At 53.3% G+C, this 57,671-nt stretch carries 52 protein-coding genes; 28 read left to right on the top strand and 24 right to left on the bottom strand.

Annotated features, from left to right (window positions below; translation table 11 throughout):
* The first annotated feature begins 14 nt into the window (after positions 1 to 14).
* Positions 15 to 170, top strand: coding sequence for a hypothetical protein (locus HDF14_RS19445; protein ID WP_183979960.1), 156 nt, complete (start codon positions 15 to 17; stop codon positions 168 to 170).
* Positions 171 to 670: 500 nt separating this feature from the next.
* On the opposite strand, the gene HDF14_RS19440 is transcribed toward HDF14_RS19445, so the two are convergent.
* Positions 671 to 1,708 carry a DUF2252 domain-containing protein gene (locus tag HDF14_RS19440; RefSeq protein ID WP_260698431.1) on the bottom strand — a complete coding sequence of 346 codons (1,038 nt, stop codon included), beginning with the start codon at positions 1,706 to 1,708 and terminating at the stop codon, positions 671 to 673.
* Positions 1,709 to 2,160: 452 nt separating this feature from the next.
* Between HDF14_RS19440 and HDF14_RS19435 the strand changes: the two genes are divergently transcribed.
* Together HDF14_RS19435 and HDF14_RS19430 are read left to right on the top strand one after the other, a co-directional pair.
* Positions 2,161 to 2,502, top strand: coding sequence for a DUF3147 family protein (locus tag HDF14_RS19435; protein ID WP_260698430.1), 342 nt, complete (start codon positions 2,161 to 2,163; stop codon positions 2,500 to 2,502).
* Between the two features lie 4 nt (positions 2,503 to 2,506).
* The gene (locus HDF14_RS19430; protein WP_183979953.1) at positions 2,507 to 2,926 is read left to right on the top strand and encodes a hypothetical protein; all 420 of its coding nucleotides are present in this window, start codon (positions 2,507 to 2,509) and stop codon (positions 2,924 to 2,926) included.
* A gap of 763 nt (positions 2,927 to 3,689) precedes the next feature.
* On the opposite strand, the gene HDF14_RS19425 is transcribed toward HDF14_RS19430, so the two are convergent.
* Positions 3,690 to 4,421, bottom strand: a complete 732-nt coding sequence (locus HDF14_RS19425; protein ID WP_183980166.1) for a hypothetical protein — start codon at positions 4,419 to 4,421, stop codon at positions 3,690 to 3,692.
* A gap of 465 nt (positions 4,422 to 4,886) precedes the next feature.
* Here HDF14_RS19425 and glgX point away from each other — a divergent pair, with 465 nt between their 5' ends.
* Both glgX and HDF14_RS19415 read left to right on the top strand, forming a co-directional pair.
* Positions 4,887 to 7,070 (top strand): glycogen debranching protein GlgX, encoded by a 2,184-nt coding sequence (glgX, locus tag HDF14_RS19420; protein WP_183979952.1) that lies wholly within the window; start codon positions 4,887 to 4,889, stop codon positions 7,068 to 7,070.
* Between the two features lie 553 nt (positions 7,071 to 7,623).
* On the top strand, positions 7,624 to 9,765 hold the full coding sequence (locus HDF14_RS19415) for a mechanosensitive ion channel family protein (RefSeq protein ID WP_260698414.1): 2,142 nt from the start codon (positions 7,624 to 7,626) through the stop codon (positions 9,763 to 9,765).
* Positions 9,766 to 10,020: 255 nt separating this feature from the next.
* Here HDF14_RS19415 and HDF14_RS19410 read toward each other — a convergent pair whose 3' ends face one another.
* Together HDF14_RS19410 and HDF14_RS19405 are read right to left on the bottom strand one after the other, a co-directional pair.
* Positions 10,021 to 11,727: an AI-2E family transporter gene (locus HDF14_RS19410; RefSeq protein WP_183979950.1), complete on the bottom strand. Its 1,707-nt coding sequence runs from the start codon at positions 11,725 to 11,727 to the stop codon at positions 10,021 to 10,023.
* Positions 11,728 to 11,933: 206 nt separating this feature from the next.
* Complete coding sequence (locus tag HDF14_RS19405) at positions 11,934 to 12,824, bottom strand: YihY/virulence factor BrkB family protein (protein ID WP_183979948.1); 891 nt, start codon at positions 12,822 to 12,824, stop codon at positions 11,934 to 11,936.
* A 399-nt stretch (positions 12,825 to 13,223) separates the two neighbouring features.
* Here HDF14_RS19405 and HDF14_RS19400 point away from each other — a divergent pair, with 399 nt between their 5' ends.
* Positions 13,224 to 13,718, top strand: a complete 495-nt coding sequence (locus tag HDF14_RS19400) for a hypothetical protein (RefSeq protein ID WP_183979946.1) — start codon at positions 13,224 to 13,226, stop codon at positions 13,716 to 13,718.
* Positions 13,719 to 13,922: 204 nt separating this feature from the next.
* Here the strand turns inward: HDF14_RS19400 and HDF14_RS19395 are convergent, their stop codons facing one another.
* The 3 genes from HDF14_RS19395 to HDF14_RS19385 all read right to left on the bottom strand — a co-directional run bounded on the left by HDF14_RS19395 (position 13,923) and on the right by HDF14_RS19385 (position 16,172).
* Positions 13,923 to 14,678, bottom strand: coding sequence for a sensor histidine kinase (locus tag HDF14_RS19395; RefSeq protein WP_183979944.1), 756 nt, complete (start codon positions 14,676 to 14,678; stop codon positions 13,923 to 13,925).
* A gap of 411 nt (positions 14,679 to 15,089) precedes the next feature.
* A complete protein-coding gene (locus HDF14_RS19390) occupies positions 15,090 to 15,743 on the bottom strand; it encodes a general stress protein (protein WP_260698413.1) in 654 nt (217 codons plus the stop codon).
* Positions 15,744 to 15,782: 39 nt separating this feature from the next.
* Entirely contained in the window at positions 15,783 to 16,172 is a 390-nt protein-coding gene (locus tag HDF14_RS19385; protein ID WP_183979942.1) for a BON domain-containing protein, read from the bottom strand.
* A gap of 247 nt (positions 16,173 to 16,419) precedes the next feature.
* Between HDF14_RS19385 and HDF14_RS26840 the strand changes: the two genes are divergently transcribed.
* From HDF14_RS26840 to HDF14_RS19370, 4 genes are all read left to right on the top strand, one after another.
* Positions 16,420 to 16,779, top strand: coding sequence for a manganese catalase family protein (locus tag HDF14_RS26840; protein WP_260698412.1), 360 nt, complete (start codon positions 16,420 to 16,422; stop codon positions 16,777 to 16,779).
* The gene (locus HDF14_RS26835) at positions 16,776 to 17,297 is read left to right on the top strand and encodes a manganese catalase family protein (RefSeq protein ID WP_260698411.1); all 522 of its coding nucleotides are present in this window, start codon (positions 16,776 to 16,778) and stop codon (positions 17,295 to 17,297) included. The genes HDF14_RS26840 and HDF14_RS26835 overlap by 4 nt, the downstream gene beginning before the upstream one ends.
* Positions 17,298 to 17,385: 88 nt before the next feature.
* Entirely contained in the window at positions 17,386 to 18,051 is a 666-nt protein-coding gene (locus HDF14_RS19375) for an HAD family hydrolase (protein WP_183979940.1), read from the top strand.
* Between the two features lie 540 nt (positions 18,052 to 18,591).
* Positions 18,592 to 19,101, top strand: coding sequence for a DUF4142 domain-containing protein (locus HDF14_RS19370; RefSeq protein ID WP_183979938.1), 510 nt, complete (start codon positions 18,592 to 18,594; stop codon positions 19,099 to 19,101).
* 133 nt (positions 19,102 to 19,234) lie between these two features.
* Here the strand turns inward: HDF14_RS19370 and HDF14_RS19365 are convergent, their stop codons facing one another.
* Positions 19,235 to 19,660, bottom strand: coding sequence for a low affinity iron permease family protein (locus tag HDF14_RS19365; protein WP_183979936.1), 426 nt, complete (start codon positions 19,658 to 19,660; stop codon positions 19,235 to 19,237).
* Positions 19,661 to 19,893: 233 nt separating this feature from the next.
* On the opposite strand from HDF14_RS19365, the gene HDF14_RS19360 reads away from it, so the two are divergent.
* On the top strand, positions 19,894 to 20,838 hold the full coding sequence (locus HDF14_RS19360) for an aldo/keto reductase (protein ID WP_313899638.1): 945 nt from the start codon (positions 19,894 to 19,896) through the stop codon (positions 20,836 to 20,838).
* Positions 20,839 to 20,863: 25 nt separating this feature from the next.
* Positions 20,864 to 21,970 (top strand): aldo/keto reductase, encoded by a 1,107-nt coding sequence (locus HDF14_RS19355; protein WP_183979932.1) that lies wholly within the window; start codon positions 20,864 to 20,866, stop codon positions 21,968 to 21,970.
* 881 nt (positions 21,971 to 22,851) lie between these two features.
* Here the strand turns inward: HDF14_RS19355 and HDF14_RS19350 are convergent.
* A complete protein-coding gene (locus HDF14_RS19350; RefSeq protein ID WP_183979930.1) occupies positions 22,852 to 23,070 on the bottom strand; it encodes a hypothetical protein in 219 nt (72 codons plus the stop codon).
* Positions 23,071 to 23,730: 660 nt separating this feature from the next.
* On the opposite strand from HDF14_RS19350, the gene xth reads away from it, so the two are divergent.
* Both xth and HDF14_RS19340 read left to right on the top strand, forming a co-directional pair.
* A complete protein-coding gene (xth, locus tag HDF14_RS19345) occupies positions 23,731 to 24,498 on the top strand; it encodes an exodeoxyribonuclease III (protein ID WP_183979928.1) in 768 nt (255 codons plus the stop codon).
* 350 nt (positions 24,499 to 24,848) lie between these two features.
* Positions 24,849 to 25,214 carry a response regulator gene (locus HDF14_RS19340; protein ID WP_313899637.1) on the top strand — a complete coding sequence of 122 codons (366 nt, stop codon included), beginning with the start codon at positions 24,849 to 24,851 and terminating at the stop codon, positions 25,212 to 25,214.
* Between the two features lie 250 nt (positions 25,215 to 25,464).
* Here HDF14_RS19340 and HDF14_RS19335 read toward each other — a convergent pair whose 3' ends face one another.
* Positions 25,465 to 27,087 (bottom strand): PAS domain S-box protein, encoded by a 1,623-nt coding sequence (locus HDF14_RS19335; protein ID WP_260698409.1) that lies wholly within the window; start codon positions 27,085 to 27,087, stop codon positions 25,465 to 25,467.
* Positions 27,074 to 28,063 carry a PAS domain S-box protein gene (locus tag HDF14_RS19330; RefSeq protein WP_183979924.1) on the bottom strand — a complete coding sequence of 330 codons (990 nt, stop codon included), beginning with the start codon at positions 28,061 to 28,063 and terminating at the stop codon, positions 27,074 to 27,076. Before HDF14_RS19330 ends, HDF14_RS19335 begins: the two co-directional genes overlap by 14 nt.
* A gap of 306 nt (positions 28,064 to 28,369) precedes the next feature.
* On the opposite strand from HDF14_RS19330, the gene HDF14_RS19325 reads away from it, so the two are divergent.
* Positions 28,370 to 28,906: a DUF2062 domain-containing protein gene (locus tag HDF14_RS19325; RefSeq protein ID WP_221304783.1), complete on the top strand. Its 537-nt coding sequence runs from the start codon at positions 28,370 to 28,372 to the stop codon at positions 28,904 to 28,906.
* A 376-nt stretch (positions 28,907 to 29,282) separates the two neighbouring features.
* Here HDF14_RS19325 and HDF14_RS27255 read toward each other — a convergent pair whose 3' ends face one another.
* Together HDF14_RS27255 and HDF14_RS26825 are read right to left on the bottom strand one after the other, a co-directional pair.
* Positions 29,283 to 29,774 (bottom strand): Crp/Fnr family transcriptional regulator, encoded by a 492-nt coding sequence (locus tag HDF14_RS27255; RefSeq protein WP_313899636.1) that lies wholly within the window; start codon positions 29,772 to 29,774, stop codon positions 29,283 to 29,285.
* A gap of 6 nt (positions 29,775 to 29,780) precedes the next feature.
* Positions 29,781 to 30,014 carry a hypothetical protein gene (locus HDF14_RS26825; protein WP_260698408.1) on the bottom strand — a complete coding sequence of 78 codons (234 nt, stop codon included), beginning with the start codon at positions 30,012 to 30,014 and terminating at the stop codon, positions 29,781 to 29,783.
* Between the two features lie 159 nt (positions 30,015 to 30,173).
* On the opposite strand from HDF14_RS26825, the gene HDF14_RS19315 reads away from it, so the two are divergent.
* Positions 30,174 to 30,548 carry a hypothetical protein gene (locus HDF14_RS19315; RefSeq protein ID WP_183979922.1) on the top strand — a complete coding sequence of 125 codons (375 nt, stop codon included), beginning with the start codon at positions 30,174 to 30,176 and terminating at the stop codon, positions 30,546 to 30,548.
* Positions 30,549 to 31,495: 947 nt separating this feature from the next.
* Here the strand turns inward: HDF14_RS19315 and HDF14_RS19310 are convergent.
* The 7 genes from HDF14_RS19310 to HDF14_RS19285 form a co-directional block, all read right to left on the bottom strand.
* Positions 31,496 to 32,338, bottom strand: a complete 843-nt coding sequence (locus HDF14_RS19310; protein WP_183979920.1) for an MBL fold metallo-hydrolase — start codon at positions 32,336 to 32,338, stop codon at positions 31,496 to 31,498.
* Between the two features lie 275 nt (positions 32,339 to 32,613).
* Positions 32,614 to 33,612 carry an SDR family oxidoreductase gene (locus HDF14_RS19305; RefSeq protein WP_183979918.1) on the bottom strand — a complete coding sequence of 333 codons (999 nt, stop codon included), beginning with the start codon at positions 33,610 to 33,612 and terminating at the stop codon, positions 32,614 to 32,616.
* Positions 33,609 to 34,838: a zinc-dependent alcohol dehydrogenase gene (locus HDF14_RS19300; protein ID WP_183979916.1), complete on the bottom strand. Its 1,230-nt coding sequence runs from the start codon at positions 34,836 to 34,838 to the stop codon at positions 33,609 to 33,611. Before HDF14_RS19300 ends, HDF14_RS19305 begins: the two co-directional genes overlap by 4 nt.
* A gap of 55 nt (positions 34,839 to 34,893) precedes the next feature.
* Positions 34,894 to 35,544: an SRPBCC family protein gene (locus tag HDF14_RS19295; protein ID WP_183979914.1), complete on the bottom strand. Its 651-nt coding sequence runs from the start codon at positions 35,542 to 35,544 to the stop codon at positions 34,894 to 34,896.
* 46 nt (positions 35,545 to 35,590) lie between these two features.
* Positions 35,591 to 36,490: an NAD(P)-dependent alcohol dehydrogenase gene (locus HDF14_RS27705; RefSeq protein ID WP_406707244.1), complete on the bottom strand. Its 900-nt coding sequence runs from the start codon at positions 36,488 to 36,490 to the stop codon at positions 35,591 to 35,593.
* Entirely contained in the window at positions 36,490 to 36,696 is a 207-nt protein-coding gene (locus HDF14_RS27700) for a hypothetical protein (RefSeq protein WP_406707243.1), read from the bottom strand. Before HDF14_RS27700 ends, HDF14_RS27705 begins: the two co-directional genes overlap by 1 nt.
* Positions 36,697 to 37,189: 493 nt before the next feature.
* Positions 37,190 to 39,703: an excinuclease ABC subunit UvrA gene (locus HDF14_RS19285; RefSeq protein ID WP_183979912.1), complete on the bottom strand. Its 2,514-nt coding sequence runs from the start codon at positions 39,701 to 39,703 to the stop codon at positions 37,190 to 37,192.
* 150 nt (positions 39,704 to 39,853) lie between these two features.
* Between HDF14_RS19285 and HDF14_RS19280 the strand changes: the two genes are divergently transcribed.
* The 7 genes from HDF14_RS19280 to HDF14_RS26135 all read left to right on the top strand — a co-directional run bounded on the left by HDF14_RS19280 (position 39,854) and on the right by HDF14_RS26135 (position 46,730).
* Positions 39,854 to 40,204, top strand: a complete 351-nt coding sequence (locus HDF14_RS19280) for a hypothetical protein (protein ID WP_183980182.1) — start codon at positions 39,854 to 39,856, stop codon at positions 40,202 to 40,204.
* A gap of 114 nt (positions 40,205 to 40,318) precedes the next feature.
* Positions 40,319 to 42,775 carry an ABC transporter permease gene (locus HDF14_RS19275; protein WP_183979910.1) on the top strand — a complete coding sequence of 819 codons (2,457 nt, stop codon included), beginning with the start codon at positions 40,319 to 40,321 and terminating at the stop codon, positions 42,773 to 42,775.
* A 263-nt stretch (positions 42,776 to 43,038) separates the two neighbouring features.
* Positions 43,039 to 43,365, top strand: coding sequence for a VCBS repeat-containing protein (locus tag HDF14_RS19270; protein ID WP_183979908.1), 327 nt, complete (start codon positions 43,039 to 43,041; stop codon positions 43,363 to 43,365).
* 323 nt (positions 43,366 to 43,688) lie between these two features.
* Positions 43,689 to 44,261, top strand: a complete 573-nt coding sequence (locus tag HDF14_RS19265) for a TetR/AcrR family transcriptional regulator (protein WP_183979906.1) — start codon at positions 43,689 to 43,691, stop codon at positions 44,259 to 44,261.
* A gap of 77 nt (positions 44,262 to 44,338) precedes the next feature.
* Positions 44,339 to 45,199 carry an SDR family NAD(P)-dependent oxidoreductase gene (locus tag HDF14_RS19260; RefSeq protein ID WP_183979905.1) on the top strand — a complete coding sequence of 287 codons (861 nt, stop codon included), beginning with the start codon at positions 44,339 to 44,341 and terminating at the stop codon, positions 45,197 to 45,199.
* Between the two features lie 226 nt (positions 45,200 to 45,425).
* Positions 45,426 to 45,593: a hypothetical protein gene (locus HDF14_RS19255; protein ID WP_183979903.1), complete on the top strand. Its 168-nt coding sequence runs from the start codon at positions 45,426 to 45,428 to the stop codon at positions 45,591 to 45,593.
* An 816-nt stretch (positions 45,594 to 46,409) separates the two neighbouring features.
* Positions 46,410 to 46,730 carry a DUF262 domain-containing protein gene (locus tag HDF14_RS26135; protein ID WP_221304782.1) on the top strand — a complete coding sequence of 107 codons (321 nt, stop codon included), beginning with the start codon at positions 46,410 to 46,412 and terminating at the stop codon, positions 46,728 to 46,730.
* Between the two features lie 340 nt (positions 46,731 to 47,070).
* On the opposite strand, the gene HDF14_RS26130 is transcribed toward HDF14_RS26135, so the two are convergent.
* Both HDF14_RS26130 and HDF14_RS19245 read right to left on the bottom strand, forming a co-directional pair.
* Complete coding sequence (locus tag HDF14_RS26130; protein WP_221304781.1) at positions 47,071 to 47,319, bottom strand: hypothetical protein; 249 nt, start codon at positions 47,317 to 47,319, stop codon at positions 47,071 to 47,073.
* A 49-nt stretch (positions 47,320 to 47,368) separates the two neighbouring features.
* On the bottom strand, positions 47,369 to 48,088 hold the full coding sequence (locus tag HDF14_RS19245; protein WP_183979901.1) for an HNH endonuclease: 720 nt from the start codon (positions 48,086 to 48,088) through the stop codon (positions 47,369 to 47,371).
* Between the two features lie 720 nt (positions 48,089 to 48,808).
* Here HDF14_RS19245 and HDF14_RS19240 point away from each other — a divergent pair.
* Both HDF14_RS19240 and HDF14_RS19235 read left to right on the top strand, forming a co-directional pair.
* Positions 48,809 to 49,177, top strand: a complete 369-nt coding sequence (locus tag HDF14_RS19240; RefSeq protein ID WP_183979899.1) for a hypothetical protein — start codon at positions 48,809 to 48,811, stop codon at positions 49,175 to 49,177.
* Positions 49,178 to 49,201: 24 nt separating this feature from the next.
* Positions 49,202 to 49,390 (top strand): hypothetical protein, encoded by a 189-nt coding sequence (locus HDF14_RS19235; protein ID WP_183979897.1) that lies wholly within the window; start codon positions 49,202 to 49,204, stop codon positions 49,388 to 49,390.
* Positions 49,391 to 49,967: 577 nt separating this feature from the next.
* Here HDF14_RS19235 and HDF14_RS19230 read toward each other — a convergent pair.
* Entirely contained in the window at positions 49,968 to 50,924 is a 957-nt protein-coding gene (locus HDF14_RS19230; RefSeq protein WP_183979896.1) for a GGDEF domain-containing protein, read from the bottom strand.
* Positions 50,925 to 52,501: 1,577 nt separating this feature from the next.
* Here HDF14_RS19230 and HDF14_RS26820 point away from each other — a divergent pair.
* The 3 genes from HDF14_RS26820 to HDF14_RS19220 all read left to right on the top strand — a co-directional run bounded on the left by HDF14_RS26820 (position 52,502) and on the right by HDF14_RS19220 (position 55,086).
* Positions 52,502 to 52,630, top strand: a complete 129-nt coding sequence (locus HDF14_RS26820) for a hypothetical protein (protein WP_260698407.1) — start codon at positions 52,502 to 52,504, stop codon at positions 52,628 to 52,630.
* Positions 52,631 to 52,827: 197 nt separating this feature from the next.
* Complete coding sequence (locus HDF14_RS19225) at positions 52,828 to 53,022, top strand: hypothetical protein (protein WP_183979894.1); 195 nt, start codon at positions 52,828 to 52,830, stop codon at positions 53,020 to 53,022.
* 693 nt (positions 53,023 to 53,715) lie between these two features.
* Positions 53,716 to 55,086, top strand: coding sequence for a sugar porter family MFS transporter (locus HDF14_RS19220; RefSeq protein WP_313899635.1), 1,371 nt, complete (start codon positions 53,716 to 53,718; stop codon positions 55,084 to 55,086).
* 61 nt (positions 55,087 to 55,147) lie between these two features.
* Here HDF14_RS19220 and HDF14_RS19215 read toward each other — a convergent pair whose 3' ends face one another.
* The gene (locus tag HDF14_RS19215; RefSeq protein ID WP_183979891.1) at positions 55,148 to 57,313 is read right to left on the bottom strand and encodes an alpha-galactosidase; all 2,166 of its coding nucleotides are present in this window, start codon (positions 57,311 to 57,313) and stop codon (positions 55,148 to 55,150) included.
* Positions 57,314 to 57,671 lie beyond the last annotated feature (358 nt).

The raw sequence follows: 57,671 nt of genomic DNA, 5'->3' as shown, positions 1-57,671 counted from the left end.
CTTGAAAAGACAGAATGCTCTCACCAAGCGCTGCCAATGGAAGCGCTCTGGTCGACGACTTTATTTCGACGCAGTGCCACGATGTCTATAGCGTGCTTCTTGGTCGATGGGGCTGCTCCCTCTCCACACTCTTGCAGCGAGGATGTGACGTGCTGGCCGAGATCAACTAGAAAACGCGCGTCGACCACTATAGGACCGAGATGCTCTACAAATGCGGGAACGAGACTCTCCGCGGATCCTTTGTCGCGCGTACATTTTAACCAAACTGTTTGACCTTTTGCGAGTACACCTCCACCCAAGAAGTTGTCTGTCGGCCACGTCCCGCCAGGACCATAGGGCACATTGCGTGACGTCACATAAAGGGCTTTGAAGCATTCCGGCCGCACCATTTCTAGTCTCTCCTCTAGAGAAATGCACTTTTGTATTTTCCGATAGGCGCCAATTTTGAAAGATGTTTCCACGAAGAGAAAGGTTGCCATCCCACTAGCTACATGAAGCCGCGAAGAATGGAGAGGTCAATGGGCAACGACCTTGACTGCTATGAGGCTAACAAGTTCCGCTAGATCCTACAAAGTAGGATACGATAGGGCTGTCGCACTCAGTTGGCGAACTCTGCATACTTGGTTTTCGTAGCGAACCGATCCTAGTCCAGCAAACCTTGCGTTCGAACTTAGCACTTCTTATAACGTTTCCAGTCCTTCTCCACGGCTGCGGCCATGTGATTTGCAGAGTCGCGCAGCCAATTCGCTTTCCTTTTACTCAAGTCTTTCAAAACGCGGGTGGCATGTCGCTTCGTCCCCAGATGGACGTGTGCCGCTTCCGCACCCATCGCCTGAAGAATCATTTGCTCGTCACTATGCTTGGGCAGAGTTTGAATATCAATGGGATTTGAGTCCGGCGAAAGGCGACGAATTAGCCAAGATCCTTGAATGACCTGGAAAGGGTCCGGGGAACGTACCGCGGAAGAAATCGCGTCTTCGTAGTTGGACTGGCCATAGCCCACCTCGCCCGTCATCCAGACACAGGCAGACGGCAGCACAGCCTTCGCCTCTCGTGCGACATAACCTCCGCGCCACTCTCCGATCGCCACAAATCTTTGCTGTCCAAGACTACCTAGACCCGCTTGTCTACGGACGACTCTATATTCCATTTGCGGGTCTGGAAGGGTCTTTTCCAGCGCCTGCCTTACATCAGGAGCAAGCTCCTGACGTACAGGCGGCAGTTGATTTAGTTTGTCCCAGAAATCGGTTGGCGGCTTGAAACTGTCTATGCCGAGTTTTCCGAGCTTTTGTTCACGTTCCGCGAGAACCAGAGGGCGGCCGCCTGCCTTGAGAGACCGGACATATCCCTCTAGAATAGCGTCGCAGCCCGCCTTCACCTTGATTGACAGACCTTCCGCGTCGATGACGATCTTCATGCTGGCGGCTAGTCGGACCAAATCATTGGTGTAAGGCAAGCGGAAAGCCTCGTCGAAATCGTCGACTCCCCAACAGAGCCGGCCCTCCACGTCTCGCCAAGTCCCAAAACTGTTCACATGCAGATCCCCGACAGCGAGAACCTCTGGTGCGTCGCACAAATCGGAACAGATCGACGACCATTGTTGAGCCCACCTGTAGAAGGTTCCCCGCAAGAAAAGGAAGGGACTCTCTTTCATCTGTTCATGCTTTGAACGAAGATCCGACGAAATTACCGTCGTACATCTTCGCATCCAATGTTCGTAGCTGGCGGTTGCCTCCCGTATGTTCAACCCACCGGTCTTGGATGTTTTTCCAACCCGTGCCTTACCCATCCGAGTCTTAGTCATTTCCGCCCTGCATTGTAAATAGAATGTGAATCAACGCGTGGGACGCGATTCTTCTCTTTCAAGTTGTTTGGTAGCTCAACGATAGGCGGAGTTCGACCGCCCGAATGTTGATTCCTGGTCACGAGGAAGGTCGACCGGCAAGGGTCAAACGGGGAGGGCCTCGTTTTGAGGTTCAGACCTGAACTCCCATCTGCGCTCCGAAATGTGGGTGTTTGACAGGCAACCTAATACGAAGGGCCGGCATAAATATCTCACGAAAGGATTAACCAACCCCGTGGCAAGAAGCATTTTCAGTTGCTAGGGAGAAAGAGCGACCTTGCAATTACTGAGTGGGGCCAAGGAAGGCGACAGTGGTGATGGATGCGATATTGCGATTTCTAATAGGCGGCCTAGTGGTGAGCGTGTTTGCAATCCTTGGCGACATGATAAAACCGGAGTCGCTTGGAGGAGTGTTCGCCGCCGCTCCGACCATTGCGTTTGCGACGCTGTCATTGACGTTGCATAAACACGGTGCCGCGTATATCGCGATAGAGGCTCGTTCTATGGTTGCTGGTGCGATCGCGTTTTTCGTCTATGCGTGTTGTGTGAGCTTTATACTCGTGCGTTGGCGGCCGAAATCGCTAATGGCCGCCATCACATTAATGCCGGTCTGGTTTGCAACGGCAGCAGCCATCTGGGCGCTCTGGCTGCGGAGATAAGAAGATGCGGCTAAAGCTAAGGTTCGATTCCCTGAAAGAGACCAAACCGACTGAGTATGCTTCACGGTTCATCTTCGGTGGTTTAGTAACGGTCTTTGCAGGGCTTATCGCGGACCACTACGGGCCGGTGGTGGGCGGCCTATTCCTGGCTTTTCCGGGGATCTTTCCCGCAGGAGTCAGCCTAGTAGAGAAGCATAAAACGCAACGAGAAGCGTTGGCCGGCAAGCTAGGGACCCGTTCCGCACGGGGTGAAGCCGGTGTAGAGGCGGCCGGCGGTTCGATAGGGGCGGTTGGGTTAGTCGGATTCGCAATGGTACTGTGGCGGGGGCTACCGACCCATACTTTCTCACTGATGCTCTTCATCGCTTCAGGGGCTTGGATCGTGGTGGCCGGGGTCTTCTGGTGGGCGCGGGAGAGAATGTAACCCCTCAGAAGACCCAACCAGAAATAGTGATCGGGTAGACCGCCGTAAAGAAAATGCGAAGGAACTCTACGCCTATCCGACCGAGGCCTTAAATTATTCCCGAGCGCCGTGATTCGAACGATAATGATCCATTAAAGCTCGAGGAACGTGACAAAGCTGACAGTGATCGCTGGCAGACTAACGATGTCATGAGCAAGCGTAGTACTGTCCGCGCCGCCAAGCAATGATCCATGTCGCATCGCATACCAACTGAAAGCCGTTGAAACGGATGCGAGGCAAAATGACACTAGCACGCCCGGGCCCACGTGAGGAGTGCGAGCGGCATGGTGCACCCCGAGTTGAGCCATCACCATCAAAGCCGGCAGCCCGAGACACACAACCGTCGCGGTTGCTAACACTGGTCGGGACGACCTCAGCCGTTGGGAAACCGCTCCTATCAAACCAGACGCGAAAACCGCGAAGAAAGCTTCGACTATCATCGCAGCGGCAGCTCGGTCGGGGCCTGAGCGCAAATTGCTGATGTAGAACGTCACTCCGCGGAGCAGTGCGCTAAGGATCGCTGCCTTCCAACTCCATGGGGGTTTGAGCGTTTTGAAGGGTCTTAGCGTGATGTCTCGGAGAGCACCATAAAGATCATCAGGCCGTGGAGAAGGTTCTGACCTAAGAGAAGACATGTCGCGGTGTGATGCTGATCGACCAAATGAGTGTTGCGTTTGCGTGCGACACGCCCAAGGGACGTAAATCTCAGGTATGGTCGACTTATTCAGTGGCTAAACGTTGGACTGATTTCTTCCATTCTCCATATGGGTCCTCCCTCATACAGCGGTCCCTCTTCCCGAACAAACGCGGGAGGGGTGCCGTTCTGCAGCCAAATGTGATAATCGGCAGGCTCTTTACCGATGATCGGCGCAACAACTCCCGTCAGGCCACCCAACTCAACATGGATGGTGAAGTCCGTGGCTTTCCTCCGCAGCGAGCCTACTGTGAAAGGAAGGCTTCCTTTTGGTTTGATCGAAAGACGGACCACCCGAGGTTTTGAGCCTGGAACAACGTAGGAGATCTTTGTTTCCGTAGTGGACGGTAGGATATTTAGAAGTAGATTTGGCGGAAGCCCATTCGAAACGTCTCCAGGCAGATCCAAGTGTTCCTGTGTCAGCTTCCCTTCTTTATCCCGGGAGATGATCTGACCAGACTCTCCGTCGATCAGGAAATCGATTGGTTTCGGAAAGGAAGGGCCACGCTGGATATGGTGATCGCTGATCAACCTGAAGGTGTTGCTTTGGGTAAAGATCGTAACGTCGTCGTCAGTTGAACCGTCAAGAAAATGGAAGGTAAGACGTGAGGTCACGCGGCCGCCGTGAACGGTCTGTGTTGACTCTCCAGTGGCAATCAACCGGCCATCAAGAGTCTTGAGCGCAAGAAATCCGTGACTGGAGCCCTGCGCATAGCGAACTTTGACAGGTTCCGCACCAGCCAGAACGCTCAATACACACATCAAGCAAAACAGGCCAAATGAACGGGCGTGTGAAGCGCGCATTAGGTTGGTCCTCGCGTCGGTTTTCGAAACTGTATCTCTGTTCCCCAAGTGAGATGCAATTTTTACCGACTCGTTTTGACACATTCGCTTTTTGGTTAGGACACCTTGACCAGCGCCCATAATTGTTCGCCTGATTGGACCCAACTTGGAGTTGCATACAACGCTTTTTATGGTTTTTTCAACCAAGTTACTGACAGTTAAACATGGGGGATAGAAAGGCTGGGTGCCGCGTGTTGGGGCCGTCGTAGTGCGTTTTTGGAATAGTAGCGGTGATCGACAGCTGATGCTCGCTGCCAATCTGCCCGACGACTCGACAGATGGCTTCCCCGAGGCAAGCGGTAAAACCGTTTGGCAGGAAGGTCCCGAACAATTTAGAAGTCAAATGCGACCATGGTCGATAAGGTGGTCGTTTCAGGAGGACAAATGAGAGTTCTAGAGGCACCCCAAAAAGAGGAATCGAGGAGCCACTTAAATCCCACTCTTCTGCCAGGAAGGCCCTATCCTCTCGGCGCGGCAGTTCACAAGAACGGCACCAATTTCGCTATTTTTTCCCAAGATGCGACCCGCGTTGAGTTGTGCCTGTTCAACTCGGATGGCGAGCAGACTGCCTGTATTGCTTTGCGTGAACGTACGGCTTACGTGTGGCACGGGCTAGTGCTTGATATCAAGCCCGGACAACTTTACGGCTATCGCATACATGGGCCGTGGGAACCCGACCAAGGCCACCGGTTCAACCCGAATAAATTGCTAGTTGATCCGTATGCGAAAGCTATATCCGGCGATGTCGATTGGAAGGCCCCGATATTTCCCTATGATCTTGCGTCGGGCGACGATGGCAAAATTGACGAACAGGACAGTGCGGCTGGCGTTCCCAAAAGTGTAGTAATCGATAATAAGTTCGATTGGGGAGATGATTGTCCTCCGGAGACACCTCTCGCTGACTCTGTCATATATGAAGTCCACGTCAAGGGTTTTAGCGTACGCAATCCAATGGTTCCTGAGAAACTGCGTGGTACCTACGCCGGCCTGGCGCACGAGTCCAGCATCAACTACTTCAAGAAACTCGGTATTACGGCGGTTGAATTGCTCCCCGTCCATCACTTTATTGATGAGGGACATCTCGTAGATAAAGGTCTTAGCGACTACTGGGGATATAACACGTTAGGCTATTTCGCGCCGATGTCACGGTACAGTTCTTCGGGAGACCGAGGGGGACAGGTGCGTGAATTCAAAGAGATGGTCAAGGCTCTTCACGCAGCGGGCATCGAAGTGATCCTTGACGTGGTCTACAACCATACCTGCGAAGGTAATCATATGGGCCCAATGCTGAGTTGGAAGGGCGTATGCAATGCGACCTACTATCGCACGGTTGAGGGAGACCCTCGGCACTACATGGACTACACCGGAACCGGCAACACGCTTAATGTAAGGAATCCACAAGTGCTGAAGATGCTCATGGATTCGCTGCGATATTGGGTTACCGAGATGCATGTGGACGGGTTCCGCTTTGATCTCGCCGCGACTCTTGCCCGCGAACTCCACGATGTCAGCCGACTCTCCTCCTTCTTCGACACAATCCATCAGGACCCCACCCTAGCGGATGTTAAGCTGATTGCAGAGCCGTGGGACGTTGGTGACGGGGGCTATCAGGTAGGCCAATTCCCTGTTCTCTGGGCAGAATGGAACGGGATCTATCGCGACACCATTCGTCGTTTTTGGAAAGGCGATGCAGGTCAGCTATCGGACTTTGCCAATCGCATAACGGGATCAAGCGATCTGTACCAGTTCGATGGTCGCAAACCCTACGCAAGCATTAACTTCATTACCGCGCACGATGGGTTCACTCTATGTGACCTCGTAAGCTACAACGAAAAACACAACGAAGCGAATCACGACGACAACAAGGATGGCGCCAACGACAACGAATCCTGGAACATGGGCACTGAGGGACCAACGGACGACCCGAAGATCAACACGTTAAGGGAGCGTCAGATCCGCAACTTCCTTGCCACTCTGATGCTTTCGCAAGGAGTCCCAATGCTCGCAGGAGGCGATGAGGTCGCCCGATCCCAGCGCGGCAACAACAACTGCTATTGCCAGGATAACGAGTTGACTTGGTTCGACTGGGCTCTGGACGATTCTCGCAAACGTCTCCGCGACTTCACCAGTCAGCTTATCCAGTTTAGGCTCTCTCATCCCAATCTTCACCGTCGTAAATTCTTCCAGGATCGTCAGATTCGCAGGAAGGACGGAAACACTGTAATTCAGGACATTGCCTGGTACAACCCAGATGGAAATCAAGTCGGAGATGAAGTTTGGAACGCAGGATGGAATCGCTCTATTGGCCTACTCCTGAACGGTCAGACTTTGCAGGTCACGAACGAAGAAGGCAAGCCCGTCATTGACGATAGCTTTCTCATTCTCGTCAACGCTTCTCATGAAGGTGTTGAGTTCACGTTACCGCCGCCGCTGGTCGGATCCAATTGGAACCAAGTAATCGATACGGAAAACATCGATGAACCCTTTGCCAAAGTGGTAGTGGACGCCAAGGTCATCGTGGGCGGCAGATCCCTAAAACTTCTATCCGATGAAACACCACAATCTTAGAGTAGTGGCCTACGGGAGCGATTGGCACAGCCGACCAGCACTCAGCGGCTGTCGGCATAGTGTTCGAACCTAAAACTCCGCAATTACCGGAGAGAAGTCAGCTGCGTCTAAAGCAGGCTCATGCTCGTGCTCGGAGCGCATCGAGGACCTCGTAAGGCTACGAGAATAAGCGGCTTGCCATGAAGTACATGCGACGGCAAACTTTATATCTGAGCTGCCGACCTATGTAGCTTCAACGATAGTGTGATGATCTGCCCAAGCATCTTCCAGCCGATGTGCGAGCAGTTCGATAGGAGCGTTTCGCCTCGGCAGGATTACGAGTAAACCTGCTACAACAGCACAAAAGCCTACGATCCCCCAAAGTATAGTTTTCATCATGTTTCTCCATGTAAGTCGCTGAGTCTTCTGATTGCGTTGTGGGTTTGATGCGGACCGAAGTATCTCTGGCTGCTTGAACACAAGGTCGGGCTGGCGCACTGGATCGCTGCGCTCAAAGCCTCTGATCTGCGCATCAAAGGAAAGGGAAACTCGAGAGGTTGAAAGAAGAATGGGAATGAAGTCGGGGATGAACCAGGACGAAAAGAGTGAACAGCAAGTGATTGTGCAGCGACAAAGACGTATTCCATCACTCCTAGTATGGGTCGCCCTTGTTCTCCCTAACATCGTCTTTGTGGGCGGCGGCGTAATGGGACTAGCACGGGCGCAGGTAAAAGATAGCCCGCAACGGCCTGACAAATCCGATGATTCGCAAGAGCCCAAGCCGGATAAGAATGCGGCAGCGGAAAAGAATAAGAAAGTCTCGGCAAGGGGGGTACCTGGCTTTGATTTGCAGTCTAGCCGAACCGACATTCTGTCGCATCTTAACGCGGTAATTAGCTTCTACCGCGCCTCACTCGTGCCGATTCAGAAGGCCGGGGAGCCAAATGACGCTGTTTACTTCACCCAATCGGTTGAGCTTTCCTCACAGGCTGCAACTTACGCGTTTCAGGCAGCTCAGGCCGGAGCCGCGCTCGCGATTGTGCATCAGGATGTGTCTACTGGCGATAGACAGAGACTAGAGAACACCAAGACGAATGTTGAACAGGCGCTGGTGGTGTTAAAGGGGCGGGAAGACAGCTTGGATAAGGCGATCGCAACGGCAAACTCGCGACAAATCAACTCTCTTCGGCTACAGAGAGAGGGGGTTCAGGCAGCCATCGACCTCAACAATTCCATGGACGAGGCGCTAAAAAAGATTGTAGGCATCTCCGACACCAAAGACGGAAGCGGACTTGCGGCGGATGTAGAGCGACTTCAACGATCCATTCCCGAGTTGAACAGCAAGGAGAAGATTGTTGCGCCTCAACTGACTACGTTGGAGTCAGCGCGATCCTCGGGAGTTAGCAGCCAGGGAGTGGTTTTGTTTCAGTTGTTGGAGACCAAGCACGCGCTTGACGGTCTAATCAGCCAGAACGATAAGGCTCATCAAACGGCCCTTGCTGTTAGAGTACCGATCTCGACCGTTCTTCGCACTCTTGTCACTAAGGGCCAACTGTTGACCGAAGAGGCGGTTGAGGCTTCGGCCCCGCCTCAAGCAACAACAAAGAAGATGCCGGCTGGGACAAAGACCAAGGCGCCCACTTCGATTCAGCCTACTCCGACAGTAACATCTGTTACCCCACCCACGTCGACGTCCCAAGCTACCTCTGCAGAGACACTCGGTTCGATCACGAGGGATTTCCAGGCCCTATCTTCGGCTGCAATCCCCTTGAGCCAGGAACTTATCGTTCTTCAGGAAAGCAGGTCAAACCTTACCGCATGGCAGGGTGCCGTGGATCAGGAGTACAAGGGAGTCCTTCACGCGCTTTTGCTTCGCGTAGTAGTGATCGCCATCGCGCTAGGGATCATCTTTGTTGGGGGCGAGCTATGGAGGCGCGCAACCAATAAATACGTCCATGATCCACGAAGGCGACGTCAGTTGTTGGTGGTTCGAAGGATTGCGATCGGCTTTCTTTCAGTAATTGTCGTCCTTTTCGGTTTTGTGACGCAATTCAATTCCCTCGCAACGTTTGCGGGGTTTATTACAGCCGGCATTGCGGTAGGACTACAAACTGTCCTACTCTCTGTAGCTGCGTACTTCTTTATTGTCGGCAGATATGGGGTCAAAGTAGGCGATCGGATTACCGTCTCATCCGTGACCGGAGATGTAATTGACGTCGGCTTGGTGCGGTTCTACATGATGGAGCTAGCAGGCAGCGGGGTGGAAATGAACCCCACGGGCCGAGTGGCTGTCTTCTCCAACGCAGTGCTATTTCAGGCGGCCACGCCTCTCTACAAGCAGATACCGGGTACCGAGTTCGCCTGGCATGAACTGATTGTGAAGCTCTCAGCGACGACTAATTACACCAAAGTGTGCGACGCCATCATGAACGAGGTGAAGACGGTCTACGAAAGCTATCGTCCTAACATCGAGCAGCAACACCGTGATGTTGAGAACTGGATGCAAGCTCCAATTGCCGCTCCGGAGGTCGATTCACGGCTTCAGTTTAGCGGAGGAGCATTTCAGTTGTGGGCGCGGTTTCCAGTTGAGATCAGAACAGCGGCGAAAACAGATGAGGAATTGACGAAACGCTTAGTCAAGCTAATGGAACAGAACGACGAGTTCAAGCAGGCATTTGCGGCGACACCTGTGATCCAAGCTGCGGTAAAAGGGTAAATCTCAGCGCGCGGTATCGCCAGCGATTCAAGCCACTTTGCGGTGTTCTTCCGTTCAGGCAGCAAACAGAACGCCTTCGTGAACGTCTGGCAACCTTCCTAAATAGAGGCGGCTAGACTTTTCTTATCTTCAATAAGCTCACTCCCCGCACAAGCACAGTTGAGGTAGCGCCGACGGAGGGCCGTTGGACCTTTTCCCTCACATATTGCAGCACGTCTGGGAGAGTGAGCAGCACTGAATGCCCGTCGAACAGCTTCAATCGGCGTTGTGTTTTATCGAGATCTCCTGCAAAGTGCCACAGGCAGATGATGATATTGAGATCAGAAATTTCGCTCTAAGCTTTTGATATAACGCTCTAGTATGTTCGATTGCAAATGGCGGCAATGCGGAGATACAGACAACGGTTGGCCGAAGTTCGGCTGTTGTCGAAAGCATTTCACCAATTGGCCCGATAGGAACGCTATGGCTGCTCAACCCGCTTCTTTCGATGCACTGCGTCAAAAGCAGGCCAACAAGTTCGTCCGCCTCATCTCGTGCTGGTATGCAAACAACGCAACTCGCTGAACTGTCTGTTAGGCACGGGGTTTCGGCGACGTTGATCACTGAGGTGTCACTCAACTCTTCGATCAACTCACGTGTGCTCTGCATAATAAAACTTAGTGTGGCATCATCCAATTCGTTGCGATGCCGGTCCTGTTCGACGAGGCTGAGAGCCGGAATTAGAACTTCGCTGTAGAGCTCATCGAGGGACTTGGTCTGAAGATACTGTTCTAAGACAAGCTTGGCCTCGCCTTGATCTGATGCTAGCAGACGCTGGTAGTAAAGATCGCCTCGCGATATCTCCGATTCGTCGCCCAAGAGAATCTTAAGGAAACTTAGACTTGGGATGTACCGTCCCATAACGACCAAGGAGACGGTTAGCGGCGTAGACAATATTAAGCCAGGAAAACCCCATATCAGAGTCCAAAACACGGCTGCGACGAGAATCGCCAGAGCGGAGAGACCAACCTGTGACCCATACAGAAGAGGCTCAACAAAGTTCGCTACGATGAGTTCTAGCGCAACGAAAGAGGCCATGGTGCCCCACGCGTGTCCCCATCCGGGAAACACAGCGAGCGATAGAAGTATTGGAATTGCAGCAGATGCGGGGGCACCGATGTAGGGCATGAAGCGAAGGATCGCCGCAAGGAGACCCCACAGCCAAGCCTCAGGTATCCCGATTAGGTACAAACCCACCCCGACGATCAAACCGTAAGCGGCATTTACAGCCGACTGCAAAAACAGATAGCGCTGGATGCGACGTGTTGCCTCGTCGAGAGCCTGAGTCATTACATGCAGCCGGCCACCGCTCGACAGATGGATGAATCTATTGCGAAGGTCTTCTTGCCCCATGAGGACAAAAATTGTAAAGACAACAACAAGGCCCGCTGCCCCCATTGAGCCCAGTACGTTTTCGACATAGGCAATCGTGTTCGACTGAGGTACGACCTCTACTGCCAGTGGCCGATCGGGCGAGGATCCTGGAGGCGGCTTCTTGGTATGACCTTGCTCTGGGGACTCTGAACCGGCCTTAGCTAAGTCTTTCTCAAGATCTCCAAAGGTCTCTGACACTTTGCTGAAGTTCGAGTTGCGTAATCCACTTAGCACATGGATCTTCTCTTCCAATATCGTCTTGTAGCCAGGCAGTTGACCAGCCAAATCTGTCAGTTCAACGGACAGCTTCCAGGCGAACCCAAAAGCTAACGTACTCAGACAGAGGGCTATCAGGAGGATTGAAGCCACACGCGGTAACCGGAGTCGACCGAGAGAAGTCATCACCGGCGCCAGAAGCAGGGAAAGTAATAACGCGAGGGCCAGCGGGATAAACACGCTGCGACCGAAGTAGAGCGCGGCGACTACTACGACGAAGGTGACAATGCGCAGCAGCCTCGCCGTTTCGGTCAAATTAGATTTCTTATTCATTTGGACACGATTTCAGCTCAACAGACTATCTGATCGCAGGTACGTCAAGACGTTCATATCATAAGGGTCCTAAAAACGTATCCAACCGAAGTTGTCGAGTAAGCGGATCTACCGGTTAATCCAATTCACGACAAGAGTATATTTGCTTGTCTTGGCGGTAATTCATTGAATCACTGCATCGAAAGATGTAGATAAGAGCTAACCGCTCAGGGCCCTGCTGCACCTGCAAAAGATTTTGAGGTCGCCAAGGGTGGTGACTTCCCTGCCGCCCAAATGGAATAGACGTGAGTGAATTCTGCACCAAAGAAAAATATCTGCGCGGAGTAGTACACCCAGATAACCATTGCGACGAGGGATCCTGCTGCTCCATAGGCCGATCCGGGACTTGCTTTCCCAAGGTAGAGGGCCAGTAACGATTTCCCTAGCGTAAAGAGAAGAGCCGTGAATGTAGCTCCAACTCTGACGTCCTTCCAGTCGACATGCGTGTCCGGAAGGTATTTGAGTATGAATCCGAACAGAACTGCGATTCCAACGAAGGAAAAGACGAAGTTCAGGCCTTCCATAATCAGCGGCGAAATAGGGAGTACGTCGCCGGAGAATTTTGCGACTGCGTCGAATCCAGCACTTGCGATGAGGGAAACGAAGAGCAGGAAGCCGACGCTAAGCACCATTCCGAGAGAAAAAATTCTGCCCTTAATCAGAGACCACACACCAGAGCTCGTCTTAGGAGGTGCCTCCCAGATAGTGTTCAGTGCCGACCGCAGTTCTGCGAACACTCCAGAAGCCCCAAACAGCAGCGTGATCAAGCCGATGAGAGTGGCAAAGATGCCAGCAGACTCCTTCTGGCCGCTTGCTAACATGGAGCGAACAGCTTCTCTGCCTTCAGTTCCGGCCATTCCTTGAACTTGACTGAGCAGATGGACTTCAGCACTCGATTTGCTGAAGACAATCGCGGCGGCTGCTACCAGCAGAATGACAAGAGGAGACACCGAAAGGATCGTGTAAAAGGCCAATGCCGCACCGAGACGAGGCGCATCGTCTTCGTTCCAATCCACAAAACTGCGTTGAACCAACTGCAGCCAAACTCGTGGCTCCATGGTCACATCCAAGTGATACTTATTGAACCCACCACGTGCGGAGGCGTAGACATTTATATGAAGCTAGATTCGATGAAAAGGGTGCTGGGAGCGATACGATTTCATCTGAGCGCCGACCTTGTCGGATTTTTGGGCCTTCTCGAAGGTCGGCGAACGAGACAGGAAGCTGTACAACCGCAGGTGAGCGTGTTCCCGGCGCTTCCCAGTGTTTCGCCGGGGGGTGAGCGTTCTAGTGAAATAAAAGCGGTTCTGGGAGTGAAGATATGCTCGAGATAAGAGCCAGATTTCTTTGCAGGCCGCCAGGACCAGACCAGAACCCCGCCAAGCGGAAGGAACAAGGGTTGCTTATGTTCGTGAGCTACTGGTAGGGTGTCACTCGATTGGAAAGATAGGTCCTTCATGAACGATCCGCTGGCAACTTATCTACACGACCATCTTGCCGGCGCTAACCTCGCCATTGAGTTGCTGCGCGCAATGCGTACTAAACATCAAGATGAGCCCATAGGAAGTTTTCTAGACTCCCTTTTAGCTGAGATTGTTGAGGATCGCGACACTCTGAAAGAACTCGCCAAGGAAACAGGAAACGGTCAGAGTACTTTGAAAGAATTGGGTGCCTGGTTATCCGAAAAAGCGAGCAGATTCAAGCTCGGTGATGGTGCTAATGGCCCGTTTGAGGTGTTCGAAGCTCTTGAGTTTCTGTCGCTCGGCATTCTCGGTAAGCTCAGCCTCTGGAGCGCATTGCACGTAGCGGCTCGGTCAGACACGCGTCTTGAGGGAGTCGACTTCACCAGGCTCATAGGTCGGGCCGAATCTCAATACGCTGCAGTAGAAAAGCGACGAATTTCATGTGCGGAAACCGCATTGAGGCGCGTCAAAACAGCCACTCAACCGTAGAGATTTGCGGCGATCGCTCTACCTTAATCCCACATCATCGGAGCCTAGTCTTCAACGACACAGTCCTCCCTGGGGCGAGTATCTCCTCGCTGTACGCTAGAACTTAGAAAGGGGCCGATGGATGTAACGGAGTGGCCTGTCCTGGTGCTTCTGTCGAGCGGTGGCACATAAGAAGAGGGCTGTTTACGATCTTCCGGGACAGTATCAGGCAACGAGTTCGTTGATAGGCAAAAACACCCGAAAGATGGTGCCACTCTTACCCTGCAGGGTGCTGCTCCTGAATTGAATTCTTCCACGATGGTTGTGAATTATCTCTTTCACAATCCAGAGACCAAGGCCGTTCCCCTCCACCTTGCTGCTCTTGAAGGAATCGAACAATGTATCTCTCATCGCCTCAGGTATACCGACACCGTTGTCTGCGACGGTCATGATAGCTTCCTTTTGTCGGAGGATCACTCGTACATGTAGACTGCCAGAGTGTGGAAGCGCATCAATGGCGTTAAGGAGCAGATTCGTGAGGACTTGAAAGATCTCGCCTCGCTTGATCATCGCGATCACAGTCTCGTCGGATCTTGTCTGCACATTGATTCTCTTGCTCGAGATCTTCACACGATGGAGATGAAGCGCTGATTCAGCCAACTCGACCAGATCAATATCTCTGGCTTCGTTGTCTACGCGAATGAACCCAAGGCTTTTGCTGGTGATTTCTCCAAGTCCGCGCAGCTCGTCGTCTGCTATTTCTAAGTACTCAACGGCCTTCGACTCGGAGGCCGTTGCACACTTTGCGAGATAGATGAGGTTTGTCAGAGCCCCCAGCCGGTTGTTGACTTCATGCATAGTCGCACCCACCAACCGCCCCGCCAGAGCCAGTTGATGATGCCTTCGTAAATTTTCTTCGCACGCTTTGAGCTTCTGACTCTGGTCCTCAAAGGAGTCGCGGTGCCGAGTTGCCGAATCCATAGCCTCTAAGAGAGGAATATTGTGTCTTCGGTTGGCCGCCTCGAGGACTTCATCTGAGCGATGTATGTCGATCCTTTTGATGAGCTGATGAGACCTTATGATTTGGCGGCGGTTCGTGCCATCTGTAACCGAAACTTGCAGCATTATTGGTTTGCTTTGCAGCAGAGACTACAAGTTTCGGTGTGCTCTTTCAGGTCATTGCTCGCACGTTCAACCTGTTCGAGTGCTTCCTTTCTCGCTTCAGGTTCAGGGAGTTTACTTTCGAGCTCCTTTTCGTGCGCAACCGCACCTCTCACTCTTTCCTCTAACCTCTCTTTGTGTCGACAGTTCGGTCGCTCCATGTCGGGTCCTCCTCCGTAAAAGATAGGCCCGCTCTAACGAGCGGGCCTGCGTATATTAGACCTATCGCTACTAGTACTTCGTAGAGGTGTGCACTCCCGTCACGGTTTCACGATCATCGAGGACCTCATCTTCCCGTGCCGTCGAGAGTCGCTCGCCATCGGAAATGTTTCCGAAGGTTCCCCGCCCGCCGGCAGTCTCCTTCGAACCCTCTTCGCTAGTAGAAGCGATATCACGAGCTCCCGTTTCTTTGAGAGCTTCCTTTGCGGCATCGATCTGCTCGGAAGTATCGCAGTGGACCGACAATAGTGTGCCACCGTCTTTCACCGCCCCCTCATACCGCTTCGCTTCATACTCGGGAATTCCCATACCCACCAGAGCTCCAACGATGCCGCCCACCGTTCCGCCGATTCCCACGCCTGCCAACGATGCAATGATTGGACCGGCCGCGATGAGAGGACCGACGCCAGGGATGGCCAGTGCACCGATACCTGCTAGCAGACCCAGCGTGCCACCAATGACTCCGCCGGTGGTGACGCCGGTCGCGGTACCTTCTGGCGCCTTTGTTGCTTTCTCATGGGCGAACGCCCGCGTGCTGTCATCGTCTGGAAGAAGTACGGAGATCGCTGAGTTAGTAAACCCTTTAGCAATCAAATGATCGACAGCGGCTTCTGCTGTCGCTGGGGTTGCGTAGATACCGAATACAGCTGTGTTTTTGTTAGACATATGGTGCTCCTTTTGTGATGTTCTGAGTTATCCAAGCTCTTAGGGTTTGACCGTAAGCTGATCAGTTACTTTATCCGCAGACACGACGTTTGCCGCCATGGCCGCAACCTTCTCCTTCTCCTCGTCCGACTTCACTGGGCCTTTTAGGGTGACGGATCCGTTGAGGGTGATGATCTTGACATTATGGGCATAGGTTGAAAGCGTCTTATCCGAGGTAATCGCCTTGCGAATCTTAGCTGTTGTCATCCGGTCAGACTGGGCATTCGACTGATTGTCGGCAGTTGGAGTCTGGTTCTTGTTCTGATTCGAGTTGTCAGGCGCTGTTTGTGAAGTGCCGGACTGGAGCACCGGTTGTGAAGCGTTTAGGTGGACGCAGCAGCAAAATATGATCGCTGCAGTTGTACGGAGGGCAGTGCTAAGAAGTGTCATGGACCAATACCTTTCGAATAAGTAAGCTTTCAGCCGCTGGATTAAGATGCGTAGCTCGTGTGCGTCCCGGCAATCGGTCTGATGAGAACCACGACCTGCTAGTTGTTCACCGATTGAACAATTCGCGCCGCCGCTCCTAACGCCGAGAGAGAGGCTTGATGGGACCCGCTGTCGGGGCCCTCCACATACGATGGATTTGCATCTGACCTAAGGTACGCAGCACGCAAATTAAATTTGGAGTCACCCTATGTACCATCATGTAAAAAAGCTGATGTACACCGTCAATATTGGAGAGTCAGACGTGAAGTTTGGCAACATGCTTCTTGAGCAGTTTGGCGGAGCCAACGGCGAGCTGGCCGCCGCTATGCAATACACCATCCAAGGGTGGAATTGCGTAGATGACCTGGGACGACGTGATCTCCTTCTGGATATTGGGACAGAAGAGTTGAGTCACCTGGAGGTGGTCGGTGCTCTCATCCGCATGCACCTAAAACCTCTCAAAACGAACAGAGAGGCGGCTGAAGCGGATCCTCTAGTCGCCATTGCCGGAGGAGGAGGAGTAGGTCTATTCGATTCAATGGGAACGCTTGGACCGCTAACTATTTGAAGATCACCGGTGAGTTGGATGTCGATCTGCGAAGTAATATCGCGGCAGAGTCGCGAGCCAAGATAGTGTATGAGCGTCTTATCGATCACACAGACGATCCGGGCACCATCGACACCCTCCAATTCCTGATGACCCGGGAAATCACCCACATGAAGGCCTTTCAGGCTGCACTCGATAGTTTGGAGAAGTCGCCATTCTCCGTTGGACTTCTGAAGCCTACCCCTGGAATCGTGGACGAGTACTTCAATGGGTCTACGGGTGACGGGAATGAAGGCGATACCGATATGCGTGGGCCCTGGAACTCGTCCTTCGGACTTCACCCAGTGGAATCGCAGATGGCGGGTGGGAAGGGACTTTCGGTCGGCGATGTTGACGGCAAGATCGATGGCGAAGACCGCGGGAAACAAGATGACGCCCAAAAGGCGACTACATCTCCCAAGGATGAAGCTATTGGCAAAGCAGGCACAAGCAAGGACCACTCGCATAACGGCAAAGCTGCTGCTTCGAGCTCAAGATAAACAATGCAATAGCACTACTAGGCGGTCTCTCTCGGAGACCGCTGCTCGCTTGGTGCAGTGCCATCCTTGTGAAGATCGGATGTAGGCCGTGGTAAAAGCTGTCTTATGTGATATTGACGGAACGCTCGTTGAAAGCAACTGGCTTCATGCAGCCGCATGGAGAGATGCGTTCGCCGTCGCCGACATCGTAGTTGATCTCGAAGATGCACGCCGACAGATAGGGAAAGGTGGAGATGAGTTGATACCTGTCTTCGTTCCCTGGTGGAAACGGAAGGCCACAGAAGAACCACTGAAGGCATATCGACAGTTTATCTTTCGTAAAGACTACTTACATCAGGTCAAGCCTTTCCCTAAAGTCCGCGAATTGCTGGAGCGTATGAAAGAAAAAGGAATAGCAATATCTCTCGCCTCTTCAGCACACAAAAGCGAGCTCGATGTCTACAAAAAGATCGCCAATATCGAAGATCTTGTCGAGGAAAGCAGTTCGGCCGACGATGCGAAGCGATCCAAGCCCCATCCCGATATCTTCGAAGCGACTCTGAAGAAACTTGGCTTGTCACCCAAAGAGATGCTGGCACTCGGGGACACACCCTATGACGCTGAGGCCGCCGGAAAGGCATCGATCTTGACTGTGGGAGTTACGACCGGTGGCTGGAGCGAGAAAGAGCTGCTGCATGCAGGGTGCATTGAAGTCTACAAGGACGTGGAAGACTTACTTGCGAACTTCGAACGAAGCGCCTTCTACAAGATTTGAGATTAGGAGGCGGCTACAGTTATGAGCATAACGCAACAACTTATCTATTTGTTTGTCCTTGCGATCCCAGTCGCTTCGATAGCCTGGACTATCACGCACGAAGAGGTCATTCGCGAGTTTCGCGAAACCTGTCATACCAAGAGCGCAGAATGTCCGCGCTTGTATCAGCGAAAGTTCTTCTATCTGTTCACTTGTGAGTATTGCTTCAGTCACTATGTCGCTTTGATTTTCCTCGTAATAACTCGGTTTCAGCTTTTATATCCGGATTGGCGCGGATACCTAATCGCTCTCTTCTCTTTGGTTTGGGTCGCGAACGTTTATATGAGTTTCTTTGGAATGATCCGGCTAGATCTAAAGAAAGAACGGGTTGAGATCGCGAAAAGCGAAGCCACGCAATCGGCATCGCCGTTAAACGGTAGTCTCTGAGGGCTCTAAAGATCAAAGCAAAACGTGGGCTCTACGGAGCCATGCAACGCTGAAGCATAGGATTGCTTCTCACTCGATGGTGTTACTGTGCGGCATGCCGCCCTTGGAGAGTACATGAAAAGATCAACTCAAATAATCTGCTGCGCCGTCCTGAGCTTCGCGTTCGGCATGATGCCCACGAACGCAACAGCGCAAAGTGACGACGACAAGAAGTTTCTAGCTATGGCTGCACAGTCGGACCAGAACGAAATTGCACTGAGCAAAATGGCCGAGCAGAAGGCCACGAACCCAGATGTGAAGGCGTTCGCCGAAAAGATGATTGCGGAACACACGCAGATGACGGCTAGCATGAAGCCGTTTGTCGACGCATGGGGCCTGACGCCGCCAACGGGTCCCGACGCCGATCACCAAAAGGAGTTGGATAAGCTCAATGGGCTGTCGGGAAATGATTTCGACAAGGCATACATGAAAGATATGGTCTCCGATCACACGAAAGCGCTAAGCGCATTCACGAAAGAGGCTAAAGACACCAAAGACGCTAAATTTCGTGCTGCCGTAATCAAGGGAAAGACAGCCGTCGCCGCACACAAAAACATGGCTTATGATCTGGAAAAGAAGCTTTAGCCTCTATCTAAACGATCCGCAGAAAGCCCTCCCGAAGCTGGGAGGGCTTTCTTATTTGTTTCCCTACACGGAACCTCAAATTGACTCGAACGCCACTTGCTGGGTTCAATGAATTGAGCGTTTCACTCCATGGTTAAGACGGTACCGTATACCGTTTCTGACGGTCATTGCATGCGGCTCGAAGTTTCTCATAGCGGATTTGCAGTTCATCCAACTCAAGGTCGCTCAGATTTTCGATGTCGATCATCTGATCCCTGGCCTTGTCCACTGCGTGGATGAGCTCGTTCAACTTTAGATTGATCGCGCGCGCATCTGTGTTCTGCGTATTTTGGATGAGGAAGACCATAAGAAAGGTAATGATGGTCGTTCCGGTGTTGATCACGAGCTGCCAGGTATCAGAATAATGAAACACCGGACCGGTGGTGCCCCAAATGACAATGACGAGCCCGGCCCCAGCGAATGCCCACTTTGATCCCAACCAACCAGAAGCCGAGGCAGCGAACCTGCCGAACCAATCGTTGGTAGTGCGCGTCTTTACTTCAATTGGTGTTTCCTTCATAGGCGCCCTCCCCTGAAACGAAGCCTGCGTCAAGCACGGCAAGTCTATCGAGATAGCGCTACTCTACATTAGTTTCTCTGAGATCCCGGTAGGCCTTTGCCTCTCCGATCCGCGTCACAGGATTCGCGCCGGGATCGCCCAGCCATCTAAACCCCTCTCGTCGGCATCGCACGGAGCACGGGGTAGACATGCCAAGCGCCGGAATACCAGTCAGAAATTTTGGAAAATCTAATGTGAAGATCTCCGCTCTCGGCCTTGGTGGGCATCACCTGGGAGCTGCGAAAGACGAGCCGACTGCCGTTCGTCTGGTTCATCGAGCGGTAGACGGCGGCATAAGCTTCTTCGACTGCTGCTCGGAATACAACCGAGGCAAATCGGAAGATTGGTTAGGTAAAGGCCTGAAAGGGCTTCGGGAGAGGGCTTTTCTTATGACGAAAGTCTGCACGCATGGGAGGGATGCGAGTCTCGCCATGCAGATGCTGGAGCAGTCGCTACGTCGTCTTCAGACTGACCATCTCGATCTGTGGCAAATCCATGGCGTTACCTTCCAGAACGATCCTGAACTGTTTATTCGCCCGAATGGTGCTGCAGAAGCTCTGAGGAAAGCCAAGGAGCAAGGTAAGGTCCGTTTTGTTGGTTTTAGTGGGCACAAAGATCCCGATATCCATCTTGCGATGTTGAATTGCGGTTTTCCTTTCGATGCGGTGCAGATGCCCCTCAACCCTTTTGACGCCAATTTCTTCTCGTTCGAGAAAAAGGTCCTTCCGGTGCTGGTTGAGCGCGGCATTGCACCCCTTGGCATGAAGCCCATTGGTGGTAAAGGCGAGCCTATACAAAGCGGGGTCTTCACGGCTGAAGAACTCCTTCGATATGCAATGAGTCTCCCGGTTGCGACGACCATCTCTGGCGCCTCAGAGCCTCACATACTTGAGCAAAATCTCACCATCGCCCAAAACTTTACGCCTCTCAGCCCGACTGAGATGCAGTCCATGCGGGATCGCGCGAAGCCATATGCCGGAGACGGACACTTTGAGCTCTACAAGACTTCGATTAAATACGACAATCCGGAGGCTCGCCTGGCTCACGAATTCCCTATCGATATGCAGTCGGTAGAAGTGAAACAGATGGTGTATTCGACGACCAATTCTGGGCGGCCATTTCCTGACGTGGCTGAATAAATTGCAATCGTACAGAGGGTTTTGCGTGAAAAACGAACATGATGATTCCAAGTCAGAGGTCAGTAGGCGGCTATTTCTAAAAGGCGCCGCTATAGGAGGCGCGATGACTGCTCTCTCCGCTACCGCCGGTGCCCAAAGCCACGTCGCTCAAAACACAATCAATCCAGAAGTGCTAAATTTCTCTGGAGAATATGACACGCCAGTTGCAGAATTTCAAGTACCCCGTCGTGCGATGGGTAAGACCGGTCTCGAGGTATCGATCTTGGGGATGGGTGGATTCCATCTCGGGACGGCCGCCGGCCAACCTGAAGTCAATAATATGATCGCGAAGGCAATGGATCACGGAATCAACTTCTTCGACAACGCATGGGAATATCACAAGGGTGTAAGCGAAGAACGGGTTGGGGCGGCGTTGAAAGGAAAACGCGACAAAGCTATTGTAATGACCAAGGTCTGCACTCACGGTCGCAAGAGAGACGTTGCCATGCGAATGCTCGAAGAATCACTTACCCGTCTTCAGACCGATCATTTGGATGTTTGGCAGGTCCATGAGGTCGTTTATTACAACGATCCCGAAAAGTGCTACGCATCTGACGGGGTACTGGAAGCCTTGAGCGCGGCGAAGCAGCAAGGTAAGGTTCGTTTCGTTGGGTTCACCGGCCACAAGAACCCTTCGATTCATCTCGAGATGCTGAATGGGGGCTATCCCTTTGATACGGTTCAGATGCCGCTTAATCCGTTCGACTACAGCTATCGAAGCTTCCAACAACATGTTCTGCCGGTGGCGACTCAGCGAGGGATGGCTGTCTTCGGTATGAAAAGTATGGGCGGGTCAGGCGAGATGATTTCGAGCGGCGCACTGACGCCAACCGAGGCTTTGAGCTACGCCATGAGCTTGCCGGGGGTTTCAACAACCATCAGTGGTATGGATTCGATGGCGGTCCTCGATCAGAATTTGAAGATCGTACAAAACTTCACCCCGCTGACAGCTAAGCAGATAGAAGACTTGCGGGCGTACGGAAAGCGATTCGAGGATGGGCGGTATGAGTTGTTTAAAAGTACAGTGAAGTATGATGGCGATCTCGGGCGACAACAGCACGACTACCCCCCATCTGCTGACTTGCCGGCCTAACCTGAGCGGCCGCAGCTTGAAGTTGCCGACCTAACCAATTTCCTCACGAATACGATGCTATGCGATCCGAAGAAGAGAAACACCGCCTGCACATCCTTGGCTCAAGGCAACGTCAGGTGATTTGACTGTGAGTTATTCCGTGGAGCAGTTCAGTTGCATCATATGAGATGTCGCGACTGTGCCGCACCTTCGTTGGGCCCCTTGTGTTGACCAGCGCTTCCTGATGGAGGCCTTATGAAAATCCGGATATTGGTCGCTTTATTGATGCTGTCTTCGATATGGGTTAGCGCGCCGGGACAGTGCAAGAAGCCTGAGATCAACCCGATATGGGACAGCACTAACAATCAGTTCAGATGTGTTGATCCTGCCGCCGGCACCGGTTCAGATCATGATGATAGTGTGTCCCCCACGGGAACCAAACAATCGTGCGGTGCGGTGCGAGAAAACCTACTCAAGGTCTGTCCAACTTCGGATGAAGGCAAGATCTGTAGAGGTAAAGCTAAGTCCATCTTCAACGCATGTTACAAGAACGGAAGCGAGGATCGTAGTGCGGCGTCCAATACCCGAGGTCAATTGGGGAAAGCCGACTCTTCCACTTGCATGACTACCTACAACCAACAACAGCAGGCATGCCAGTCTCGCCGACAAACCCCCGCATCCCCAGGTCAACCTTCGGCTCCTGATACTTGCCTACAAGATGCTTTGGCCGCGGAGAATAAGTGTCTCGCGAACAGCCATTGACAGGCGTTTGGGTCACTGATCGCACGCTTTAGAACGAGGAGGGCCACCTTCGCCAAAAGGGCCAGGCCTACTAATTTTGGGGACAACAACCAAGCTGATGCCCATTAAGCGTTCAGTGTGTTTGTTCGTCACTCCTGAGCTTAGGCCCAGCCCCTCCGCCACGGAATGCTCTTAGCGTCATCAGGCTCCTTTCCTTCTGAGCCAGCGACAAAACCCCGGTCATAGTCCACTACTTCTTCTTCGGTGCGATCACGCATGAGGAATGATTCTCGATCAATGTCGTCTGAATCTATTGGACGCTCCAACTCTTCGGCGTCTCGGAATGTGACCACTGGATCACTAACGTTCGCTCGTTTCATTTCACACCTCGTTACAGTCATCACAGCCCACGCCGTGCTCTACTAGGGCCATGTAGCAGGTCGTCATATCTGTGATGCGGTCTGAAGGCTCCTCAGTGCCGATACGGTTGACCCCTTCACCGCAGCTGATTAGAAACGCCTGAGCTAACATCATCCCTTCCGGGCACGTCGGCATATCTTCGGCGCTCCATAGTGCAAGTAATGCTTTGTTGTTCATTGGAACATACCACCCTACCTTCTAACTGAAGACACATACCATCCTGGACAGTCGCCCTCAGCTAAACAGAGTTCGCTTCGTGAACGGAACCCATTGAACTGCAAGAGCAGGGAACCGCTGTCAATTCCGATCGATCGGTTTGGAACAGGTGTTGAACGTCCTTCTCAAGCTGATCCCAGTTGATATACCGGTACAACCATTCGTGATCTCATTCCACTGTGTAGACATCGCCCGCCAAGAACCAGCAGGCCGCAGATATACCGATCAAAACCCCTTCGGGTCTCATACGGGAAGCAGATGCGTCCTGGCTAAATTTAGTTGCAGTTACGCTATTTGACCCGCAGTTTGGTAAGACATCCTGTGGGACTTCTCTTAGCGGCGCCAGTCTTTTCTCCACAGTTGCGAATATCGACTTGTTACCTTTTCGCATCTATCAGGAGATAATGATTGAAATTGCGAGCTGGAACGTAAACTCAATTCGAGCTCGTCTCGAACAGGTCACAGCGTGGCTAGAGACATACCAGCCGGACGTCCTCTTGCTGCAGGAGTTAAAGGGAACAGAATTTCCGGCCGACGTGTTCAAAAATCTTGGATACGAGAGCGTCGCGGTAACCCAGAAGGCTTATAACGGCGTCGCGATCTTGTCTCGCCACCCGATCGAGACTATAAGCAGGACGCTGGCTGGAGATGAAAAAGACAGCCATTCCCGGTTCCTCGAGGTGATGATCGGCGGTCTCCGTGTCGTTAACATCTATCTTCCAAATGGAAATCCCATAGGAAGTGACAACTTCGCCTACAAATTAGCCTGGATGGATAGACTTCACAGACAGCTAAAGATTTGGGAGAAGAAAGATCCTCCGACTCTGATAGGAGGGGACTTCAATGTCATCCCGGAAGATATCGATTGCCACAAGCCTTCCTCGTGGATACGCGATGCACTTTTCCAGCCGGAGCCACGCGCAAAATATCGCAGTCTACTCAAACTCGGCTATATTGATGCGTTCCGGTCTTTGCATCCCGATTTGAAGGGACAGTTCACCTTCTGGGACTACTTCAGGCAGGCCTTTCAGCACAATCGCGGAATTCGAATTGACCACTTCCTACTATCGCCATCCCTGGGTGAGAGATTGATCTCTTGCGAGATTGATAGAGGGCCGCGGGCACAGATAAAACCGTCTGATCACACGCCAATCGTCGTCAAATTGCGATAACTGTCGAATATGGTCTAAAAGAGAAGCTGTTAATACCGACATCAGTCCAGGCAATCCCCACAGATGCAGACGGGCCGCCCTTCCGGAATGCTTGATGCTCATTCAGCCGTTTGTAGAATTGAAGGCTCTTGCCTCGAACGCGGGCATGGGCCGATCTGGCTGTCTGCGCCTGTCGATTTACGTTAAGAACCGTTTCCCGATCACCGGGTTTGATAGGAGAGATACCTTCCGTCATCTGCCCTTTGTACGGAAATATAATCGAGAGATGAGCGCCCAGTTCTTTGACGGTTGTAAGTTTTGGCGTCGAAGAGTGAGCAAGAGTGTCTTAGATCATGAAATGGAGGGGAAGAGTGCCAGATACGAATCGTGTGGTCTTTGTCGTTGACGACGAAGCGGTGATTGCCCAAACACTCGCTGTTATTTTGAATCGAGCGGGCTTTCAAGCAACCGCCTTCGATCATCCGGAGAAGGCTATCGCCGCCTGCACTGAGTTAGCTCCCGATCTCCTCATCAGTGACGTCATGATGCCAGGTATGACGGGTGTGGAGTTGGCCATTCACTTCCGCGAAACTCAACCAGAGTGTAAGGTTCTGCTCTTCTCTGGACAGGCCGCGACGTCCGATCTTTTAGGGAAGGCTCGCGAGCAGGGGTATGACTTCGATTTGCTCTCAAAGCCGGTCCATCCTGCCGACCTTCTGGCGAAACTTCGTGCTTGAGTCTCGCTCGCAGGTCTCTATCGGCTAGACGAAAATTCGGGTTGTGACATACGCGGAACGTTGAACGAACCAACCTTTATCTATCTACCTGACGCAGACTGCTATATGGACTCGCCCTTCGCACCTCGCTCTTTTGAGGACAAAGGTCAGAAAGTCCAAAGTCTGCGGTTGGAACGTCGAATATAACACCAGTAGCCTGGTAGGCAGACGTCGCAGCAACCATCGCAACTGCTGAAACTCCTACCGAATCTCATGCGTTTCGTGGGACATCATATGGCGTGTGCAAAGGCACAAATATTCGGACTGTTGTCCCATGCCTTTCCGAATCAATTTGACTTGTGATGCTGATCTGTCCCCCGTGACCCTCAATGAACTGCTTCGCGACGAACAGTCCGATTCCAGTACCGAGTGTGGAACGAGTCGTGAAGAATGCCTCAAATACCCTCGGAAGATCGCGGGGTGTGATGCCTACGCCATCGTCTGAAATCGTCAATACCGTCCCGCCGACGGGCTCGTCGGTATCCTCAACGGAGATCGATAGATGACCTCCGTTCGGCACCGCATAGATAGAATTTGCGATGAGGTTCGAAATGACTTGCATCATCTCTCCTCGACGGAGTATCGGTTTCCGCGAAGATTGAAAGAACGTGCTGATCTTGATGCGGGCGGCGGAGCATCGCGGCTCATAGATGGTGACTGCATGCTGGGTTATCTCACTCAGAGAGGCCGCGGACGCCGCAGCGTGCTCGCGATAGTACCCGAGGGTCTGCTTTGCGATATGGGCAACCCGCCCAAGTTCTTCTTCGGCAGTCGAAAGGTAATTTAGTCCATCCTCGTCGGCAATCTTCGAGCGAAGCAGATAGAGCAGATTGATGACCGATTCAAGAGGATTATTAATCTCATGCGCGATCGTAGCCGCCATACGCCCAGTTGCCGCAATCTTTTCGGCTTGCAGTAAAGATTTTTCAATACGTTTCCCCGCGGAGATATCACGGAGGATCTTGGAAGCTCCAATCACCTCGCCCTTATTGTCTCTGATCGGAGATACCGTCACAGAAGCTTCGATCAATCTGCCGTCCTTTGTAAGACGAACAGTCTCGAAGTGCTCTACCCGCCGCCCGGCGCGGATGCTGTCGATAATCTGTTTCTCTTCGTCCCGTAGATCATCAGGGATTAGCTTGAGGATGGACTGACCGATCATCTCCTCCGCTGTATATCCGAAGACCTGGCTCGCAGCGCCATTCCAACTCTTGATAATTCCATTAAGATCCTTGCTTAGAATCACGTCTTCGGAGGACTCCACAATCGCGGCCAGTTCGGCGGCGCGCTTTGCAAGATCTTGTTGAATCTGTTCCGTTTGTCTCCGAATAGAGATGTCTCGAAGGATCTTCGACGCTCCAATAATGTTGCCCTTTTCATCTTTTACCGGCGAGATCGTCAGCGAGACGTCCAAGAGCCTTCCATCCTTTGTCCTGCGTACTGTCTCGAAGTGTTCCATGCGCTGTCCGGCGCGAATATGGTCGATGATGATCTTTTCGTCGGAGTGGAGATGCTCCGGAATGAGCGTAAGAATGGACGCGCCGATCATCTCCTCTGCGGAGTAGCCGAGCACCCGAGAGGCAGCAGCATTCCAACTTGTAACGATGCCGTTCAAGTCCTTACTCACGATGACATCATCAGAAGAATCGATTATCGCCGCAAGCCGCTGGATCACGTCCTGCGCCTTTTTCCGTTCGGTTACATCGTTTCCTACCACGATGATCCCTGAAACGCTGCCGTCGGACTCACGCAACGGCTGATATACGAAATCGAGGTAACGCTCATCCGACGGCAAACCCTCGGCAGCTTCGACTTGAAACTTAACACCATCCAACAAATGGCTCGCCTTGCAAGACCTTATCGAGAATGTCGATGTAACCCTGGCCCGCGGCCTCAGGCAGGGCGATGCGTACGGGTTTGTTCAGGACGTCACGATTGTTCACCAGGCGCAGGTAGGGCGGATTCACCATGGTGAAAACATGGTCCGGTCCTTGCAGAAGAGCAAAAAAGACTGGAGCTTGCTGAAGTGCTTCAAACGCTCTGGCTCTTTCTTGGAGCGCAACCTCTTCTGCGAGCCTTCTCTCCGTAATATCGCGGAAAACTAGGACAATCCCGGATAGCTTGCCATCGTCGTCGCGGATGGGAGCGCCGCTATCGTCAATTGCCGTTTCCACCCCATCCTTTCGGATCAGGATGGTGTGATTGGCAAGGCCCACAATCGTCCCGAGACGGCGCACCTTGTCGGCTGGGCTCTCCACCGGTTTCCGCAGTTTCTCATCAACAATGTGAAACACGGTGCTTAAGAGCTCTCCACGCGCGTCGATCAGAGACCAGCCGGTCAGACTCTCCGCGACGTGGTTCATGTCGGTGATGCAAGCGCGCTCATCGGTGACGATCACCGCATCGCCGATGCTCTGCAGGATTCGCGAGGCCCGCGCTTCACTCTCGGCGAGCTTGCGAAGCGCCACGACCTCACCCGTAACATCATGAAGGGAACCGAATAGACCGGCGATCGCTCCATCTTCGAAGATCGGGTTGAAGGAGTAATTCAGGTAGGCGTCTCTTACGCCGTCTTGTGTCGGGAGCGGAACCAAAAGCTTTTCGTAAAAGACCGTCTTTCCTGTGGAAAGCGCCTGTTCTAAAAGCGGCCCGACCACATGCCATGATTCGCTATAGACCTCACGGGCTGATTTGCCGAGTGCGAAGGGATGGCGAGGCCCAGGAATCGGACGGTAGGCGTCGTTGTAAATCAAGATCAGTTGGGGTCCCCACATTGTCGATGGGCCCGAGCGGAGTCGAATTCCAATCACAATTGCGCACCAAATCGGCCATCTCGCCGGTGCCGATGATACGACCAGGTCCCATCTCTAACGCTGACTTTTCCTTCTGCAAAAATCACCTATCGTGCCGCTGCAGTACCAATTCGAAAACTTGGGACCATTTCTAGACCGGTCGATGCGCAGGGTCCTGCAATCCAACCCTGCCACTTCTCCCCGTCCATCCTAGTCGAGAATCGACTGATCTCGCCTTCGAAAGTAGCTAAGAGTCGCGTTATCGGCAACCGCGACGTGCCGGTGGCACTATGCGAAATGCTCTCGCAACCGAAGAGCACCCTCATGGCATCCCACACAGATGTGCTGCTTCCCGAGTCAATACGTGAGTTCCTTCGCTGCAGGATACTGCGTCCACTGTTGCGTCTGCTCCGCGGCGGGGTGACACCGCGGCGCTTGGCGTGGAGTTTAGCGTTGGGCATTGTGATCGGGATCAACCCGTCGGTAGGTATCACTACGGTCCTGGTTATTCTCCTCGCATGGGCGTTCGGTTTAAACCAGGTCGCGTCACAGATTGGTGCCCATGCGATGACGCCGCTCCACTTGATTTTGTTTCTTCCATTTATCGAGTTGGGCGTACATCTCTTTCACACCCGTCGCCTCCCGCTAAATCGGCAGCAACTTGAGCATCTGAGCCATCATCCCTGGCGCCTTGTTCGCGACATCTGGCAGTGGGAATGGCATGCACTGATCGTCTGGACCGCCGTCGCTGTCGTCGTGATGCCCTTGCTTGCCTCGTATATTAGACGCGTACTGGTGCTGCTGATGCGCCGCCATCGAACACTGCTGCGTTCGAACCCGACGCTGCCCTCATCTGATTAGCTCGTTTGACCTGAAGAATTGGTTTCCAGCCTTAGAGAGCGTTCATTTGACTCGCAGATGCTTTGCGGCTTGCTTGAGCTTTTATTAATGCCGATCGCATCCAGTCGGAGGTTCTCTCCATTAAATCCACTTCTTTTGTCAGGCGCATTACAGACGGCGACCATGTTACAGAGAACAATCGCTCATGGTTGTTCCAATCGAACCTCGTATTCTCTCAGCGGACCGGCTCGATGGCGGTTTACTGATTGCATTCGACGACGGCGGGTGCGCCCTTTATTCGGCGGCTCTCCTCGTTGCCATGAGGCCCCAAGCCGATCAGGTCAGCGACACAGACTTGGAAGAGTAACAGCCGCAGCTCCTCAGGCAGAGCAGATCTCTACGAAATGATTCCACTGTCGAACTCGGTGTAGTTGTCGAGATGATCTTTGATGACGTGGTAGCACTCACAGGCCTTCTTTTCGAGGAGTTTCACGTCAGGAATGGTGATCAGCCCCCGAGTGTAGGTGATTAGGCCTTTTCTCTTCAAGGCTGCCGCTGCCATCGAAACTGTAGGCCGGGAGGCACCCAGCATGTGACCGAGGAACTCGTGTGACATTTTGAAGGTGTTGCTGTGCGCGCGATCCGCACAGATCAACAACCACCGAGCCAGCCGTTGGTCGACCTCGTGCTGGACATGGCACCCAGCCGACTGCATTGCCTGAACAAGCTGGGCTTGTACATATCTCAAGGTGAGCGATTGGAAGGCCCCGCCGCGTCGAAACTCGCTTCTCGCCGCCTCGAGGGGGCAGGAGTAACCATGCCCAGCGATTTGTGTGTAAACGCGATTGAGACTCCGCTTCGTACCCATAAGAGCTGAAACCCCAATCACTGATTCCTACCCGAACATCCCCACCTCAACTTGAGCGCTATTCTCGAAGGTGGTCGTCAAGGATGCCATTCCCTCTTCCACGAAGTAGAGGTAACGAATGGATTCGCCCGGAAACTCGATTTGGTGCTCCAGCTCAAACGTCACCGGCTCCAAGCTGAGGCGTTTGATAACTTCTGCGTCAAGACTCTGCAAAAGAAGGTTCTTATAAACGGTAGCGGACACATAAACGGTAGCGGACACAATAACCTCGCACTTTCGCGGTTTCACACAATTTCTGAGGCTAGCGTTCAGCATCGATCGGGATATATATCTGTATGTGTTAGATGCATGACAGATCGAAATGGCAAGGACCGCCCACAATGGTGCTGTCTCTCTACGCAACCTTCTCTTGGAGTCAGCATGGTCTCTCCTATCTCCGTACTCGTGTTCGGGCAAGATGCGCACTTGCTTGAGACCAGGAGATGGCTGCTGGAAGCTGCAGGATACCAAGTGCGCACGACAGGAGAATACCCCGAAGTCGTTCGGATCTTAGACGCAGAGAGCATTCGGCTTCTGATCCTCTGTCACACTCTGTCGGCGGAGGAATGTCGGCGGGTTCTTGCCGCCGCCAATCGTCCGCACGGGCTAAAAACCCTTGCGCTCACCGCCGGCATGCGCGGATGTCACGACCACGTGCAGACTGAAGTGCTGGATGCGTTAGACGGGCCAGCAAAATTCGTCTCAACAGTAGATAGATTGACACGCATTACTCTAATCGCTAAAGGAAATGGCTAATGCGCGCATTACGATCGTTTCGATTCTAGCTTCCTGCTTCCTTCTTACGACCACACTGACGGGGTGTCTCGTTGCAGGTGTATTAAGCAACGGGAGCGCCTTCATCTGGCCAGGCGGCCTTGGGTTGGTCCCCATCATTTAGTGGTAGTTTTTCTATTACGTCGTTAGGTAGCGGGCACGTGAGTACGACACCTGCGCTCCATCGTACAACCAGGCGGTTTCCAGCGCGAACGCGTAACCATTGGCCGAGCGACGCAAAAAAGTGTTCGAGATGCTCGACGAAAAACCCGCCGGCGGACACATTCGATCGCTTACCTTGAGCTAACTCTGTGGGTCGTCTCAACATCAAATCGAAACAGTTCGTCGAACGTTTCGGACTCAATAGATGCTCAATGGATGCATGAGGACAGGAGACGATTCATTCACTCGAAAAATTTAGCTACGCGCTTGCAGGAATTGGAAACTGCTGTTTCAAAAAGCAATTCCCGACCGGAAGTCTGCGCCTATGCCCGAGCAGTAATGAGAGAACTCATCATTCCTCTAGAAATAGTCAACAATTTAAATTTTTTAGCACTCCAAGATACAAGAGAATCCTCTTCGCGGGTTACTTACCTAACAATGGCGCAAGAGCAGCTTGAGGTAATAAACCAAATCGCTCTCAGCACGCTTCGCTTTTGCGACGACAGCGATCGTGAATGACAGTTACAGTCGTAACGATATATCGTATTTAGCCGACAGTAGCTCTCAACTGTTTCTGAGCCTCAACTGAATTCTTTTCACATAGCGGCTTCTGAAAATACAATCCTCCTCGTACCTCGAGCGCTATCTGCGAGTCGGCGTAAGGAACAGCATCAGTAGATTCGTTTGAATACTACGGTAAGTATTTTGGGATCTCGATTTCGTCGTCGGCTAAGCAAATACGTAGCAGCCCTGTTTGGAATGGGTTGTTATTTCGGACGCTCATTTGCAGGCACCGCGATTTTGTCAAAGTCAGTTGATAGTTGACGTAAGGCAGATGGGACGTTGGAACCCGAGAGAGGCTTTCCGTGGCCAGGTGCCAATACGGTGGGTTCCAGAGCTGCTAGTAGTTTGACCGAGTTGCGCGCCGCGTCCCAATCAGAAGTGAAATAAGAAGGCGGGCCGTGTAACTCCGCATGTTGAACAACTGCGGCTTCGAAGAACGATTCGGGTTTAGTGGTGCAGAAGGCGTCTCCTACCAATAGGGTGCGATCTGAAGGACGAAAGAAAGAAACGTGGCCAGGAGTATGGCCTGGCGTGTGGAAAATCTGCCATCCTGGAAGCTCAGGCAGCTCCTGGAGCTTAGCTAGACCTGTTTCGCTGCTAGCTTCAGTTCTCTCAACGAGTGCTCTCAATCGGCTTCCAATATCGATTGGTCTTCTCGGATACAACGGCGATAAAAGGGTCATCATTCCGCCGCCGGCTCCAACATTGGGTTTCGGATATTCCTCTTTTCCCGTGAGATATGGGTATTCCAAGGAATGAGCGAAAATCGGGATATCCCAACCCTCCGCCAGTTCTTTCGCTGCACTCACATGATCGAAGTGGCCGTGAGTAAGGATGAGAGCATTGGGTGGAGTGGCAAAGTGCGCTTCTGCCCAGCTTCGAATGTGCGAGGCGCTGAGAGGCAGCGCTGCATCAATTAGGCTCCAGCTCCCATCAGGATGGGTCACTGCGAAGACATTCACAAAAGCGATGCGTAGCCCGCGAACACCCTCGGCGATACTGTCAATAGGTGTGATTTGCTCTTCAGAAACCGCGACTCCGTCCATGTAGCCTCCAGTTAGTAATGATCGGTTTGTTCACTCGTATCGAGAGATGTGTTCCAAAATGGCTTCTGCGGTCGCGTCGGGCTCCTCTCGTTGAGGGAAGTGCCCAACTCCTCGAAACAATCCACGTCGGTAGCCACCGGTGAAGTGTTGTTCCGCTCCTTCGGTCGTTTCAAGAACCGCTGTATTCGTACGCCAGCCGCAAAGACTGCGTTTTAATGTCTCGGGTTGTGTTCATTTTTGTCGAATCCTCGTTGCGCTTTGCCTACGCGCTCGGACTAATCTTTGAGTTTGTTCCAGACGGCGAACCCAATGCCCACTCCCACGGCTCCGACAACGAGGAGCGAGGCGAGCGGATTTACGATAGCTGCGGTATATCCGCTACGACGGATGAAGCTTTGATCGCCCCGCACCTGTCCGTCCTGGCCCGCCTGCCAGAGACTATCTTGGCGATGTCGCTTGGGCTCGGGTTTAAGTTGCGACTTGATCATGAAGCTGGAGGTTGTGTCGACGAGTCCCGGCGTCAGACGACTAAAGATGCCCATGAGCTTGCCAGCACCACCGATATGCAATGCGCGTCGCGGTTGCTCTGCTGCAAGCAGGATGGTTCGTGCCACGTCCTCGGGAGCGTAGATTGGTTGCGGCAGGTTGGCTTCATTCTCTGTGTAATTCTTCGCATGCAGGGCAAATGGGGTTCCGATCGCCGCTGGTTGAATCAGCGTCACTGAGACGGGCGCTCCCTCATCATTCAGTTCGCGTCGCAGTGCGTCAGTAAAGCCCTTGATTGCATGTTTGGTGGTCGAGTACATTCCTTGGATCGGAAAAGCGAAATCTGAGGCTACGCTTCCGAGATTGATCAGTGCCCCGCCCTGTTTTTTCAGGTGTCGTAGTGCAGTTGTAGAACCGTATACGACGCCCCAGAAATTGATATCGAACAGCCTGCGATGGTCTTCATCAGTCACTTCCTCAAGCCGGCCCCACAGGCCCTGCCCGGCGTTATTGACCCAGGTGTCGAACCCTCCGAAATGCTCGATCGCCGACTGTGCCAGCCGTTCAACGTCCTCGCGTCTACCGACATCGGTTACAACATAGAGAGCCCTCACCCCGGACTCTTCCAGTTCTCGAACCGTTTTGGCGAGTACCTCTTCGTTTCTCGCTGCTAATACAAGGTTGGCGCCACGTTTTGCGGCCGCCTGTGCTGTAGCGAGTCCAATACCGTTGGTAGCGCCGGTGATGACGATAGTCTGCTGCGAAAGTGGCTTTAGTGAGATTTTCATGCGCTTCGATCCTCCGGTTCGGTTGGAAGTTGCTCTTGATTAAAAGCTGATGCCCACGGATCAATCACAATTTTGGTGACATTATCTTTCTTGTCGCGCCAGATCTTGTACATCTCTGGAGCCTGTTCGAGCGTGATCCGATGAGAGATGATGTAGCTGGGGTCAATCTGGCCTTGCTCGATCCGTTCGAGCAGAGGTTTCATATACTTGTGCATATTGGTTTGGCCCATCTTCATAGTGATGCCTTTGCCAAACGCCGCACCGAAAGGGACCTTGTCGAGCAAACCTCCGTAAACACCGGGAACCGACAGCGTTCCGCCCTTACGGACTGCCTGGATCGCTTGACGGAGCACAATCGGCCTATCTGTCTCCATCATGAGGGTCGTCTTTACCGCGTCGTAGACTCCCTGAAGCTCAGCTGAGTGCGCTTCGAGACCTACCGCGTCGATACATGAGTCAGGTCCGGTTCCCGCCGTCAAATCCTTTAGAGCGGTGAGAACGTCCACATCCTGCTCTGAGTAGTCCACTGTGATAGCACCAATCGATCGAGCCATCTCCAGCCGCTCTGGGAGTCTATCGATCGCAATAACTCGAGCAGCTCCAAGCATGAAGGCACTCGCAATCGCAAACTGACCGACCGGTCCACATCCCCAGACCGCAACTGTGTCTCCCGGTTGAATCTGGGCATTTTCAGCAGCCATGTAACCAGTTGGGAAGATATCGGAGAGAAAGAGCACCTTCTCGTCCGGCAGATCGCTTTCGATCCTCAAAGGTCCAACATTAGCAAAAGGCACCCGCACATATTGAGCCTGTCCGCCAGCATAACCCCCCATCATATGTGAATAGCCAAACAGACCCGAGCCAGAGTATCCGTAAGCTGCCTCCATCAGATGCGCATTTGCATTTGTGTTATCGCAAGCAGCCCAAACTTGCTTTTTACAAAAAGCACAGTTTCCGCAGGCAATCGTAAAAGGAACCACTACCCGGTCTCCCCTTTTGAGATTGGTGACGTCCTTCCCTACTTCCTCGACAATCCCCATAAACTCATGTCCAAGGATGTCTCCTGACTCCATGGTCGGAATGAAGCCATCGTAAAGATGAAGATCAGATCCGCATATGGCCGTTTTGGTGACCTTGATAATTGCATCGTGAGGGTTCAACAGCGTTGGGTCTGGCACACTCAACGTCTCGACCTTACTCTTTCCCATCCAGCAAACTGCTTTCATTTCGTACTCCATTCTTTCCGCCTAGCGGATATCGCTGTTTCACTTCTGAAGGCTTTTAGCTCACGGGTTGATTGGGGCCTGGGGGAGTAGGAATCTTTTCTCCATAGACCGATTCCTTCATTCCACCAATCACTCCGCGATCACCATGCGACGAGCCCTGAGCTCGAGGTATCTCGCCTGTCTCGGCGAACGCCTTAAAGTGACGTAAGTTCTCGATGACGGCCTGCTTGGGATTGCGGCCAACAAATGTCTCCCAGGCGCTCGCGAGCTTTCCCATCCTGAACTCCTGTAGGACAGTAGCGATGGTGCCGCGGCCGCTGGGCGCTGGTTCAAAAATCACTTCTCCAGCGTTCTCTGACTCACCCCCAATAGAGCGCCATGCGATTCGCTTACCCGGTTCGTCTGCCAACACCTCGGAATCCCATTCGATCGTCTTATCTCCGGACTTCATGGCCCAATGTGATGTCTTTTCGCCAGTGGCGATGACGCTGATGATCTCCTCTTGCCATGACGGAATGAATTCCACGTTGCGCCAAATGTCGTATAGCTCCTGAGGCGAGCCCTGGATAAGGGCGCTTGTTCGAATCCAGATCTTGCCATCCTTATCCTGAGGAGGCGGGGCGTAGTGGCCATTGATGATCACACCGGCGCTGCTCGACTTTGGTGTATTCTCTGCGTTTGGCTTTTCCGTTAGTGGAACTGACATGGGCGATCCTTTCGATCGTTACTTCTTGCTTGAGGTGAGGTGGTCTCTAGACCGCCAGTGAGTTTTTGAGCGAAGAGATATCTATTACGTACCGGAACCGGACTTCTTTGTTCTCCACTTTGTCGTAGGCGTCATTGATGTCTTTCATGTCGATGATTTGAATAGCAGGGCCGACGTTATGCTCGGCGCAGAGGTCCAAGACCTCCTGAGTTTCAGCAATGCTGCCAATAAGAGAACCGCCGACCGACCTGCGGTGGCCGGCGATCTCCATATTGTTCATGGATGAAAGCGGTTCGAGAGCCCCAACTACAACGAGAGAAGCGTTTCTTTTTAGTAATGGGATGAAAGGATTGAGATCAGTCTTTTCAGGGATAGTAGAAAGCATAAAATCCAAACTTGCCTTATGAGCTCTTAGAGTTTCCTCCTCCTCCAGATCTTCATCGAGGACGACCGCAGCTCCCAGCCGTGCAGCTTCGGTGGTTTTTTCCTCAGATGAGGTGAACAGGACGACTTGCGCACCCATGGTGATCGCAAGCTTCGCTGCAATGTCGCCTAGTCCACCAAAACCAATAATTCCAACCTTGTCGCCCTTCTTCACTCCCCAATGACGCAAAGGTGAATAGGTGGTAACCCCGGCACACAGGATGGGTGCCGCCACCTCTGGCTTGAGGTTGCTGGGAATCTTCAATACGAAATCCTCCGGCACTACTAATGAGGTCGAATAACCACCGAAGGTGTTGTCTTTTCCGTAATGATTTGACTTGTCAGGAGACTTTTTGGCAGGAACCATGGGACCGTTATAGGTCGCGAGCCAACTGTTCGGACCTTCGCAATAGTTTTCTTCACCAGACCGACACGGTACGCAATTGCGGCAACTATCGATCATGCAACCGACACCGACCATATCCCCAATTTTGTGTCGCGTTACTGAAGCCCCAACACTCATCACGCGGCCCACCACTTCGTGCCCGGGCATACAGGATAGACAGTATTCGACCAATCGTTCTTCACTTGATGAATGTCTGAATGGCAGACGCCGCAGAACAAAATGTCGGTCGCTACTTCATTTTCTTTCGGATCTTCACGCTCAAACTCATGTGGCTTGAGACTGTTGAAAGAGTGTTTGGCAGTATAACCAATGGACTTAATCATGGAATTTCCTTTGCTCTTCATAAAACTCAAAGCTTCGATACACGTGAGGTGTTATTGATTTGCGCCAAACCCGCTCCCAGTTCGAGGCTCCGACAGATCCGCGTGCCCGGAGAGGCTTCAGGTCGAGAACTTTGAGATGTTCGGTGAGAGATGAGAAGAAGGAGCGGCGGTCAAGAGAATAAGCTTTCGACCGAGTCGTGGGTCGATATGGCGGGTCCTTTATGTGAATTCCGCCAGATCGTCGCTTTCAGGCCGTGAATTGATGGGATGCTGAGTCTCCGAAAAGGGATGCGCTGTACACCTGGTAAGGCTGCACCCATCCCTGGCGCCCACCGCCGAGACCCATTGGATCAATACGGTATACCTGACTTCCTCTAAATCAGATCGGTTTCGCGGACTTTCTGTCTCTTGGCCTTGGGCTGACAGTTTGTCCACGCAAGGCCAAGGACGCGGTAGGTTATGCTTCAGACTGCAAGCACGCTCGCGACCCGCATCAAGAAAGCGCAGCCGCCAAATAAGGCGCTGTTCTACTCCTGGAAACCTGGGCGACCTCGTCGGGCGGACCGGCTGCAACGACAAGCCCACCTTCGTCACCGGCCCCAGGACCAATGTCGATCACCCAGTCGCTCTCAGCAATTACGTGCATATCATGCTCGATCACGATAACCGTATTCCCAGCCTCAACCAAGCCATTCAGTTGTTTCATGAGTCGTTCCACATCAGAAGGGTGAAGCCCGGTAGTCGGCTCGTCAAGAATATAGAGGGTGTTACCGCGCTGCACACGTTGGAGTTCAGTCGCCAGCTTGATGCGTTGTGCTTCCCCTCCCGAAAGTTCCGTAGCCGGTTGGCCCAACCGAAGATAGCCAAGGCCGACTTCCCGGAGAACATTGAGGGACCGGAAGACTTGTAGTTCTTCCACGAAGAACTCCGCAGCCACATCGACAGTCATTCCTAGAACATCAGCGACACTTTTACCACGATACTTGATTTCCAGGGTTTTGGTATTGAATCGGCTACCGTGACACGTCGGGCAGGGAGCGTAGACACTGGGAAGGAAAAGCAGCTCTACGCACACGGAGCCTTCGCCTAAGCAGGTTTCACATCGGCCCTTTGCAACGTTGAAGGAAAAACGCCCTACATCATAGCGCCGAGCTTTGGCACCCTTGGTATCGGCGAACAGTTTTCTCACATGATCAAAGAGGCCGGTATAAGTCGCCATATTCGAGCGCGGGGTGCGTCCGATAGGCTTCTGATCGACCACAACAAGGCGGCCAATATGCTCGATACCACTGACGATCTCGCCTGCGGTCGTGACGATGGTCGTCTGCTCCAGATCGTCCGCAACAGGTTCCTCAACGGTGATAGGTTGTCCCAACCCTTCCGCAACTAGTTCGACTAACGCATGACTTACAAGACTTGACTTGCCGGAACCCGAGACGCCGGTAACCGAGGTAAACACCCCAAGCGGAAATGAAACATCAAGTCCTCGTAAGTTGTTGCGCGTTACATCGCGGAGCCTGAGCCAGCCTTTCGCAGTCCGTGGGATCTTCTTGGACATTCGGCCCCCACGAAAGAGATGGAGTCGTGTTTGTGATGCTTCTACACTGCGGAGCCCTACGGGAGGGCCGCTATACAGAACTTGGCCGCCCTTTTCGCCAGCACTCGGCCCCACGTCCACCAGCCAGTCTGCACGCCGGATTACGTCCAGCTCATGTTCAACCACGAATAGCGAGTTCCCTGCCTGTTTCAGCGAGTCCAGAGCCTTTAGTAGCGCCTCAGTGTCCGCGGGATGCAGCCCCGCGGAAGGCTCGTCCAGTACATAGACGACGCCAAAAAGATTGGAGTGCAACTGAGTGCCGAGCCTCAATCGCTGCATTTCGCCAGGGGATAAGGTGGGCGTGCTCCGTTCGAGCGATAGGTACCCAAGGCCAAGATCCAACAAAACTGAAAGTCTCGCCACGAGATCCGCCGCTATCAGTTGCGTCACTATGATTTTTTCGGGATGTCCCAATGCTTTCCTGCTTGGACCACTTCCGTCCACCGCATATGGAGCAAAAAGCGTCTTCAGTCGTTTAAGCGGAAGGTTGGAAATATCGGCTATATCGTAGCCCGCGAACCTCACGGATAACGACTCCGGCTTAAGACGTTTGCCCTGACATACCGGACAATCGGTGCTCAACATGAACTGAGACACTCGCCTTTTCATCATGGGACTATTCGTGTTCGCAAAGGTCTGCAACACGTACTTCTTCGCGCCGGTGAACGTTCCCTGGTAGCTGGGTTCCAATTTATGGCGTAACGCCTGTCGCGTTTCAGCGGGCGTAAAACCCGCATACACCGGAACAGTCGGTTGCTCATCTGTGAATAAAATCCAATTTCTATCCTTCTTCGACAGGTCGCGCCAGGGTTTATCCACGTTGTAACCCAGCGTCACGAGAATATCCCTCAGATTTTGCCCTTGCCACGCCGTCGGCCACGCGGCTACGGCGCGCTCACGTATCGTCAATGAGTCGTCGGGCACCATCGATTTCTCAGTCACCTCGTAGATGCGCCCGAGGCCATGACACTTAGAACACGCTCCCTCCGCGGTGTTTTGAGAAAACGATTCAGCATAAAGCAGAGGTTGTCCTTTGGGATAATCGCCCGCGCGGGAATAGAGCATACGCAGAAGATTGGAAAGCGTTGTAACGCTTCCTACTGACGAGCGAGTAGTGGGCGATCCTCGTTGCTGCTGCAACGCCACAGCTGGCGGCAGACCGTCGATAGAGTCGACCTCGGGAACTGTCAGTTGATGAAAAAGACGCCGCGCGTATGGAGATACAGACTCGAGATAACGTCGCTGAGCCTCGGCGTACAGTGTTCCAAATGCAAGCGAAGACTTCCCAGACCCGGAGACACCAGTGAACACCACAAGCGCGTCTCGGGGAATGTCGACGTCGATATTCTTGAGGTTATGCTCGCGCGCACCCCGCACCCGAACCATGCCATCGTTCGGCTGACTGCACATATTTGTTTTGCTCTCCTCCACGACCTTGTACCTCCGAGGAACAGCCAGGTGAACACGCTGACTTGACCTTTTCTGGTTGGATGCGTCTCTGGTCAAGTTCAATGGTGCAGCGGACTCCCCTTTGACTGACTCTCCGCATCAAATCTCGACATGGCCCGTCCCCGTCTCCACAAAACACTGCTAACTTTGTCCCTTGGTTTCCCGTTTGTCGCCTTTACGATCGCGGCTCACTCCCAGACGCAAGCGCTTCCGCACGACACAGCGATCGGCCGTCTCGAGATATTCGCCACCTTCAACGGCCCCATGCCGACTGGGGTCACGGTTTCACGAGCGAATCGCGTCTTCGTTAACTTTCCTCGGTGGGGTGATGATGTTCCCTTTACCCATAGTGCGAATAGAAAGTTGGTCGGAGAACAACATGGTGCAAATCAATCAATCTACAACCAAAGAAACAGCGAAACCGACAACGAAATCTACGTTACCAAGGCACCCTTCTCATAGAAAGTCGGCTTGTGAGAAGTGACCGGTTGAAACTTTGGCGACGGCCAGATGCGCATCGGATGGATAGCCGCATTCGAGGTTACAATTTTGCTAGAGATCGCGACCGAGGTTTGAATGGGTTCCTTGCGGCAGAGTTTTCAGTATGGCATGCGATCGTTTGTTCGAAGCCCTGTATTTGCTTCGATCTTTGTGATCTCCCTTGCGGTGGGGATCGGCGCGGCGACTTCGGTGTTTTCGCTGCTAAACGCGCTGGTACTGCGCGCGTTACCGCTTCCGCATCCGGAGCAGCTAGTTGCGATGAATGGGATCTACCGGAACCATGCGCGTGTTCCGATCACTGGCCCGATGTATGCGGAGCTGGAGCGGGATCAGCGCGTCTTCTCCGGCATCTGCGGCTGGAGCGGAGGGGGAAGGAGAAATATTGAGATCGACGGAAAGATGTCGCTCGTCCCGGCGCGTGCGGTGGCGGGAGATTACTACGGGGTGCTGGAGGCGCAGCCGCTGCTGGGGCGGCTGATCGGGCCAGGCGATGTGCAAGGAAGCCAGGCGTCCCAGGTGGCGGTGATCAGCTACGAGATGTGGAAGAAACAGTTCGCGGGCGATCCGGCGGTTGTGGGCAGGACTATTCGGGTTGAAGGGAAGCTGTTCACGATCATCGGGGTGACGCGGAGATGGTTTACGGGGGTGAGGATTGGAGAAGAGGCCCCTGGGATCACGACACCGGCGGGTACTTCGCAACAGTTCGATGGCGGGAACCGCACTCTGCTGTGGCTGAACGTGACGGGGAGACTGAAGGACGGGGAGACAGTTGAGCGTGCGCGGTCTCAGCTAGAGTCGTTGTGGCCGCATCTACTGGAGAGTACGGTTTCGGCGGATATCAAAGGGGAGAGGCGGCAGTCGTTTCTCGCGATGGGGCTGGAGGTGGACCAGGCGACGAGGGGAGTGGACAGCAATCTGCGCACGAAGGTGAGGAAGCCGTTGTATCTTTTGCTTGGCATTGTTGCGCTGATTCTGCTGGTGGTGTGCGTGAACCTGGCGAGCCTGACGCTGGCGCGCGCGAGCTATCGCAGACATGAGATCAGCACTCGGATGGCACTGGGTGCGAGTTCGTGGCAGGCGGTGCACCAGTTCGTGGCGGAGACGATGTTTCTTTCCGGGGTGGGTGCAGTCCTGGCGCTGGCGCTTTCGGTTTTGGGCAGCCGACTGCTGGTGGTGCTGTTGACTCGCAATGAGAGTGTGCCGGTGCTGTTGAACGTGATGCCGGACTGGCGTGTGCTCTGCTTTGCGGTTGTTGTGGCTCTGCTTGCGGGGCTGATCATTGGACTGATTCCGGCGTTGCAGCTCTCGCGGCAGGACCCTGCGAGGGCGATGCGACAGGGTCAGAGGACGCTGGGGCGCGGGACAGGAGTTCTGGGGAAGGCGCTGATTGTGTCGCAGATTGCAATCTCGCTAGTGCTTGTGCAGATGGCCGGGTTATTTCTGCGTTCGCTGGAGGGGTTGAGATCGTTCGATCCTGGGTTTACGCGGGTTGGGGTGACGCAGGTGGAGCTGGCTTCGGTGCCGCGGGTCGGCGATACGACGGATGCGATCAGCTATCGGAGACAGGTGCTGGAGGAGGTGGGGAATATGGCGGGGGTGCGGTCGGCGGCGTTTTCTAGCGTGGCGATACCGGCGGGAGATACTGGGTGGAAGGAGACTGCCTCTCCTACAACGAGCACGAATGCAGCGGACGCAGCTGCGGCGACACTGGTGGAGGTCTCGCCTGGGTTCTTCAGGACACTTGCGATTCCTTTTGTCTCGGGGCGCGACTTTGCGTGGACCGACGATGCGCATCATCCGCGAGTGGTGATTGTCGACAGCCTTCTGGCTAAGCAGCTATTTCGATCGGAGAGTGCGATCGGCAAGCGGATTCGGTTCGGGGTGCAGCCTGATTTTCAAGATCTGGAAATCGTCGGTGTGTCACAGAGTGCGAGGATTGCCGATGTGCGCGATGCGGATGCGCCGATGATCTTTGCTCCAACACCGCAGGGCAACGGATACGCGACGACGCTTCTGGTTCGGGGGAGCGACAGTGCGGAGTTAACGCGAGACGTGGATGCGGTGCTGCAGTCGTTTGGGGAGGAGTATTCTTCGAGCAGCAGAACGCTGGAGGCAAGCAGCGAACGCACGCTAGTGTATGAGCAGATGACCGCGACGCTGTCTACGTTCTTCGCCTCGGTGGCGCTGGTGGTGGCGGGGTTTGGACTGTTTGGACTGATGTCGTATGCGGTGAATCTGCGGACACGGGAGATTGGGGTTCGGATGGCGATGGGTTCGCAGCGCGGCGGCATTCTGCGACTTATTCTGCGGGAGAGCGTGGCGATTACGCTGATCGGTGTTGGCGTTGGACTGCCGTGCGCGCTTGCGGCGTCGCGGGTGGTGGCGCATATGTTGTTCGCTACGTCGTTTGCTGATCCGGTGACGGTGATAGGTGCTGCCATGGCGTTGTTGCTGACGGGAATGGCTGCGGGGTTGCTGCCGGCGGTGCGGGCAATGAGGCTGAATCCGATGGCGGCGCTGCGGCACGATTAGAGGCTTGTGGCGAAGAGACTGTTCGTTCACGGACAGCCTGTTGGTTGAAATGGACAGCAGTCTGGCGGAGCGGCGGCTTGTTGGTGACGCACTTGATGGCAAATAAAGCGCTGTTGGGTGGGTTGTCTTTGGTCGGTGGCAAAAGGAGACAGCGACTATGGCTTCAGTACCTGTCGCGTATACCGTTGACCGCTCAGAGCAATTGATCGCGACCGTTACTGGGACTGGAGACGGTGGCGTAGAAAACGGACTTCGTAACCGTAATGCATGGCAACAATGATGGAACGCTCGCCGCGCCGAATGCACCGCCTTCCTCCGGAGCGATCGCCGAGGGCTTCGACACATTACCAGGGGGTTTCTCGATTCAGGATGTTGATGGGGACGGCAATCTGGATGTTCTGTTCAGTACCTACCAGAGGCCGACGGCGTTCGGAGTGAGGGTTTCGCAGTCGAGTGTCTATCTCGCATACGGCAACGGAGAAGGCACCTTCCAGCCCGCAGTAGCAGCGATCTCGACCCTTGTTATCCCCAGAGCATTAATTTTGCCGACGCCAAGGCGAAGGCATCGTCGACGCGATCGCATATTATGACGGCTACATCGCTCTCTATCCCGGGACCAGTCCAGGGAGATTTTCCCAGTGGCCAACATCGCAGATCAGCAGCGGCGTTCAGGGCAACACGCACGCCCTCCCCGCGGACCTCCTTGAAAAGGCCGGCTTTGAAGTATTTCTGTCGTAGGTAAACAGGGAAATAGCTACATCCAACCTAAAACCTCCATTAAGGGTTTTGATCTGACCTGATGCACTGGGAAACCAGGATCGATGCCTTGCTTCTTCCCGGATAGGCCGGATAGCCGATCAACCTCCAGCACGTTCCTATGCTTGCCAGGAACTGCATACACTATGGGGTAGCCATGCCGCGACCGAAGACCGGAGATAAGCGTGCTGCCATCCTCCGTGCAGCCACCAAGACGATTGCCAAAGATGGCATTGGCTCGTCCACTGCCAGCATCGCGAAGGCTGCGGCCGTGGCGGAGGGATCGCTGTTCCGGTACTTCCCGGACAAAGACAAGCTGCTCAACGAGCTCTACCTCGAGCTTAAACTAGACATGCGAAGCGCAATGATCGCGGGCTTTCCATTGACCGGCTCACTCCGGAAGCGAGTCCAACATATCTGGAACGCCTACGTCACCTGGGGTATGGAGTCGCCGGCGAAGCGTAGGGCGATGACGCAGCTCACCGTTTCTGAGCGCATCACCGACCAAAGCAGACAGGAGGGGCAGGCGGGCTTCGAAGACGCTACCGAAGCAATGCAGCAGTTTGTCGCGCAGGGCAAATTAAGCGGTCTGCCCTCAGTCTTTGCGTCAGAGCTCCTGCTCGCGATGGCTGAGACGACCATGGCGTCTATGGTGGCCAACCCAGCCAAAGCGGAGCACTACCGAAGCGCAGGTTTCGAGGCCTTTTGGAGTGCGGCCGCCAAAAAATAGCCTGATATGAAATTTCCACCAAATTAATGAGTAGTCACTCCGCTATACCGCATCCAATCATCAGAACGGAGGTTTTGATGTCCAAAGTATGGTTGGTAACAGGTAGCGCAAGTGGTTTGGGTCGCGATATCGCGGAGGCAGTTCTTGCTTCCGGTGATCGCATCCTGGCGACGGCCCGCGATCCACACCGGTTGAACGATCTGGTGGAGCGATATGGCGAGCAGGTGCATATAGAGCCCCTCGATGTGGCAGATGAGGCGGCGGCAAAAGCCGCGGTCGAAAAGGCTGTTGAGGTCTTCGGACGGCTGGATGTTGTCGTCAATAATGCGGGGTACGGAGATGTTGCCCCTTTTGAACAGCTAAGCTCAGAGAGCTTTCGCGCTTTGGTCGCCACGAACTTCTTCGGCGTCGTCTATATGACACGAGCGGCGATCCCGGTCATGCGGAAGCAGAAGAGCGGTTGCATCCTTCAAATCTCTTCCGTCGGTGGCAGGTTGGGGGTTCCTGGAAACGCAGCCTATCACGCGGCAAAATGGGCTGTAGGTGGCTTCACCGAATCACTTGCACCGGAGCTGGCCCCCTTCGGCGTTCAAGTGTGCGCAGTCGAGCCAGGTGGTATCCGGACCAACTGGGGGAAGCGGGCAACCGCTGGCACACCAGAGCTTTTACCCGACTATGAGGCTTCTGTAGGCACGTTTATCAAGATGTTGCAGGCGCACTGGGGGCATGAGATGAGCGCTCCAGCGAAGGTCGCACAGGTCATTCTGCAACTAGCCTACAAGGAGCAGCTCCCTGCACACCTCTTACTGGGCAGCGATGCCGTTCAGTATGCCCGCTTTGCCGAGGAAAAGCGGGCATCCGACGCCAAGGCGTGGCACAACATCAGCGTCTCAACCGACGCGGAGAATGTAAAAGGGTTGCCCGATTTGAAGTTCTGAAATTGGTGCAGGCGTGGCTGCGGAGATCGTGGCACGCCAGCATTCTATCGTTTTATCTGTACATGTCATTCGATCGCGACGATCCTACTGGATTCCGGAGAAGTGCCTATCGATCAAGTCCAGAAGTTCCTCGGACACCTGCAACTCGCGACGACCAGATTGACGCGGAAACCAGCATTCGGGCGCTTGGAGAAAACTATTTGCGCGCCAGGGTCGGAGGAAAGCCTTGAATCCGGCAGCGACCTCCGTTGAAGATGCCGGTCTCTGTGACCGGCTGGAAGAGCCAGAGCGTATGCGCGATGAGATCGACGACGATACTCTCCGCAAGTACTTCACCCTGACAAAATCGGACCTGAGCAGGTCGCTCAGGGACGCGGTCCCACCAACAGGTTAGGAGTTGTAGTTCAACTTTGAGCGCTTCGTTGGCAAGGCTATTTCCTGCCCAACACAGGCGACGTTCCCAGCTCCGTCGTCGAATGATTGGGTCTCTATTGGGTCTACTGCCCCTCTCACTAGAGAGCTATCCCCCGAAACGAAAAGACTCGATTTGAACATTTGGAACGTATCCGGCAGCATCTAGAGTTTGTTCGCTGTGATGCATCACAGCGAGACCGTCAACTGCTTCACCTGACTCGCGAGTGGCGATAGTCACCTGCGAGTTCGAGCGTGCCGCGGTCAATCTCAAGATGACGGTCAATGCACAAAACCAGATAGTCGGCTTGGTTTTCGTACCTGCTGCTGCGCCTCAAGCAGGCCAGCCAGCCTCGGGGTCCGCGCCCCCTATGCGAACCAGCAAGGTTTTGATGAGAGTGATGTAGCCGTGGTGGATGGTGAGTGGAAATTGCCAGAAACGCTGACGCTTCCGAATGGTGGGGTCAGTCGAAGGCGTATACGTCCGCTCTAGATCCGAGCATGCCGGCTCAGCCTAGTACATCTCTCGATCTACAGCGATCGGACCGCGTTCGAGCGGGCCGAGATGTCCGAACAGACTCTTTGACCTTCGTCCTTGTCTGTCCGTTATCTCGGAAAGTGACTCTACTACGACATCATTTCCCCGGGCCGTGGGACGTGGGGTTGGACTATACCTCATCGATACATGTCTAACCAGGGACCTCGCAACTCACTGATTCCCTCAGATTGGGCGCCAACCGGCATAATTGAATTACACGACAGAGGCTCAAATCTCGCCCTCAATGGGTCAAAGGAACTAATGGACGTCCATAAGTCCTCCCTGCTCGACATTTTCACTGCAAAGCAGCGTCTTGAAGTCCCTCTTTTCCAGCGACAGTACGTCTGGAGCGAAGAGCAGCAATGGTTGCCGCTCTGGGAAGACATCGAGCGTAAATTTACTGAGGCCCTTGAGGGGCGCAGAGAAGCATCAAACAACTTTCTAGGTGCGATGGTGTTGGATCAGAAGCAGACACCAACAGGGCATGTGGTAATCAGGCAGGTCAGATGGCCAGCAATGGCTAACGACCCTTCAAATCTTCTTGGCGGCTTACCGGGATTTCTGCAAGGGGCAAGCTTGTGATGCGATCGCGGGCGAATGTGACAAGTTTCTCTTCAACACAGGAATGATGTCTGATCCGAAGGTGGATCAGTTCAAGGTGTGGCTGACCCAGCTCGACCGAGTACAGTTCTCTGATGTGTTGCTTTCGGGCTCCAGAGAGGAAGTAATTAAGCGGCATCCGCTCACCAAGAAACCATATACACGCAACTATGATCCCCGACCTCGCATGGTGGCCGCTTACCTCTACTTCATCGATCGCATACGTGTATTCTTCCTCGGTGAAGAGGGCGACGTTCCAGTAGCGAGCGAACATCCTCTCCCAACGCGCGTTGGTGAGTGCTTTCAGACCCTGAAGAATGGCCTAATGATCGTAGTTATAGACCTCCAAAAGGACGATGATCCTTAGGTGATTTTCGAAACCCTCAATGCCCGTGGCGAACCACTCCTGCCCGCCGATCTGCTCCGTAATAACGTGTTTTTCCGTGCAGGCCGTGAAAAGGGCGTCGATGTCGAGGCGTGTACCAGAAATTTTGGTCAGGGTTTGATGAAGAGTTTTGGCGCGAGGAGGTAAACAAGGGCGTCTCGTTCGTCCCAGAAGCGATCTGTTCATGCAGCACTTCCTCGCTAGTCGCCAGGGGCGCGACATTCCACTTAAGCATCTATACGTGGAATATCGTCACTGGATTGAGATGGAGCAGCCTTTCCCAAGCGTCACAAGCGAATTGGCAGTTCTTAGTCGGCAGCGTGTTATGCCGTAGGAGCATTAGTTCGTGAACATTCGTTATTCCCTTTACCACCGGAGACTCGTCGAGGCGGAGAGCGCGAAATGCGCTCGCACCCAAGGCAGGCGCGGCAATGGGTTTTCCTTCACCGCTAAACGTGATCAAGCCTGCGTCAAAAGCAGCGTCCCATAGTGACGACAATAGATAGCCGTTATAGACGTCGAGTCGTAGCGAATCCGTTTCGCATTCTGCCCATGGCACAATATGCGATGCGCGCAGCAGTGCTGGATCTGTTATGCCAGTTAACGGACAAGTCCCACTCCAGTAGTCCATGAGTGCCTTGCGAAATATCTCCTGTCCCACTCGCATCACGACTAGCCGCTCGGCCTCGGTCGTTCGCGGAAGATCGGCGGTTCCGTGCTCAAACGCAACAAGTGGAACGGTCGGCAGACTAACGATCAGGCGATAGGTTCGATCGAGTGCCCGATGTAATTCGTAAAGAGTTCGAATAGCGATCGTTTTCGCTCCCGGACCTGGTAACTTGCTTTCAGGCAATTCGCGAGCTACCCCAGCGTGCTCAATAGAGTAGCCAGTGGCCGGCAACGGCACGAAATAAAGACGTCGCATGGAGCTGTTGTTGAGCCGAAGCGGGGCCAACCCATGTCGATTCCACGGAACAGTCGATAACCATTGTCAGCTGCGACCTTTGTGGCCTCCGTCTGTGTTGAAACAGAGCTGATCAGGATGAGCCAGAATTGCGTTTCCTTCCGACTGGTCGTGTCTACAGGAGAACTTCATACATGAACATACCGATCATCTCAGCGATCGATCTCGTAACTATGCGGATCGGCGAGAATGCTGATAACGACAGATATCCTGCGCGTCGGCGCGCTCACGTCAAGCCTGTTGCTTTATCTCTCCTATAAGACCGGGCTTGATTGCAAGACAAGTGAGGCGGCGGAACTCCTGATCTCGTTCCATGCTCGATCAGCGACGAGGACCTTCATTCACTAAAATCCCTGTTATTCCCCGATGCATGGTTCTCCACGCGCCATGATGTGGAACTCTCATCAGTGTCCCGACTTCGTCGTACCCGAAGTTGTTGCAAAGCTGTGTAGGAGACTATGCGCCATATTCACCAGATTGCTCAGACATTGAACGACGTCACCAGATGGTAGCGGTTGGATCTGATCGTTTTTGAAGAATTGATTGCTCTCACCGAAGAAGAAAAATTGCACGATAACCCGGAACTTGATTGGTTGAAGTAGTGTTAGAGCGCCTTGGAAGAATAAGTGCCTTGCCCGATCGATAGTCTTCTAGCCGGTGCGGGGAAACGCTGATAGTCAAGCCGCAGAGAGACTGGTAGGATCACGACTCATGATGGAACTCTTTCACAATTTCGTCGTCCCGATCCTTCTCGGTTTGTGTGTGACGGCGTTGAAGATTATTGGGGATCGCAAGGAGCCCAGCTTCGATGAGGCGAACGGCGTCGCCTTGGATCTGGTACTGATCAGTGTTGGCGCTCTGGGTGCTTTCTACATGAAGGGACGGTCAGCCGAGACTGCGTTCGATGCCGGGGTCGGGAATGCAGTGATAGCTGTCATTCTGGTGTTTATCCGTTATGTTAGGGCGCTGCACCGTGGTAAACTGTCGGCGGAAGACGCGCCACCCGTCGCATGGTGGACGGCTGCTATAGAATTGCTTTTAGGCCTCGTGGCAATCATTTGGACCCTCAAGGCCGTCTAAGAATCTAAAGAGGAGGAGGCAATCATGGGAGCTTCAGTACACAATGCGCTAACCTCCTTTGCCTGGGCGGTACCTTCAGCCCTCGCCCTGACCGGTCTCATGAAGGTAGGCCAGCTCATTTACCAGCATTTTCACAAGGCGGCGGTGGGCGGGATGGAGATCCCCCATTATTCAAAGCGCGAATCGATGCGAAAAGCAGCGATGAGAAAATAAGATTCGCATCAGCCACACACAGCCTCCTACGTCTCCGTAGGAGGCTTTTTCTCTGTCGCAAATTGAGGATCGGGTGCCGCGCCGGACCCGAACTCGCCTCAATCGAGAGTATCCTCCAGCCGGTGCTGGGCTAACCCAGGGCGACACCGTCATCAAATCTTAGGATGCTCATTCTTGCTTGACGGCTCTCTTGTTTTCATGTATCACATGATGTAGACATTTTAAGCTACTGATTATACGTATGATACGTCTGCTCAGCGATAGCATTACTCAAGCACAGAGTGTAATCATCAGCTCGAGCTTAGAGACGCCTGGCACCCGATGATGGACCGCCAGCTTGCGAGGTTCTAAGTTCGGACAAGCGCGACACCGTCGCCCGTCCCGGTTCAGGACCGTCTCACCCAGTCCCCCGTAAGATTGTTCGTCCTGGCGCTTCAGTGAGCAACAAGAGGGGCACAGCCCGAGCGCAAGGATCTCCGTCGCCAGCAGGGACAACACATCGCGCCTTAGTCCTTTCTCTTCAAATCGCTCCTATTCCCAAACCTTCTCTCAGATTGAGATCACCTTCAGCACTTTTTCAGCAATAGCTTCCCTCTTTTGCCACCCGCTTCTTCTTCGATAGCGAGAAACTCCGTCCGGTTTCGCCCCGATGCCTTTTTGCCTTGTAGAGTGCGAGATCTGCGGTGTGAGCCAATCGCGTCGGAGATGGAGCGATCGAACTGTCGCATGACGAGACACCAATGCTGATTGTAACGAAGCCCAGGGGGGACGCCGAGTGCAGAAGGCGAAGCTTGGCGACCGCATCGTGGAGCTTTCTCGCCACCGCCGAAGCTCCCGACTCCCCCGTGGTGGGAAGCAGAACAGCAAACTCTTCGCCTCCATAACGCGCGACAAGATCGTTGGTGCGGGGCAACGTTCCCTGCAGGGCACGCGCTATTTGAACGAGGCATTCATCTCCCGCCAGGTGCCAATTCGTATCGTTGAACTGCTTGAAGAAGTCCACATCGATCATCAGTAACGAAATCGCCAACGCGGACCGTTTCGCAGCGCGGCAATCAGCGTCGATCATCTGGTCAAACGTGTGACGATTCGCAATCCCAGTCAGGCTATCGACGCCAACCAAACTCTCGAGATGTTTTTTGGCGGCTACTAGAGACTCCTCCGCTTCGATCCCCCGAGTCTGTGTCAGCACATTCAAGGCACCATAACAGATAATCGCCATCAGAATGGCAGTCGCGCCAACGTAGAGTTGCGTCCGGAAGACTAGCATCCCCGCAAGAAGTAGCCCAAAACTGACAAAGATGGGGCTTCCACTGCGAACCCAGCGAGCCACCCGTGAGGAAGGCTTTGCAAAACAAAGATCAGCGGAACGAATTTGTGCGATAAGAATCACGAGCAACAAATATGGGGCCGAGATGAACAGGTCCAGCCACACAAAATCATGCTTGATCAAAATGTGATTGTGGATCGCGGGAAAGACCGTGTTGATCCACATGAAGATCGAAATGATGTAGAAAAAGCGCCGTTCCTGCATCCCCGCTGCTCCCAGTGCGCGGATCGGATTGCCGCGACCGAGAATACCAATACATAAAAGGTGGCGCCCATTGCCAGCGAAAGACAGGCGTTGATGATCCGCACAGCACGCAAGGCATAGCTCAATTGTGAATCGGTCTCAAAGCACGTCATAAGTTTCTGAACTTATGAACTCTCCACTAACAGAATCCTAAATACGGCCATAACATCTCCTCTAGGAACCTCTCGGCATCCGCGGCCAACTGCAAAGGAGTATAGACTTATGTATTCATCCGACAAATAAACTGAGTCGATAAAAGCTTCCTCATTCATGTGTTTGGCCGGAGCTTGCGTAGATCGCCTGGACGGCGTGCCATGCGAAATACTCCTCAAAGCTAGACTACTTATTTGCACAAGAAGCGTAGTATCGGTCCTATCGATAGGCCTTAAGGCTTTGCAGGGAGCATGGAATCTCCATCGAAGATGAAGCCCTGGTCCACCTCTCACCCATCGGGTGGGAGCAAATCAACCCGACCGGCGATTACACCTGGCAGGCTGCCGGAAAGCTCCGCAATGGCTCGTTCAGGCCTCTGCGACCATTTGCAGTCTCAAACGAGTGATCAAAATTGCTGAGCGTACGATTCTTGACGTTTGGTGTAGTGACCCCTATAAGCTGGGAACTGTTTGCATAAAGGCTCCGGCCAAACACATGAATGAGGAAGCGGATAGGGACACCAAACCGTTCCTCAAGCCAAGAGGTGTCCAGTCTGCGATCCCTCCCACGCGAATCAATCGTAAGAGTCAATAACATCTGACAGTTAATTTCCAAAAGATTAGAGCAGCAGTGAGGATTGTTTTCGGGCGCACTTCCGCGCTATGGTAAGCCTCGTTGCGGTACTTGTGGAGATACTTCAACGGTTTTGCCAAGATCGCCTTGCCTCATCCAACTGAAATACCACGCTAATCAATATCCGCAAGTGACGCTCCTGAAGACATATGCTACCGCTCTCAAACCTGACTCAAGACATCAGATCCGAAACCATATCCTCGGCTTTTTGAGAAAAAGTAGTCACCATTGCAGTTGCTATATGTGATAGCTTCACTATATGTTGTAAGTTTTTGATTATAAGTCCGATAACGCCATTAAGTATAGTCAGCTTGTTCGCGACCCGATAGAAATGTCATGGCTCCGCCCATCAGTCTGGCATCGGCGTTTGCCGACCCGCGGTGATGAAAGGGTCCGTTGTTGAGCGTAGGGTGTTGTTGCGCCGTCGGCACCGAGGTCGTCCATTTCACTGGTGCGAGTGAGCCCGTCCATTAGTCAGACCCGGAACCCTGAGCACCCCGGATTATGCCACGAGCTGGCGACAGCTCCGGGATGGACGAACGATAGCGCTATGTCCTTGGGCCGGTAATGTGCCTAGTGTTGAAGTAGAGCTAATCATCTCGCTACTTCAACCAACCAGACGTATCTGCGCTAGGTCTGGATCGACGACTCCCAGGTCTGAAAATATATAAGAGGCAGAATAATTTGAACCCACGGCCCTCACCCCAGATCGTGGGGGTCTTTTTTGCGATTGGGGTCGCTAGAATGTCTCAATGGATAGAATCAACCGATGCGAGCCGGTGATTGAGGCCGAGTACGGCAAACTAAAACGCCGGACCAAACCCACACTTGGATTTAACTCGATGAAGCTTACGCCGTCCTGGGACGCGTACGTCGAATAGCTCGATATCGCTGAGCTTCTGACTCTTGCCCTTCCCCGGTTCGCACCGAGTGGCCTAAATGAAGAGGGTTCGAATCCTTATAGTTTCCCCGATCGTGCTCACTGTACGTTGCCGGAGGAAGCGAGTAAACAGAGCGTTCGGGAGACCGGCTGTGCTGACATCGAAGACGGACGTCTCTTATTCTGAAAGAAATTCCGATGCGTCGAACAGAACATGAAAGGAGACTCGAATGGCAGAATAGTAAAGAAGGTAAAGCGCCGGCTAAGCCGAAGAAAACAGCAACAAAGACGGAAGAAAAGTCGAAGATAACAGATCCTTCACACGAGCAGATCGCCCTACTTGCGCAGAAGTTCTGGGCGGAGCGAGGCTGGCAAGATGGATACGCAGAGTAGAATTCGCTTCGCGCTGAGCAAGAGTTACGTGCACCGGCCCCATGAGCGAAATTCGAGAATCAAGTGAGGGGGCCAGTATCCGATGGGACTATGACTTCTTGCTTCAGCCCAATAATAGGTGTTCTATACAGGAGGGGAAATTCTTCGAAAAACGGAGTTGTGTCGAGTAGATTACTATTATTTTTCTCTTAGAAAACTAGTATTATGCCCAACTGTAAAGTTTAAGCCCTCCCCAGGGGACTAACATGCACCCTCTCCTACGTCAGCTCTTGTAAGCGAGTTTGGTTGGATGGTCGATTACGAGGTCGCAGACACTCGTGGAATCGGTGACCCGATTGCACTCCACTAGGATGAACTGCATCAGTTAATGAGCATCACTGGCATTGCTGTACCTGTACAAAATTGCCAGGCCATCATATGTTATGGCCATTTCCCACCGTCATTGAAGTGCCGCCTGCCTTTTACCAGCCTCTAAAGTTCACGCATTCAATGTAGCAGACGCTATTCTTCGCGACGGTTCTTCAGCCACTCGTTTGCAGGCTTGCCAGTTTCAGATGCAAAATAAGCCTCTAAATAAACGCCGCACATTTTGACGTATTGTTTCCGACCGAGAGTGTAAAGTTCTTATAGCTCTCGCAAAAGTTCTTACGTTCGAAACTCTGTTGCGGTAAGACGATTAATTTCGGCCTACATATGCGGCTTTGCCCCCCATTTTTTGTCGAACATAGAGAATTGAACTCTCGCCTGATGCTGGCTGCATGCGTCTGCTCGCTTGGAGGATTGATTTTTGGGTATGATCTCGGAGCGCTTTCAGCAGCAAATCAGAGCCTGAGACAGCACTTCGGTCTCTCTTCAGCTTCTTTAGGGTTGACGGTTTCTCTGTCGCTGTGGGGCACTATTTGCGGTGCTCTGCTGGCCGGTCGGATAGTAGATCGGGTCGGGCGGCGTAACGTCATTGGTGGATGCGCGCTTTTCTACGCGCTTGCCTGTGGCATGCTCGCTCAATCGCTCCTAACGAGTTGGATTCTGGTCTTAGGATTGCGATTCCTGACCGGAATCACAATTGGCGGTTTTACTGTAGGCTGTCCTCTCTATCTAGCGGAGTTGGCTCCAAATGCTCTTCGCGGTCGTTTTGTAAGCCTCTTCCAATTTCAGGTTGCGACGGGAGTGGCGCTTGGATTCGGAGTTGGATCACTTTCTGCTCATTTATTCTCCACCCACCTTTTTTGGAGGTGGTGTTTCGGCGGAGGCGCTGTCTTCTCTTGCTCTTTGCTTTTTCTTCTGAGATTTATGCCTGAAGAACCGCGCTGGCTTGCCGCGAAAGGCGAATGGCAGAGAGCAGGCGCCAACGCCGAGTTGCTTGGGCTTTCTTATGCAGACTGGCACCCAGACGACGGCAAACATGATGCTCCCCAGAGTCCAGCTACTCTGGCAGAGCGTCTCTTCTCACCCAAGTATGCACGGCCCATTCTTCTGGCGACGAGCGTGGCGCTGTTTAATCAACTTTCAGGCGCGAATGTCTTGCTATTCTATCTGCTGGATGTTCTGTCTAGCGCCGGGGTCGATCATCTATCTAGCCACACCTGCACGGTTGTGATTTCGTGCCTTAATATAGGGACCACTCTGCTGGGCATGCTGTACGTAGACAAGGTAGGGCGAAAACCACTTCTGGTTTGGGGGGCTGCTGGGATGTCTGTGTGCCTCTTCGCGCTGGGGCTTTCGATTCCACATCACTTTGCGTCGGTATGGTATCTGCTCTTACTGATCGGATATAACACCTTTTTTGCGTTCTCCCAAGGCACGGTTATTTGGGTGTACCTTAGCGAATTATTCCCTTTCGCGGTCCGAGGCGCAGGTCAGGGTTATGGCACATCGGTACTTTGGGTTGCGACTGCCGTTCTGATAGGAGTGTTTCCCATTGTCCAGAATGGCTCATCGGGACGAAGCTTCTATTTCTTCGCGACGATGATGATCCTCCAGATCGCCGTTGTACTGCTGTGGTATCCGGAGACGAAGGGTGCGGGCCTTGGGCTGACCAGCAACTCCAAACGGGATGCTGAGTGAGCGGTGAGAGAGGGTAACCCTGAGCAAGACCGATGCCTGAAACACGGCGTCTGTTATTGATCTATTGAGGTGCCTCACTCTCCAGGAGAAAAGCAGCCGCCTGGAAGTCGCCACGGAGTGTGACATCAATTCCGCGATTCATCCAGTATCTTCCGCTCGCAACTTCGGGAGCATCTTCCTTCGTGGCATTGCCGATCGGTCGCAGATGGTACTGCTTATCGGGATCCAGACCTCGGAAAAAGACCCGGGGAAAGGGGTAATTTTTCTGACTCGAATGCAAGAAGGTGAAGAGAATAGCTTGTTTTTTGTCGAGCGAGACGGACTCTGTCACAGAATATTGGCTGTCATGCTGCGGGGAGATAAGCCGATAGAGGGAACCACGTTGCACGGTTTCGCGGATATGCTTATAGGTCTCTATCATCTCTTTTGCTTTTGCGAAGTCAGCCGGGGTCCACTCCGCTAAATTGGCTCCCACGCCCAGCGAACCTTGCATGGAAGACAGGAAGCGGTATTCGATCGAGGTGCTCCGGTTGTTAACCCAATTCGGGGAGTCGGTGACCCATGCCATCATGACGCCCGGGGCGTAGGCATAGCTGAAACCGTCCTGAATGGTGAGCCGGTCAAATGGGTCAGTGTTGTCGGAAGGCCAGACCTCGTCGGTGTAGCCAAGTATACCTAAGTCGACCCTGCCGCCGCCGCCAGAGCAGGATTCAATCTCCACATGCGGATATTTGGAGCGCAATTGCTCGAGAATGCCATAAAGGTTCTCGACATACTTGACGTATACCTCCTTCTGTTTGTCCGAGGCAACCGCATCCCAGCCCGGCTCCGACCAATTCCGGTTGTAATCCCACTTGAGGAAGGCAATGTCGTTCTTGCTGAGTAGGTCATCGAGGAAGTGAAACAAATAATCGCGAACGTCTTTGCGGGCTAGATTGAGAACGAGCTGATTCCGAGCTTCGCTACGAGGCATTCCCGGAAAATTGAGCGCCCACTCAGGGTGCTTTCGGTAGAGATCGCTATCAGGGTTCACCATCTCAGGCTCTACCCAAAGGCCGAAATCCATCCCGAGCGAATGAACCTTGTCGATCAATGGTTTCAACCCGTTCGGAAACTTCTCTGGGTTGACGTACCAGTCGCCAAGAGCAGCGTGGTCGTCTTTGCGTTGTCCGAACCAGCCGTCGTCCATGACGAAGCGTTCCACACCGATACTTGCAGCTTTTGCGGCAAGCTCTTCCTGGCCAGACTCATCTACTTTAAATCCAGTCGCTTCCCAAGAATCATAAACAATAGGACGAAGGTGAGGTTCGGGGGCGTGGGGCAGAATCTTCGTGAACTCGAAACGGTGCAGAAGGCGTGAGGCTCCTCCAATCCCGTTCGAGGAGTAGCCAGCGTAGAAGATCGGTGTACGAAGCCGTTCTCCGGGATCGAGCCGGTACGCGAAATCGAAGGTGCTAAAGCCTCCGGTAACACGTACCTGGCGAAGCTGGTCCTGTTCAACGCTGATGCTCCAGGAACCGCTCCACGATAAAGCACCGAACCATACCTGACCAGCCTCCTCGTCGTCTGAACTGCCGCGTTCGATCGCAAACCAAGGATTATTTTGATGGCCAGTGGAACCTCTCCGACTTTCGAGCACTGTCTTTCCTGGTCGAACGTTCTCTTCATTCATCGTGTCCTCCGCCGCCCAGCGTCCGGAGAGATAACGCAAGGTGTAATCCATACCTCGCGGAAGGTTCCAGCTTGCGGAAGCGGCCTGTTCTATCGTCAACGGCAGTTTTGTACGGTTGATGATGACGGCAGAGCGACCAAGTATGCCTGTGGCAGTGTCCACCGTGTAGTTCAATTCCACGAAGACATCTTGTGAGATGTCCTTGAGGGTCACGGTTAGTCCGCCATTACTGAGGACGTGGGAGAGATAATGAAGGACGAGATTGCGATTACCATCGGGAAATGTGATTTTCAGGGCCGGTTCGACGTACATGCCGCCCCCCCAACCGGAGTACTCCTGTTGCGTCGTCGAAGCGGGCGTATCAAAAGAGGCGCCGCGCACCGGAGCCTTAGACACTGAAAGAGGATCGCCGGAAGCGATTCGCCGTCCCCAGTAGATAGTCTGGAGCTCGTTACGCTCATTGATCGCGAACGCATAGGTCATATCCGAAGCGTCTATACGGAAGGTACGGCTTTGTGGATTAAACTGAACCGGGGTGACCGCTTGAGCTCTCATTGAGTTTTTGCCGCACCATACCAGAACGAGAATGGCGACAAGTGCGAACGGCAGACTGCCCTTCCTCCTCTTCAGGCAACTTGTTGGTGAAAGCCCAGGGATAGAACAGTTCATCGTAACCGTGTTTTCAGGGGCGGAGCCCAAGTCTGACGTGCCATATATTGAGCTAAAGCGGCAACATATGTCCCATTCGTTCGGCAGAAGATCGAACGTTGTTTGCTTCAGCGATCGAAAGTTCGGTTCTAAGAACGGCGTCATCCTTCTTCACCCAAATCGTTGTAAAATTTATGCAATCGTTTGCAGAACGATATGACCCTACTCGATATTTGTCAAGAGTAAGGCGGTCCGGCAGATTGCC

The sequence above is a fragment of the Tunturiibacter gelidiferens genome (assembly GCF_014201335.1).
Classification (GTDB): Bacteria; Acidobacteriota; Terriglobia; order Terriglobales; family Acidobacteriaceae; genus Edaphobacter; species Edaphobacter lichenicola_E.
The sequence above is the reverse complement of the archived record's forward strand: the minus strand, read 5'-3'. Positions and strand labels throughout refer to the sequence as shown.

Coding starts and splice junctions, on each gene's coding strand:
- HDF14_RS19445 (WP_183979960.1), top strand. CDS start 15: ATGCTCTCACCAAGCGCTGCCAATGGAAGCGCTCTGGTCGACGACTTT.
- HDF14_RS19265 (WP_183979906.1), top strand. CDS start 43,689: ATGCCGCGACCGAAGACCGGAGATAAGCGTGCTGCCATCCTCCGTGCA.
- HDF14_RS19325 (WP_221304783.1), top strand. CDS start 28,370: ATGGCATCCCACACAGATGTGCTGCTTCCCGAGTCAATACGTGAGTTC.
- xth (WP_183979928.1), top strand. CDS start 23,731: ATGATTGAAATTGCGAGCTGGAACGTAAACTCAATTCGAGCTCGTCTC.
- HDF14_RS19300 (WP_183979916.1), bottom strand. CDS start 34,838: ATGAAAGCAGTTTGCTGGATGGGAAAGAGTAAGGTCGAGACGTTGAGT.
- HDF14_RS19400 (WP_183979946.1), top strand. CDS start 13,224: ATGAACGATCCGCTGGCAACTTATCTACACGACCATCTTGCCGGCGCT.
- HDF14_RS19405 (WP_183979948.1), bottom strand. CDS start 12,824: ATGGAGCCACGAGTTTGGCTGCAGTTGGTTCAACGCAGTTTTGTGGAT.
- HDF14_RS27705 (WP_406707244.1), bottom strand. CDS start 36,490: ATGAGTGTTGGGGCTTCAGTAACGCGACACAAAATTGGGGATATGGTC.
- HDF14_RS19395 (WP_183979944.1), bottom strand. CDS start 14,678: ATGGATTCGGCAACTCGGCACCGCGACTCCTTTGAGGACCAGAGTCAG.
- HDF14_RS19365 (WP_183979936.1), bottom strand. CDS start 19,660: ATGAAGGAAACACCAATTGAAGTAAAGACGCGCACTACCAACGATTGG.
- HDF14_RS19425 (WP_183980166.1), bottom strand. CDS start 4,421: ATGTGTGTATTGAGCGTTCTGGCTGGTGCGGAACCTGTCAAAGTTCGC.
- HDF14_RS19315 (WP_183979922.1), top strand. CDS start 30,174: ATGGTCTCTCCTATCTCCGTACTCGTGTTCGGGCAAGATGCGCACTTG.
- HDF14_RS19390 (WP_260698413.1), bottom strand. CDS start 15,743: ATGTCTAACAAAAACACAGCTGTATTCGGTATCTACGCAACCCCAGCG.
- HDF14_RS27700 (WP_406707243.1), bottom strand. CDS start 36,696: ATGATTAAGTCCATTGGTTATACTGCCAAACACTCTTTCAACAGTCTC.
- HDF14_RS19225 (WP_183979894.1), top strand. CDS start 52,828: ATGCGTCGAACAGAACATGAAAGGAGACTCGAATGGCAGAATAGTAAA.
- HDF14_RS19415 (WP_260698414.1), top strand. CDS start 7,624: ATGAAGTCGGGGATGAACCAGGACGAAAAGAGTGAACAGCAAGTGATT.
- HDF14_RS26130 (WP_221304781.1), bottom strand. CDS start 47,319: ATGAACAGATCGCTTCTGGGACGAACGAGACGCCCTTGTTTACCTCCT.
- HDF14_RS19385 (WP_183979942.1), bottom strand. CDS start 16,172: ATGACACTTCTTAGCACTGCCCTCCGTACAACTGCAGCGATCATATTT.
- HDF14_RS19310 (WP_183979920.1), bottom strand. CDS start 32,338: ATGGACGGAGTCGCGGTTTCTGAAGAGCAAATCACACCTATTGACAGT.
- HDF14_RS19410 (WP_183979950.1), bottom strand. CDS start 11,727: ATGAATAAGAAATCTAATTTGACCGAAACGGCGAGGCTGCTGCGCATT.
- HDF14_RS19350 (WP_183979930.1), bottom strand. CDS start 23,070: ATGAAACGAGCGAACGTTAGTGATCCAGTGGTCACATTCCGAGACGCC.
- HDF14_RS19370 (WP_183979938.1), top strand. CDS start 18,592: ATGAAAAGATCAACTCAAATAATCTGCTGCGCCGTCCTGAGCTTCGCG.
- HDF14_RS19215 (WP_183979891.1), bottom strand. CDS start 57,313: ATGAGAGCTCAAGCGGTCACCCCGGTTCAGTTTAATCCACAAAGCCGT.
- HDF14_RS19280 (WP_183980182.1), top strand. CDS start 39,854: ATGGCCCGTCCCCGTCTCCACAAAACACTGCTAACTTTGTCCCTTGGT.
- HDF14_RS19275 (WP_183979910.1), top strand. CDS start 40,319: ATGGGTTCCTTGCGGCAGAGTTTTCAGTATGGCATGCGATCGTTTGTT.
- HDF14_RS19295 (WP_183979914.1), bottom strand. CDS start 35,544: ATGTCAGTTCCACTAACGGAAAAGCCAAACGCAGAGAATACACCAAAG.
- HDF14_RS19430 (WP_183979953.1), top strand. CDS start 2,507: ATGCGGCTAAAGCTAAGGTTCGATTCCCTGAAAGAGACCAAACCGACT.
- HDF14_RS26135 (WP_221304782.1), top strand. CDS start 46,410: ATGGACGTCCATAAGTCCTCCCTGCTCGACATTTTCACTGCAAAGCAG.
- HDF14_RS19240 (WP_183979899.1), top strand. CDS start 48,809: ATGATGGAACTCTTTCACAATTTCGTCGTCCCGATCCTTCTCGGTTTG.
- HDF14_RS19435 (WP_260698430.1), top strand. CDS start 2,161: ATGGATGCGATATTGCGATTTCTAATAGGCGGCCTAGTGGTGAGCGTG.
- HDF14_RS19270 (WP_183979908.1), top strand. CDS start 43,039: ATGCATGGCAACAATGATGGAACGCTCGCCGCGCCGAATGCACCGCCT.
- HDF14_RS19220 (WP_313899635.1), top strand. CDS start 53,716: ATGCGGCTTTGCCCCCCATTTTTTGTCGAACATAGAGAATTGAACTCT.
- HDF14_RS19285 (WP_183979912.1), bottom strand. CDS start 39,703: ATGTGCAGTCAGCCGAACGATGGCATGGTTCGGGTGCGGGGTGCGCGC.
- HDF14_RS19230 (WP_183979896.1), bottom strand. CDS start 50,924: ATGCAGGAACGGCGCTTTTTCTACATCATTTCGATCTTCATGTGGATC.
- HDF14_RS26820 (WP_260698407.1), top strand. CDS start 52,502: ATGGATAGAATCAACCGATGCGAGCCGGTGATTGAGGCCGAGTACGGC.
- HDF14_RS19305 (WP_183979918.1), bottom strand. CDS start 33,612: ATGAAAATCTCACTAAAGCCACTTTCGCAGCAGACTATCGTCATCACC.
- HDF14_RS26840 (WP_260698412.1), top strand. CDS start 16,420: ATGTACCATCATGTAAAAAAGCTGATGTACACCGTCAATATTGGAGAG.
- HDF14_RS19440 (WP_260698431.1), bottom strand. CDS start 1,708: ATGCGAAGATGTACGACGGTAATTTCGTCGGATCTTCGTTCAAAGCAT.
- glgX (WP_183979952.1), top strand. CDS start 4,887: ATGAGAGTTCTAGAGGCACCCCAAAAAGAGGAATCGAGGAGCCACTTA.
- HDF14_RS19235 (WP_183979897.1), top strand. CDS start 49,202: ATGGGAGCTTCAGTACACAATGCGCTAACCTCCTTTGCCTGGGCGGTA.
- HDF14_RS19260 (WP_183979905.1), top strand. CDS start 44,339: ATGTCCAAAGTATGGTTGGTAACAGGTAGCGCAAGTGGTTTGGGTCGC.